This is a genomic window from Schaalia sp. ORNL0103 (assembly GCF_019429565.1).
Classification (GTDB): Bacteria; Actinomycetota; Actinomycetes; order Actinomycetales; family Actinomycetaceae; genus Pauljensenia.
This window is the reverse complement of the sequence record NZ_JAHXSA010000001.1, coordinates 1-56575: the sequence shown is the minus strand read 5'-3', so window position 1 is coordinate 56575 and position 56575 is coordinate 1. Positions and strand designations below refer to the sequence as shown.

The window sequence follows — 56575 nt, the reverse complement described above, 5'->3', positions numbered from 1 at the left end:
CGCATGAAAGGAGGTGACAGGCATGGCGAAAGGCGGAAAGAGCGGAGGCGGCAAGTCCTCCAAGGGCACTTACCGAAGCGCCGTGACCGGACGATACGTCACGGCCACTTACGGCAAGGGCCACCCGAACACGACCATCAAGGAATCCGGCAAGTGATCCGCTAATCGTGTTCTCCCGGTGGGCGGGTGCCCCGGCACACGGGCGCCCGCCCACCAAGCTTTCATTCATCCTCATGAGAGTTCTCCATGTTCTGACGCATCCATGCGTCCAAATCTGCGATCGAGTAACGGACCAACTGCCCGCGCTTCGCGTACCGGGGACCGTCCCCAGCCCGGCGCAGCGCGTACAACGTGGACTCAGACACCTGCAAGTAGTCCGCCGCCCCCTTCGGGGTTACCCACCCCGGGGTCACGAGGACTCACCCCCCAGCTCCGCCGCGACGCTGCGCATCACGCTGCATCGCCACCGTCGATAGAGCCGTGGAAGGCGTGGAGGATGACGGTGCCCGTGCGCTCATCCTGGATCGCGTAATCCTCGGGAGCGGACGGCGCGGCCGCGAGCGCGGAGCGTCGCTGGGTGGCGTCGCGCTCGTCAGCTGCGATCTGCTCGATGTATGCGCGGTCGAACAGGAAGGCTCCTGTGCGGCCGGGCAGCTTGATCGCCGGAGCAATCGCCCCTGCAGCAAGTCGGCTGGCAAGCGTTGTGCGCGGGACACCGAGAATCTCAGCGGCTTCGCGAGTACCTATGAGTGCAGGCTGTGCGCCCGTGTCTGAACTGTGCATATTCACAGTTTGGCTCACATCTCATTATTCGTCAAGTTTTATCATTGACTTGCCGTGCGGTAGATACAGTCGTTAAACTTATCGACATGAGCACTCAAACACTTGCACCCCGGATCCCCAAATTCGACCTGAATGACCGGCTGAGGAAGGCGCGCGAGACCGCAGACCTTGATCAGGCACAGCTAGCTGAGCTAATTGGCGTCTCGCGAAACTCAGTGTCCGCCGCCGAACGCGGGGCATCCAAGCCCCGCAAACCCGTCCTCATCGCCTGGGCTTTCGCCACCCGCGTGCCATTTGAGTGGCTCACGACGGGGCAGATAAACGAAAACCCCGACCCTGATGGGCCGGGGGGAGAGCTCCTGCGGTTGGATTCGAACCAACAACCGTCCGATTAACAGTCGGATGCTCTGCCGTTGAGCTACGCAGGATTGCGACAAGAGAAGATAGTAGCAGAGACCATTCGGAACTGGCAAGCCAGATACGGGCCTCCAGCTATGCTGCGTGTCACTGCCATCCGACTTCCCTGCCTGGGGCGTTCACTCCCACGTGGGATTTTGGATATCCAGCCCCTGCCGCCTCGCGACGCACTCGATCGCGTCGGCGAGCCACTGCGCAAAGCCAACCTGCTGCGAATCGTAGTGCTCGCGGAATCGCTCGTCGTCGATGTAGCCTCGAGACATGATGTAGTGCTTGGCGGGCGTGACCGGAAAGAACTCGCTGAGTACTTCCCTATGCTCCTCGACAAGGCCGACGGCCCTCTCACTGTCAGGGGCGACACCATCGCGAATTGCGTTGATCATCCTGCGTTCGATGTCGTGGAATCGCTCAGAGTTCTGACGCCATTCTGCAGCGCGCCACGCGGCTGTACGCCTGCGCGATTCACGCCAGTCATCGGTATCTCCGTAGCGCTCTTCGGCCTCGTTCTGGTGAGCCGCAAAGTCGGCGTCTCCCAGAATCTTCCCGACCTCTTCAAGGGTGAGTTCGTTGTCATTCATTGCATCCTCCAACAGTGTATCCAGTGCTTCGATCATTGCGTCTGTTTCGCGACGCTGAGCAAGAAGGCTCTCTCTTTGCCTCTTGAGGTGTTCGATCTCAGAGTCTCCACAGTCGAGGAGAGCCTTGATATCCATCAGCTTCATCCCCGTCGCCCGGTAGATGACAATCCTCTGGACACGCACGCAGTCCTCGCGCGAATAGAGCCGGTAGTTCGACCAGCTCCGCACGGCGGGAGCGAGAAGGCCCTGCGCCTCCCAGTGGTGCAAAGTACGCACCGTCAGCGAGAATCGCTCAGCGACCTCTCCGACCGTGTAGAGAGTGGTGTCGTTACTCATGACAATGATTCTGACCCCTGACGCCGCGTCATGGTCAAGCGGAAGAACACGCGCGCGTCATATTCACGCGGAAGGACGTATCTGTGTCGCGGCCGCATGGAAGAAAATGCCAGTGTCACAGTGGGATTGAAACCACCTCAACGGCCCGGTCACGTAGAAGAACACCCCAGCGCCCTGTCGCGACAACATTCGCCCAGCACGAGGCGCATCCGGCCCCTTGCGTGACAAAGTTCGCCCTGCTCCAGAAAAACTGCCCGATTGTGGCCGAAATGCGCACGCAGGGCGACTTTTGTACCGTTCGCGGCACTCACAAGCCAAGCAAGGTAGGCGTTATCCAACCAATTCGCACGTGGACCCTCTAATCCGCACGTTAACCCGCTAATACGAGCCTGGGCAGCCCCGCCCACACTCCAAATAGCGGGTTTACGCGCGAAACAACGGGTTACTACTCGCAATAGCGGGTTTACGTGCGAGCACGAACACCACGTCAGCCACTGTTGCGCCCAAAACGCAGACCACTTCGCCCGTAACAGCCCATTTTCAGCGTTTTTCACCGAGGTGGTCTGCGATCTGGGCGTTACATCAGCGTCAGATGCGGCTTCAGCACCAACATGTGGGGGAGTTACACGACACGTGGCTCCGATACGCTGACAACACGCCACCAGGGGGCTTCATGTCGTGCAAACCCCCACTGCCACACACCAAGCAAGCGACCAGGCCGGTACGCACCACCGAACTGGATAGGAAACAGCAATCTGGATAGGTTATTGCGTTCTGGATAGGTTAATGAGCTATCCAGAAGCGCCGTTCCTATCCAGAACAGAGCTTCCTATCCAGAATACGCACACCACAGGAAGGTCCGGAGGACCCGGCCGCAGGGCCGGTGGGCGAACGACGTTACAAACGTCGTCAAACTGGCGCATTTTGAAACGGCCTTCAACGGGCCCTGTTACAAACGTCGTCAATCTGCGCCCAAAAACCACTATTTTCAACGAAAAAGCCGCCGGATTGACGACGTTTATAACAACGGATCCGAAATCCACTCGAAAAACGCCTTGGATTGACGACGTTTGTAACAACACGCAGAAGATCGGCCAGAAATCGCAGCGCGCGAGACCCCTGCGATACCCACGGGCGGCACCACAGCTGCCAGGCACCACTGGTGTGGAGGGCACCGGAGGGACCGGAGGGTACGGCTGCGGCGTCCGTGGGCGGCGGCGGGTCCTGGCCGGGCTATTCACAGCGACACGGCACCACTGGTGTGGAGGGCGCCGGAGGGACCGGAGGGCCTGGCTGCGGTGCCCGTGGGCGGTGGCGGGGCCTGGCCGGGCATCGAGACGACGCACCGAACCAGAAAACAGCGACCAGGCACCACTGGTGTGGAGGGCGCCGGAGGGATCTGCCGCGGTGCCGGTGGGCGGTGGCGGGGCCTGGCCGGATCGCGAGACAACGCGCCAAGCCAGACCTCAGTACACCAGGCCCCACTGGTGTGGAGGGCGCCGAAGGGTCCGGAGGACCTGGCCGCGGTGCCCGTGGGCGGTGGCGGGGCATGGCCGGGCTTCGAGACGACGCGCCGATCAGCGCCCCAGCCCCACAGGTGTGGAGGGCGCCGGAGGGCCTGGCTGCGGCGCCCGTGGGCGGTGGCGGGGCCTGGCCGGGCTTCGAGATCGACCACTCCGAGCCGCAGGCTCGCGTGTGGCGATCTCGCGGGCGGGCCGCCGCCCACGGCGCAGCACGGCCTAACAAAGCACACGAGGCGCCCGAAACACCCGTGGCGCCCAACAACGACTATGACTCGTCCGACTCGCTGCGCGGCTCACGCAGGGACAGGCCGCGGTAGCGGTTGATGGCGGCACCCACGTCGATGAGGCGCGGACGTGCCAGGAACGCCGGGTAGGAGCGGGCGCCGAACTTGCAGACGGCGTCCAGGCCTTCGGAGGCGAGGCGCCGTCCGAGCTTGGCCATGAGCTCAGGCATGGACTGCTTGCCGGCCATCTCCTCGAGGACGCCGCGCACGCACCAGGCGATGGCCTCGGCCTGCCCGGGGTCGACGACTGCGGCAACATCGGAAATGTCGACGGTCGAACGGTCGATCGTCAGCACGGAAGTGCCCGAGGCCTTGGTGCGCGGGCGGTCCACGCGGGCCTTTGCGGCGGGCACGCGGGGCGCCGCCTCCCAGCTGGTGGGGGCGTCGGTGCGGGGGCGCGGCAGGTCCGCCACGACCTCGCGTGCGCGGGAGGTGACGTCGAGGCAGCGGTAGTTGTCCATCATGAGGACCCGGTCGGCGGCGTCGAGGAACGCGCCGGAGCCGCCGACGACCATGATGAGGGAGACGCCGGCCTCGGTGAGGGAGGTGACGCGGTCGACGAGGGGCGTGATGGGTTCCTTCTCGGCGGCGACGAGGTCGCGCATGCGCGTGTCGCGGATGAGGAGGTTGGTCGCGGAGGTGTCTTCGTCGATGAGGAGGGTGCGCGCGCCCAGCTCGAGGGATTCGATGATGGAGGCGGCCTGCGAGGTGGAGCCGGACGCGTTCTCGGTGGAGAAGGACGTGGTGTCGGCGCCGCCGGGCAGGTGGGTGATGAACGGCGAAATGTCGACGCCGGTGACGGCTCGCCCGTCGGCGGCGCGCACCTTTGTGGCGGTGGGGTCGGTGGCGACGAGCTCGCGGCCGTCGCCGGGGATGTGCGCGTACACGCCCTGGGCGATGGCCTCGAGGAGCGTGGACTTGCCGTGGTAGCCGCCGCCCACGATGAGGGTCAGGCCCTGGGGGATCGCCATGCCGGACACCTCGCCGGTGTGCGGCAGGGTGACGGTGGCGCGCAGGGTTTCGGGGGCGCTGAAAGCGACGACGCCGTCACCGGTCAGGGGCGCCTCGGAGACGCCGGATCGGCGTGCCAACAGGGCCTCGTCGGCGACGAAGGACACCCAGCCGCGTTCCTCGAGGATCCCCTGGAGGGCGCGGTAGTCCTCGTAGGCGGCGACGTGGCCGAGGAGCCGGGAGCGCTTGCGGGTGGTGTCCGGGTCCTCGGAGACGAAGTCGAAGCAGTCCATGACGATGTTGGGCACGTCCACGTCGAAGAGGCGGGCGGCGCTCTTGCCGAGGATCGTGCGTCCGCGCGCGGGGAGCTTGACCTGGAAGCGGACTTCGACGCGGTCGGGTAGGACGGTCGCGTAGGATCGCTGGAGGATGAGGGCGCCGGCGCGGGCAATGGACACGTCGCGGGTGCCGCGGGCGCGGATGGCCTCGTCGAAGGAGCGGGCGATAAAGTCCGCGGCAGCCAGGCGCGCGTCGGACGAGGCCAGGGCGGCCTCGGGCAGTCCCATGGCCTCGGGCGTCGACCAGGCGCGCAGGGACGAGGGCGGGGCGTAGGGATCGGCCTGCACGTGATCGATCGCGAGGGTGAAGTCCCCGTAATCCCAGGCACCGAGGGCGTTCTTGTAGAAGCGGTAGGGGCGTCCGTCCGCGTGTCGCAGCTGGTCGAGGAGGTCTGCGTCGGTTCCGGCGATGGCGCGCGAGGGTGCTTCGTATCGGGGAGTCATACCCTCAAGAATACAGGCGGAGCCTGCGGAAACGGCATCACCGTTCCTACAGGCTCCGGAGTGTGAGGAGTCGGCGCTGTCGCGCGACTCTCACAGTGGCGTCAGTCAAGGATGCTGACAATGATCGCGAGGAGAAGGATGGCGGACTGGATGCCCACAATAATCATCGACACAATCTTCGCGGGCTTCGTCATGCTGAGAACGGTAGCCGGCGCACCCTGATTCCGGGCGCTGGAGTCGGTGACGATAGCCCAGATCATCGCGGGGATCGACATCAGGATCCAGAGGAAGAACCAGCTCACGATGGACAGGACCATCGCGATGATCGCCTGCGTGCGCATGCTGTCGAACTGCGTCGAGACCGGCGGGGTGTACATCGGCTGGCCGTAGACGGGTTGACCATACGCCGGCTGCTGGCCATACGCTGGCTGCTGACCGTAGGCGGGCTGCTGACCGTAGGTCGGCTGCTGGCCGTAGGGGGCCTGCGAGTTCGAAGAATCGGGGGAGTAAGGGTTGACGGGATCGCTCACGGGGAACTCCACTTTCATATGTTGCTGGATACATCGTTTATCGTAGCAGCGGTCGTCAACCACTATGCGTTGGGGCCCGGGGAAACTCGCCATTTCCACGGGCCCCACACGTAACGATGCGTCAGCTGTTGGCGGCCGCAGTCGCGCCGACGATCACCATCAAGATGATGAAGAACAAGAAAACCGCAACGACGAGCGCGATCTGGATGATCGAGCAGATCTTCGCAGCCGAGCGCGCGCTCTCCACATCCGCCATCACGTCCATCGGGGCGCCCAGGATCTTGGCTTCCTCGACCAGCTTGTTGGTCCAGAACCACATGCCACCGGCAAGCAGGAGGTGGCCGACCAGGAGACTCACGAAGGAGAGCATGCGGGCCGTCGACGCGTTCGAACGGATCCTCTCAATCTCGGGGTTGAGGGCGTAAACGGGCTGGCCGTAGGCCGGCTGGGCCTGACCGTAGGCCTGCTGCTGACCGTAAGCCTGCTGGGGCTGTTCCTGGCCGGCGGCGGGGTAGGCGTTCACGGGATCGCTCATGAGTTACTCCGAATGGCTTGTGTCGATCGGATACGGCTGTCATCGTAGCCGACGCGAGAGTAGAAAAATAAACAAAACGGCCTTTAGTTACCGCGAACACAGTGGCTGCCACTGGATCGCTAACGCATGTTCTCCGAGACAATCAGCAAGATGATCAGGCTCACCTGCAGGAGGAGCATGCCGAACGCAATGCCACACGCAATGTTCACCTTCCGCGTCACGTCGGACGGAGCGTCGATCTCCCGGGCGTGTGTACACAGGCACTGCGCCCGAACCGCGTTAGCGAGCAGCAGGATGACCGGCGTCGTGAAGAACCACACGAAGGACATGACGAAGAAGACGGTGGCGCTGGACTTGAGGCGGGAGAAGGCCAGCTGCAGGAGCTGATCCTGGGCCGGTTGCGCGGGCTGGCTCGCGTACGCGGCCTGCTGATTCACGCCGTACTGCGGGGTGGCGGCCTGCTGCGCGGCGGGCGCGACGTTTACGGGCGCACCCACCGGGGGCGCAAACTGGGCAGGGCGGGGGCCTGAGGTGCGGCGGGAGCGTTCGACCACGACGAGGCGGGAGCACCCGCCTGGGGCGCGACGGGGCCGTCGGCTTGCTGCGGCCAGCCCAACCCGGACTGCATGGCCATCGAGGGAATCTGTTCGTTACTCATACACGCAACCAATCACTTCGATGATTCCGAGAGCCAGACAAGGAGGAAGGGCGCGGCGATCAGAAGGCCAAACAGCACGATCCCGACAATTCCGCAGATGAGAGCCGTCGTTCGCGCACCGCGCACGTCCCTCAGCACGTCCTCGGGGGCTCCCAGGCTCTCGGCCTCGCTGAGGAGGCTCATACTCCAGAACCACGCACCGAACGACAGGAGCGGCCCCACCGTCACAAAGCTAACGAAAGACATGATGCGCACCATGGACGCGTTCGAACGCACGCGCTCGACGGCGGGGTTCAGGGCGTACACGACCTGGCCGTACATCGGCTGCCCGTAGGAAGCACCCGCGCCGTACGAGGTCTGGGCGCCGTACGCGGGCTGGGTGCCGTAAGCGGGCTGCTGCACTGGGGGGGCCTGTCCGTAAGCGGGCTGAGTGCCGTACGAGGCCTGGGTGCCGTACGCTGGCTGGCTGCCGTAGGGGGTCGCGCCGCCCGAGCCGTAGGGATTGGAAGGGTCGCTCATCAATAGCTCCGGTCAGAATGTGGGATCTTATCCTCCCACATCATACGAGCAACCTCTGCAACACGGAAGTTCCGCCTCATTGTCCCTTCTCACCACTCACTACAACTCGACGCAGCCCGCCCCAACCTCACGCCGGCGCTCCCGGCCCACCCCGGCCTCGTCCCACATAAAAAGGTGCGGGGGCCGGTTTCCCGACCCCCGCACCACCCGACAAACGGGCGTCACGTCACAGCATGCAGGACACGCAGCCCTCGACCTCCGTGCCCTCCAGGGCCATCTGGCGCAGGCGCATGTAGTACAGGGTCTTAATGCCCTTCTTCCACGCGTAGATGTAGGACTTGTTCAGGTCACGCGTCGTCACCGTGTCCGGGTAGAACAGCGTGAGCGACAGACCCTGATCCACGTGCTGGGTGGCCACCGCGTAGGTGTCGATGATCTTCTCCGGGCCGATCTCGTACGCGTCCTGGTAGTACTCCAGGTTCTCGTTCGACATGTAGGGCGCCGGGTAGTAGACGCGGCCGATCTTGCCTTCCTTGCGGATCTCCACGCGGGACACGATCGGGTGGATCGACGACGTCGAGTTGTTGATGTACGAGATGGAACCCGTCGGAGGCACGGCCTGCAGGTTCTGGTTGTACATGCCGTACTTGGCGACGTCGGCCGCCAGGGCCTCCCAGTCCGCCTGGGTCGGGACCTTGATCGAGGAGGCTGCGAGCAGCTCGCGGCACTTGTCCGTGGTGGGGGCCCACTCCTCGTCAATGTACTTGCGGAAGAACTCGCCCGACGCGTACTTCGACTCCTCGAAGCCCTCGAAGGTCTCGCCGCGCTCGCGCGCGATCTTGCACGAGGCCTTGATGGCCTCGAACAGGACCGTCATGAAGTACATGTTCGTGAAGTCCAGGGCCTCCTCGGAACCGTAGTGCACGTGCTCGCGCGCCAGGTAACCGTGCAGGTTCATCTGGCCCAGGCCGATCGCGTGGCTCATCGCGTTGCCGCGGGCGATCGACGGCACCGAGCCGATGTCCGACAGGTCCGAGACGGCCGTCAAGCCGCGGATCGCCATCTCGATCGTCTTGGAGAAGTCCGGGGAATCCATGGTCTTCGCAATGTTGAGCGAGCCCAGGTTGCAGGAGATGTCCTTGCCGACGTGGTCGTAGGACAGGTCGTCGTTGTAGGTCGAGGCCTCGGACACCTGCAGGATCTCCGAGCACAGGTTCGACATGGTGATGCGGCCCTTGATCGGGTTCGCCTTGTTCACCGTGTCCTCGAAGACGATGTAGGGGTAGCCGGACTCGAACTGGATCTCCGCGATCGTCTGGAAGAAGCGACGCGCGTTGATCTTGCGCTTGTGAATACGGCCGTCGTCCACCATCTCGTGGTACTTCTCCGTCACCGAAATCTCGGAGAAGGGCACGCCGTACACGCGCTCCACGTCGTAGGGGCTGAACAGGTACATGTCCTCGTTCTTGCGGGCCAGCTCGAACGTGATGTCCGGGATGACGACGCCCAGGGACAGCGTCTTGATGCGGATCTTCTCATCCGCGTTCTCACGCTTGGTGTCCAGGAACTGCATGATGTCCGGGTGGTGTGCGTGCAGGTACACAGCGCCCGCGCCCTGACGCGCACCCAGCTGGTTCGCGTAGGAGAAGGAGTCCTCGAGCAGCTTCATGACGGGCACGACGCCGCTGGACTGGTTCTGAATCTTCTTAATCGGAGCGCCCGACTCGCGCAGGTTCGTCAGCTGCAGGGCGACACCGCCGCCGCGCTTGGACAGCTGTAGCGCGGAGTTGATGCCGCGCGCGATCGACTCCATGTTGTCCTCGATGCGCAGCAGGAAGCAGGAGACCAGCTCGCCGCGCGCCGCCTTGCCGGCGTTGAGGAAGGTCGGGGTGGCGGGCTGGAAGCGGCCCGTCATGATCTCATCGACGAAGCTGCGAGCCAGCTCGATATCGCCGCGCGCCAGGTACAGGGACACCATGGCGACACGGTCCTCGAAACGCTCCAGGTAGCGCTTACCGTCGAAGGTCTTGAGCGTGTACGACGTGTAGTACTTGAACGCGCCCAGGAACGTCGGGAAGCGGAACTTGTGGGCGTAGGCCTGCTTGTACAGCTCCTTGATGTCTGCGAACTCGTACTGGTCCAGGACGTGCTTCTCGTAGTAGCCCTCGTCCACCAGATACTTCAGCTTCTCTTCCAGGTCGTGGAAGAACACCGTGTTCTGGTTGACGTGCTGGAGGAAGTACTGGCGAGCCGCCGCACGGTCCGCGTCGAACTGGATGCGTCCGTTCGCGTCGTACAGGTTAAGCTGCGCATTCAGCGCGTGGTAGTCCAGCTCCGGGGAGGGAGCTTCCTCTACGCCTGTGTCGGTGTAGTTTTCTGCCAAAACTGTTCCAGTCCTTCGCGAACTCTGGAGACGTCCTCGGGCGTACCGAGGAGCTCGAACTTATACATGTGGGGGACCCCCAGCTTGGCCGCGATGATGTCGCCCGCGATGCAGTAGGCCTTGCCGAAGTTGGTGTTTCCCGACGAGATGACGCCCCTGCACAGGACTCGATTGTCGGGGTCATTGAGGAACCTGATGACCTGCTTGGGCACCGCTCCCTTGATATTTCCACCGCCGTAGGTGGGCACGATGAGCACGTACTCGTCGGTCACGCGCAGGGGTTCATCCTTGGGAAGCAACGGGATTCGCGCCGCCGGGAGGCCGAGTTTTTCGACAAAACGGCGGGTGTTGCCCGTCGCCGACGAAAAGTAGACGACGCTGCCCATGATGATCCTTCCTGCTTGGCGGGATGCTGAACCTCTAGTGTCTCACCCCCGAGGCCCGGGCGGCGGGTCCTCACGGCCAGTTGGCTGCTCATTTCCCCGCATCGATGATGCGTTTCACTCCTCGCCGATGCGAGCGCGTGCATGCCGTTTCCGCGTGAGTGAGCCCCGGCCTCGTTCCCGCCCAGATACGCGAAAGTCCCAGCCTCGCGACCGGGACTTGTCGGCGCGACTCAGGCCTGCAGCGCCAGGGGGGCAGCTGCGGCGGCGACAGCCTTGATGCGGTCGGGGCGGAAGCCGGACCAGTGATCCTCGCCGGCCACGACGACGGGCGCCTGCTGGTAGCCGAGGCCCTTAATGAAGGCGAGGGATTCCGCGTCCTGGGTGACGTCGATCTTCTCGTAGGAGACGCCCTGCTTGTCGAGGGCGCGGTAGGTCGCGTCGCACTGGGGGCAGCGGGGCTTGGAGTAGACTGTGATCGACATGTTCGTGTCTCCTTGCGGCTCAAGGCCGGACGTTGGCATCCTGCGTTGTCTTTCTGGCGGCTCGTTCGCCGCGAACACCACAACACTACACCTCGTGGCCACCCACGCAAGCGACCCCTAGATGTTGTGTGCGCCGCCCCTACTGTGGACGAGGCGGGAGGGGTCTGTGGATGGAGCGAGCGGTCAGGATCTCGGAGGCACCTTTGCGGTTTGTCGCCCCCTCAACACAGGTGGGCGAAGATGCGCGCAAACATTGGGGTTTGCAACTAACCCACGGGCATATCTAGGGGCTTCCAACACCCTCACACACACCTGTGCACCCTGTGGACAAGCACATCATCACCCTGTGTATAACCACCTGCCAACCACCTGAAAGATGTCGAGCATCACACTCTTTGGTGGATACCTTGGGCGTGTCGTACCCGAACATCTAGGGGTCGTTGGTGACTAAGTGCCCCTAGATATAGGGGTGAGTGGCATTTTCTGCGAAATGGCCGGAATCATGCGGAAAGGCGGTCGAGGGGCGCCTGAACGAGGCACCCACTGGCGATCTATACGGGCGGTGTGCCCTAGATCTAGGGGCCTGTACGAGCCCTACATATAGGGTGCGCATCTGGGCGCGCCGCAGACCGAGGAACATATCGGCAGCAAGAGGCCCTAGATGCAGGATCCGGTACAAAACTCGCCCAGCACAGGCCCTCCATCGGCACATCCGGTACAAAACTCGCCCAGCACACCATAAAACGCCAATTTTGGGCACTTTTTCGCCTGCAGGGCGAATATAGTCACGCTCGCAGCTCAACCAAGCGGAGCAGGGCGAACTTTTTCGCGCGCAGGCAGCTGTGACGTGGCGACGATGCAGGTCAAGTCCTGTGGAGTGGTGTAATCGTTTTGTGTCCTTCGGGTTGGGTTATGCGCTGAGTTGGAGTGGGGTGTCCTCCTGTTGGGTGGGTTGTGGTGTGAGTCGTGATTTGGTGAGGATGTCGAGGCTGAGGTAGCGTCGGCCTTCGGCCCATTCGTCGTTTTGTTCGGCGAGGACGGCTCCGACGAGGCGGATGATTGCGTGGCGGTTGGGGAAGATTCCCACGGTGTCGGTGCGTCGGCGGATTTCGCGGTTGAGGCGTTCATTGGGGTTGTTGGACCAGATCTGGGTCCATACCCCGGTGGGGAAGGAGGCGAACGCGAGGACGTCTGCCCTGGCTTGATCGAGGTGATCACACACGGCGGGGAGCTTGTCGTGGACGTAGTCCAAGAGCCGGTCGTATTGTGCGTTGACCGATGCGGCGTCGGGTTGGTCGTACACCGAGTGCAGCATCGCTTTGACGGCGGGCCATAGTGCTTTGGGGGTGACCGACATGAGATTAGCGGCGTAGTGGGTGCGGCATCGTTGCCAGGTGGCTCCGGGCAGGTTGGCGGCGATGGCTTCAACCAGGCCCAGATGGGCGTCACTGGTCACCAGGCGCACGCCGGTCAGGCCCCGGGCGACCAGGTCAGAGAAGAACTCGTTCCAGGCTGGAGCGGTCTCACTGGTAGATACGCGTACCCCCAGCACTTCTCGGTGTCCGTCATTGTTGACTCCGGTGGCAACCAGGACCGCGCACGAGACGACGCGTCCTCCTTCGCGCACTTTCATGGTGAGCGCGTCAGCGGCGACGAAGGTGAAAGGCCCGGCATCGTGGAGGGGGCGGTTGCGGAACTGATCGACGTGTTCGTCTAGGTCTGTTGCCATGCGTGAGACCTGGGACTTGGACAGTCCTGTGATCCCCAGGGTTTTGACGAGCTTGTCCATACGGCGTGTAGACACTCCTGCTAGGTAGCAGTCAGCGACCACTGTGATCAAGGCGCTTTCGGAGCGTTTGCGCCGTTGCAGCAACCATTCTGGAAAGTAGGTGCCTGAGCGCAGCTTGGGGATCGCCACGTCAATGGTGCCGACCCTGGTGTCCAAGGGCCGGTGGCGATACCCATTGCGCTGGGCCTGGCGCTGCGGATCTTGTTGACCCCACTGGGCCCCGCACACCGCATCAGCGTCCGCTGATAACAACGCGTTGATCACGTGCTGGAGCAAGGAACGCATCAAATCCGGGGATGCCTGGGACAACGCCTCGCCAAGCATGCCAGCAGGGTCGATAATATGAGGAGCGGTCATCGTTGTGCCTCCAAATCGTTTCGAGTCAGAAGTAGAGAGCTTTCTCGAAGGATCACACGGTGACCGCACCCATATCAAACGAGCCGACCACCACACGGTTACACCACTATGCGGGACGCTACTACGATGCAACCAATGACACCTCCGCAACCACTGATGCAGGTCAGCATGAAACCCCCATCACCACTGCACGCCCTTGAATAGCAACTGTTGAAACCACCATCACCACTGCAACCAAAATACGCACCAAAATCGACCGATTCTCACCCGCAAAGGCGACACCGGTTTCAGACGACCACACCGCCTGACCTGCAGGGCATGGCCGCGGTACCCGCGGGTCCTGGCCGCGGTGCCGGTGGGCGGCGGCGGGGCCTGGCCGGGCTACTCCAAGCGACACAGCACCACTGGTGTGGAGGGCGCCGGAGGGACCGGAGGGCGCAAGAGGTCCAGGCTGCGGCGGCGAGGCCTGGCCGGGCTTCGAGCCGACGCACCGAGCAACATCAGCAACCAAGCGCCGCCGGCGTGGAGGGCGCCGGAGGGACCGGAGGGCACGGGCGGGCTTCGAGGCGCGGCGCCGAACGAAGTGAGGCCCTAGCCTCGCGGGCGGCCGGGCCCTCCGGCGCCCGGAACGCCAGCGGCGCTACAAGCAGCACCGCTAGAACACGCGCAGAAGGAAATCCCTACAGCCCCAGGAACGCCTTGATCGCGGGCATTTCGCGCACGGCCTGCACCAGGCCGGCACGGTAGGTCGCTTCCAGGCGTTCGCGCCTCGACTCGGTGTTGTTGATCCACAGGTTGTCGGGGGCGAACACGTAGGCCTGGCCTCGTTCCTCGAGGTCGAAGAGGAGGCGGCGTCCCGCGTTGTAGCGGTCGGGGCGGCGAGCCACGCCCTCAAACACGGACGGGAACTGGCGGTAGGCGGTGCGCAGGAGGGCGCCGACGCTGGCGGGCATGGGGCCCTTGACGTAGTCGCGGGGGCGAGTGAGGACAACGAGGAGCTTGCGGTAGCCCTCGCGCAGGGGCTGGTCGAAGGGCAGGCCGCCGTTGGGGCCGAGCGCACCATCGACATAGGTGTCGCCGTCGATCTCGACGGGAGGCATGAGGATCGGCAGCGTGGAGGAGGCGCGGATGATGGGTCCGAGCGTGTCCAGGGTGCTCATTTCCTCCTTGGAGAACCAGCGGACCTCACCGCGCGACGCGTTGAAGGTCGCGACGCGCGTGGTCGCCGGGTTCGCCAGGAACGCGTCCATGTTGAAGGGCAGGGCGCCGTCGGGGTAGCAGATCTGCTGGTAGATGTACTCGGCGTTGAAGTAGCCGTGGCCCTTGCGGAAGTGCTTGAGTCCGCCGAATTCGGGATCCTCGACGATGTCGACGAAGGTGTCGTGAGAGCGCTGAGCGTCGCGGGAGGTGAAGTTGCACAGGTGGCTGGACCCCGCAGAAACCCCGGAGATATGGGGGAAGTTGATGCCTTCGGCGATGAGTCGGCTCACGAGCGCAGCCGTGTAGGCGTTGCGCATGCCGCCACCTTCGAAGACGAGGGCGGTGTCGTCGATGGTGACCATCGTGGCGATGGATTCTTCGGGGGTCGGGTAGTGCTCTGGCGTTTCCTTCACGTTTCGACCCTACCGCCGTGCCTCGAACCTACGCGCGCGTATGCCCGGTGAAGACCACGTAGTGGTAAAAGAAGAAGCGGAACGCTGTACCCAGGGCGAAGCCGATGACGTAGACGGCGATGTTGTCGGCCAGCGCCGACGTGTACCCCAGGATGTGGTGGGTGAACAGCAGGCAGAACTGGGAGATGCCGATACCGCAGGCGTTGGCAAAGAAGAAGAGGAAGGCCTCGCGCGTGGCGTTGTCCCGCGTGCGGCCGCGGTAGGTCCACAGGCGGTTGGCGATCCACGAGTACAGGGTCGCGGTCGCGGCGGCGATGAATTGCGCGGTGTTGGGGTGTCCGGCGAGGAAGCCGAGCGGCCCGTGCTGGAGCAGGTTGAACAGTCCGGCGTCGACGATGTAGGCGGTGGCTCCGACCATGCCGAATTGGATAAATTCGCGCACCCAGGCGAGGAGTCGCTGCGTCAGGCTCAGGGACGAGGCCGGGGCCGGTCCCCCGTCAACCTGTCCTCGGGTCTGGGGCTGGGTAGGGGGCGCGGACGGGTCCGCGAGCGCCGCGGGTTCGAGCGTGGCAGCGGATCCGCGCGAGGAAGCTTGTTCGTCGTTCACCCCCATAGTCTCGCACGGTTACGCCACTGTTTCGTGGATCCTCATCAGTTCGCCCGCCTCTAAGATGGTCCACATGACTGACACAACCACGCGTGAGGCGGCCAATGCCTCGTCGATGAACACTCCCCCGGTTGCCCCGAAGCGTTACGGGTACCGGGTGCGCGACCAGTTCGGGCAGCATTTTGATGACCCGTGGGATTGGTTGCGTGACGGCGAGGATCCCGAGGTCAGGGCTCATTTGGAGGCGGAGAACGCGTGGGCAGACACGGTGACGGCGCCGACGCGCGAGGCGGCCGCGCGCCTCGTGGAGGAGGTCAAGGCTTCCACGGCGCTCACCGACGTGACAGTTCCGATCCGCGAGGGCGAGTTCTGGTATTTTCGGCGTTTCGCGGAGGGCCAGTCGTACGCGACGCATCACCGCGCGCCGGTGGAGCGCGACGAGGCCGGGGCGCCGATCCCGCTCGTCCCCGAACCGGGCGTGCCAGCGCGCGGTGAGGAGCTCCTCGTCGATGAGAACGAGTGGGCGCGCGGGCAGGAGTTTTTCCGCCTGGCGGACATGTACCCGTCCCCGGATGGGCGCCTGATCGCGTGGGCGCGGGACACGAGCGGGGATGAGCGCTACACGTGGGTCGTGCAGGAGGCGTCGGGCCGCGTCATCGACGAGGCCGTGGTGGACGCCGGGTACGGCTTCGCGTGGGCGGATGATTCCGCTTCCTTTATCTACATGGGTGTGGACGACGCGTGGCGCGCGTGCGACGTGTGGTTGCACCGCGTGGGCACGCCTCGTGAGGCCGACGAGCTGCTGCTGGTCGAGCCGGACGAGGGCTTCGAGATGGGGTTCGCTCCCTCGGGTTTCCCGGGGCACGTCGTCATTCATGCTTCGTCGTCGACGGCGGGCCGCGCGTGGCTGTGGCTGCCCGCCCACCCGTCCGTGCGCCCGCTGCCGCTGATGCCGGTGCGCCCGCGCACGCTGGTGTCGGCGGATTCGGCGGGCGACCGCCTGTTCATCGTGCATACGGGGTTGACGCAGGAGGGCTCGCTCGCTCAGGCGATGCTGCCCGAAGGGGGTTCGCCCGAGGCCTTGGCACAGTTGGGTGTTACTTCTTCCCCCGCGTACAGTCGCCAGGCCCTGGCGGATCGCACGCCGGGCACTCCCCTGCCGGAGGAAGAGCCCGCACCCCTCACGCCGTTTGAGTCCTGGGAGCCGCTGCGCAGCCCCGGCCCGGGCGAGCGCATCACCGACGTCGAGGCCCACGCGGGCTACGTGGCGCTCTCGCTTCGTTCGGGCTCGCTGACGCAGGTCGACGTGTGGGATCGCCGCGAGCCCACACCCACGTGGAGGCGCGTAGAGGTGGACGCCCCAGTGCGCACGATCGCGACCGTGCCGACCCCGTGGCCCGATCCGCTGCGCGTGGAGTTCCAGTCGCAGACCGTGCCCCCGACGGTCGCCGAGGTTTCCCTGCCGAACCCGGCCCCGGCCTCGTCCCCCGAGAACCCCGAAGGCGCGGCCCTGACCGTGCGCACCCTGCGCACCCGCGAGGCGCCCGGCTGGGACCCTGCCGAGTTCGTCGAGGAGCGCGTGTGGGTGCTCGCACGCGACGGCGCCACCCGCATCCCCGTTACCCTCATCCACCATCGCGACGCGCGCCCGGACGGCACGCACGCGGGCTGGCAGATCGGGTACGGCTCGTACGAGGTCAGCTACGACCCCGAGTTCGAGACCCTGCGTCTGCCGATCCTGCGCCGCGTCGTCTACGCGATCGCGCATGTGCGCGGCGGCGGCGAGATGGGCCGCGCCTGGTACGAGGACGGTAAGGAGCTGGTCAAGGAGCACACCTTCACGGACTTCATCGACGTGGCCGACTGGCTGGTCGACTCCGGGTGGGTGGCGCCCGGCCGCCTGGTCGCGGAGGGCCGCAGCGCCGGAGGCCTCCTCATGGGCGCGGTCACCAACGCCGCCCCCGATCGCTTCCGCGCGATCCTGGCGGGCGTGCCCTTCGTGGACGCGCTGTCGACGATCCTGGACCCGTCCCTGCCGCTCACCGTCGGCGAGTGGGAGGAGTGGGGCAATCCGCTGACCTCGCGCGCCGTGTTCGACGCGATGAGCCGCTACACGCCGTACGAGAACGTGCCCGACGGCGCGCTCCTGCCCGCGATCATGGCGACAACGTCGGTCAACGACACGCGCGTCGAGTTCGTGGAGCCCACCAAGTGGGTGCAGCGCCTGCGCGAGGCCACCGGCCAGGTTCCCTCCACGGACGAGGCCGGGGCTGGGCAGCGCTGCAATTGCTGCGATTCGGAGGCCGGCGAGGCGAGCGCGAGCGGGGAGGCCGGCCACGGCCTCGTCGCCTCACGCGACCCGCTCGAGCGTCCGATCATCCTACGCACCGAGATGGTCGCCGGGCACGCCGGCCCCTCCGGGCGCGAGGGCCGGTGGGCGGCGCGCTGCGAGGAGTTCGCCTTCGCGCTGGGCCAGGTGGGCGTCACGGTGTAACAGGTGGGGGCGGTCTTCGTTGGAAGACCGCCCCTCTCGCGTTGCGTCACTGTGCCGCGCGGCTGCACGTGTTACTGCGCGCCGCCGTCCCAGCCGGGGCGCAGAGAGAACGACTGAATCCTTCGCCAGTGGCCCGACGACAGAATATCGCCCTCCAACCAGACGTAGTCTGCCAGCTTGTCCATTGTGATGACGTCCCGGTATGCTCCCCCATCCCACGGCCGGTAAGAGAGGGTGACATTGTGATCCTCCCGGCGGCCCTCGAGCGCGTATACGCCCGTCTCACTCACCTGGTACACCATTCGCTGGTTGATTCGTGTACCGGAATAAGAGAACAGGTAGCGGCCTCGACCGCTCCTCAGGTCCACTGCAAACGCATCCCCGCCTTCGCTGATGAACCGGTACTCATCACCGACCTGAACCCCCTCGTAGTCGAAAATGCTGCGGTCCCTGTTCACTTCGATAGGATTCCCCTGCTCGTCGATCACAGGAATGATCGTGCGCTGCCCCGTCGACAGATCCCAGCGCTCGAGAACCATCGTTCCCGTCTCTCCACCATCTGCCAGCACACGAACGACTCGAGAGTCGCCCGTCTGGACGCTCGGCATCGTGATCACGTCCCCCTCGCAGGCGAACTCTCTCTGTCCCGACACCAAGCCGTCGATCATTGGCGCGACGCCAATGAGCCGAGGAGTGTCACCATCGCGATCATTCAACTGAACGACAACAGACAGCACCTCCGGCTGCGCACCATCATTGCCATCATTGCCCGACTGTGCGGCGTATGCCTCGAAGGCCTCTGACTTCATGCGCGACAGCTGCTCCGTGTCAACGATCGACAGGATCCTATCCCCGCACTGTCCTATGTCCCCGCGCGTTCCGGGAGTTGACACACTCGTCACGCTTCCATCAAGTTCGATCGTATCGACCCGATAACCCAAGTCCATCTCGTACGAAACCACGATGAATCGACCATCCGACAACTCATAACGCTGGACGTTCGAGGACCGCCAGCCCTCAGTTTCTTGACTACTCGTTCCGTTTTCTGTCGTCTGGTACTCCCATTGCTCGGCACCGAAGGAGATACCGCGATCAGACCACAGGATCCTACCTTCCCACTGGTTGCCGATACGCACGATATCCTGCTCCCCGTGCACGTCAACGAGTGCGACCAAGTTGTTCTGAATTGGGGATTCAAGGCCCGACTGCGATTGTGCTTCACCCAGCTGCACAGCAATGACGGCATCCCCGATGGCCAGTTCGCTGGTCGGCGTCACCGGCAGGGAAGCCTTCGGAGCGCAACTCCACGCGAGCAGCGCAATCGGGAGAGCGAGCGTCAGGAACGCCCATCGCCGGGAACGCTTCGGTTTCTTCGAGCTGCCTTGCTCCTGTTCGTCGGCACCCGTCTCGCGCTTCTCACCGTTGTGTGTACTCATGGTCGCCTCCGTCCTCGTCTGTGCGGCAGCGGGCGCTTCCACGCCCACCCCCAGAGTCTAGGGCACGAGGCCGAGGCTGCCCCGGCCTCGTTCACCGACACCCAGAGTCAGCTCGCCAGCCGGCTGCACACGCTACTGCGCGCCGCCATCCCAGCCGGGGCGCAGGGCGAAGTTCTCGATCTCTCGTTCTTGTCCCGACGACAGGATCCCTCCCGCGTTCGTCCTCAGATACTTCTCGAGTTGGCCCGTCGTGATGACCTCGCGCAGGTCTCCTCCATCCCACGGCCGGTACGAGATGGTCACGAGATGCTCGCGGTAGCGGTCCTCGAGCACGTAGACGCCGGTTTCGGTCACCTGAAACAGCGTCCTATGCGACGCGGTCTCTGTGGGGATAGTGAAGAGGTGGCGGGCCTGACCGCTCCTGAGGTTGACCGTGAAAGCATGGCCCCTACGACTGATGAACCTGTACTCGTCACCTACCTGCACCGCCTGGTAGCCAAAAATCGTCAGATCTTTGCTCAGCGTGATCTCATTGCCATTCTCATCAAACGCAGGAATCACCGTGCGCTGCCCTGTCGACAGGTCCCATCGCTGCAAAACCATGGGACCAGTCGTTGCATCCACGCCAAAGTTACGCGCAGCGACCGGATCATCCTGCAGCACGCTCGGCATCGTAATGACATCCCCCTCGCAGGCGAACATGAACTGCCCTGATTTCAATCCTTCAATCATTGGCGCGACCGCAAGGACTCGCGGCTCATCACCGACCGCGTCGTTCAGTTGCACAACAGCCGCTAATTCCTCCGGCATGTCAGTCTGACTGCCGGACTGGGCAGCATAGGCCTCGCGGGCAGATCCCTTAATGCTCTCGGATTCCTGAGTGTCTGTGATCGCCAGGATCCGTGACCCACACTGCCCGACATCACCGGACGTTTCCGCTGTCTTGACGCTCGTCGTGCTTCCATCGAGCTCAATGGTGTCAACCTGATTCCCCGTATACTTTGCACCTCCGAGGACAGCGATTCTTCCATCGGGGAGGGCATACCTCTTATCTTCAGTCGTTCGAAAACCCGGGCGCGGAGTCCGCCGAGTCCCCTTCTCCGTCGTCAGAAAGTTCTCGTTATTGACGCCAAAGGACAGACCGTTTTCAGTCCACAGGAGAGGATCCACCGAAGAGTCATCGAGATAGCTCACCGTCGGCTTCCCCTGCGCATTGAGGAGCGCAATCGCAGTGTCGCCACTCCCCTTCGCCAAGCCCGACACAGATCGCCCATGTTCCATCCACACAACCACCACCGCGTCTCCCGTGCTGAGCATCTCGATTGGTACGCTCGGCGGGGGACTGTAGGGCATACAGCTCGCCGCAAGCGCCGCAGCCGACAAGGCGGTTGCGAGGAATCCGCCCCGACGCGCACCCTGTGACCTGAAGACACGAGCGCGTCGTCGCGCCTGCATACCCTTCGACGTCGAGTCGGTGGCGTTAGCGTTCATCATCGATTCATCCTCGTCTGTGCGGCAGCGGGCGCAACCACGCCCACCTCCAGAGTCTAGGGCACGAGGGGCGCGCGGCCCCGGCCTCGTCCCCCTTCCGATCAGGCAAGCGCGATGCCGATAGGATGAGGGCATGACGATTACGGCGGCGGCGGACGGTTCTTCCCTCGGCAATCCCGGGCCCGCGGGGTGGGCCTGGTACGTGGACGAGGACACGTGGGACGCGGGCGGCTGGCCGCAGGGCACCAACAACCTGGGCGAGCTGACTGCGATTCTGCGCCTGCTCGAGGCCACGGCCGAGACCGGCGAAGAGCTGCACATCCTCGCCGACTCGCAGTACGCGATCAACGTCGTGTCGAAGTGGCGGCTCGGCTGGAAGAAGCGCGGCTGGACGAAGGCCGACAAGAAGCCCATCAAGAACCTGGAGCTTATCCAGGAGATCGACCGTGCCATGGAAGGGCGCCGCGTCACCCTCGAGTGGGTCAAGGGCCACGCGGGTCACCACATGAACGAGCGCGCAGACGACCTCGCGCGCGCATGCGCCGAGGCCTACCAGGCTGGGCGCACGCCCGAGCCGGGCCCCGGGTTCGGGGGCGGTGCGTCGCGCGGCAGCGCGTCGGCGGATCAGGCGTCCTCAGATCAGGCGTCCGAGGGTGCTGCCTCTGTGCCCGCGCCCGTCGAGCCGCACGACGTGCCCGCTGCTACTGATGCACTGGAGAGCGCTCCCGCTTCACGCGACACCTCCACCGACGAGGCCGCCACATCGACATTCCGTTCTCATCCCAGCGTTTTCTCCACGCCCGCCGAGTCGAGCGAACCCGCGGAGGCGGCCCCGGCCTCGTCCGTGAGAGCGGCGACCACCGAGGATGCGGTCGCCCACGAGCGCGAGTTCATCCTGGCGTGGACCGGCGGCGACGAGGAGGCGCTGGCGGCCATGACCGACGAGCGGACGACGCGCATCTGGCCGGGCGGTGGCGCGACCACGACGCTGGCGGGACCCTCGCCCGCTTCCCCGGCGATCGGTCGCATCGACGCGCACGACCTGGGCGGGTCGTTCCTGACGCGCTACCGGGTGCGGTGGGAGGGCGGCGCTTCGCTGGAATCCAGCGTGTGGGCGCCGGCGACTTCTGGCGAGTCGCGCCTGATCATGGTGCACCACCAGTCGACGCTGATCTCCTGAGCCGGGGCGTTCCGTCGCGGGCGCGCTCGGTGGGCGAGCTCCTGGTCCGCCCAGCCCCTTATGCGGATAGGTTGCGCACATGCGGATAGGTTATGCGCATGCGGATAGGTTATTAAGGTATCCGCATCCTCGTAACCTATCCGTATCCTCGTAACCTATCCGCGAGCCCCAACGGCACCTACGCGACACTGCACCCGATCAGTGGCACTACACCCGATCAGTGGCAGTGCACCCGATCAGAAGAGGTGCAATGCCTACGGATCGGGTGCAGCGCCCCGATCAACAAGAACAAACGCGGCATCTACAGGTCAATCGATGCCACCACCACAAGCAAACTGCACGCAGGACGCCGCCGGGTCGAGCTGAATCGGGAAATTTCCAGGCGCGACGCCCAATCATCGGGGAACGTTGGACAACACCAGCTATCAGCAGGGGCGCAAGCTTGCCGGAGCACCCCTCACCGCAACCCGCTACAGCTTGGCGCCCTCGAAGCTGAAGATATCGAGGAACTTGCGCGCACGATCCGATGAGGGATCCGCGAAGAACTTGCGCGGCGGGTCGACCTCGACGATGCGGCCCTCGTCCATGAAGACGATGCGGTCGGCGATCGCGCGGGCAAAGCCCATCTCGTGGGTAACGATGAGCATCGTCATGCCGGTGCGAGCCAGTTCCAGGACGACGTCGAGGACCTCGCGCACCATCTCCGGGTCGAGGGAGGCCGTGACCTCGTCGAGGAGGAGGATCTCGGGGTCCATCATGAGGGCACGCACGATAGCGACGCGCTGACGCTGGCCGCCGGAAAGCTGGCGCGGGTAGTCGTCGGCGCGGTCCGCCAGGCCGACGCGCTCGAGCAGTTTCAGCGCCCGCGCGCTCGCGTCGGCGCGCGATTCTCCCGCGACGAGGCCGGGGGCGAGCGTCAGGTTCCCCATGACGGTCAGGTGGGGGAAGAGCTCGTAGGACTGGAAGACCATGCCGATGCGACGGCGGACCTCGGGCCAGGAGACGCCGGGGACCGCCAGGTCGTTCCCGTCGAAGAGGATCTGCCCGGAGTTGATGGGCTCGAGGCCGTTGATAGTGCGCAGGAGCGTGGACTTGCCGCAGCCGGAGGGTCCGATGATGACGACGACCTCGCCGTCGGCGACGTCGAGGGAGACGCCGCGCAGGGCGTGGTGGCCGCCGGGGTAGGTCTTGTCGAGGTCGACGAGGCGCAGCTGCGGGTCGGAGGTCAGTTCTGCCATGTTTTCTCCATGTGGCGTGAGAGGAGCGAGATCGGCCAGCAGATGAGGAAATACAGCACGAAGATCAGGCCGTAGATCCACAGCGAGGCGGTCGGGTAGTTGAAGCGGTTGGCGTCGATGATCTGCTGTCCGACTTTGAGGACTTCGACGACGCCGATGAGGACGACGAGGGAGGTCGTCTTCACCATGCGGGTGATGAGGTTGACGGCCGGGGGCGCGAGCCTGCGCAGGGTTTGCGGCAGGATGACGCGGCGCATGGTCTGCCTCGGGGTGAGTCCCAGAGCGTATGCGGACTCGTACTGGTGGCGCGGGATCGCGATGAGCGCGCCTCGCACGAGGTCACCCATTTCGGCGCCGCCCCACAGGGTGAAGACGAGGACGGACGCCGTGATGCCGTCCAGGTTGATCCCCGCGACGCGCGTGAGCCCGAAGTAGGCGACGAACAGGAGGACGAGCTGGGGCATGATGCGCACGAACTCGAGGTAGAGCTGCATGAGCCAGCGCAGGGGGCGCCAGCGCGAGCGCATGCCGAGGCCGACGAACACGCCGAGCACCAGCGACAGCACGACGGACAGCGCGGAGATCCCGACGGTGACGCCCAGGCCCTCGAGGATGCGTACGAGGTTGCGGCCCTCGAAGATGACGTTAATTCCCAAATCCGCCACGGCGCACCTTCTTTTCGATGAGTCGGGCCGCGATGGACACGGGCAGGAGGATCACCAGGTAGGCGATGACCAGGAGGATCAGCGCTTCGGAGGTGTTGTAGGACATGCCGATGAGGTCTTTCGCGACGTACACGAGGTCGGGCAGGGCGACGACCGAGACGACGGAGGTTTCCTTAATGAGGAAGATGACGTTGGCGGCAAGCGGCGGCACGGAGGTCGCGATGGCCTGCGGGAGAGCGACGTGGCGCAGCGTCTGGGTGCGCGTGAGGCCGAGCGCCGCAGACGACTCCCACTGGATGGTGGCAATCGAGTCGAGGCCGGAGCGCAGGGCCTCGGCCATGTAGGCGCCACCCAGGAAGATGAGGCCGACGATCGCGCAGGTTTCACCGCTCCACTTGATGCCCACGCGCGGCAGGCCGAAGTAGATGAAGAAGAGCTGCACGAGCAGCGGCGTATTGCGCGACAGTTCAACGTAGGCGGCGGCAATCTGGGTGGCGACGGGGATCCGGTACTGCCGGATCGCGGCCACGAGCAGGCCGACCGCGAGCGAGCCGACGATGCCGATAGCCGCGATCCTCAGGGTGAGGATGGCGGCGTCGACGTACAGGGGCGCGTATCGCGCCAGAATGTCGAGATTCATAGGAAAAATCTGGGACGAGGCCGGGGCCGCCCGGGGCGTTCACCCGCGGTGGGCGCTGTCCCCAGTGGGGGCCACGGCCTCGTACCTGCGTCAGTTGGTGGAGGTGGTGTCCACGCCGCCTTCGACGACGAGGTCGTCGGGGGTCGCGGCGTCACCGTAGACGGGGGCGAGGGTCTGCTCGTAGTCCTTGTGGAAGAAGTTTTCCTTGCCGAGCTCAACGAGCTGGTTGTTCAGCCAGTCGAGGAGGGCGGTGTTGCCCTTCTTGACGGCGGCCGCGATGTAGCTGGTCTCGCCCAGGCTCTTGATGCCGACGCTGAAGCCGGGGTGCTGGATCGCCCAGGCGATGACCTCGGTGTTGTCGGTGGAGAAGGCATCGCCGCGGCCATCCTCGAGGGCCTGGTAGGCATCGGAGTACTGGTCGTACTTCTGGAGCTTGACCTCGGGGTGGTTGGCCTCGAAGTAGGCTTCGGCGGTCGTGCCCTTGGTGACGATGAGGGTCTTGCCGGCCAGCTGGCTCACGTCGGTGATTTCAGCCGAGGTGGGCGAGACGACGCCGAGGGAGACCTTGAAGTAGGGGTTCGCGAAGTCGACCTTTTCGGCGCGCTCGGGCGTGACGGTGAAGTTCGCGAGGGTGATGTCGACCTTGTTGGAGGCGAGGACCTCGGTGCGGGCAGCGGCGTCGACGGGGACGTACTTGGCGGTGACGCCCAGGTCGGCGGCGATGCGGTCACCGTAGACGACGTCGTATCCGGCGGGCTTGCCGTCGGCGTCGATGTAGCCGAAGGGGGCCTTGTCGGAGAAGATGCCGATGACGATTTCGCCGGCTTCCTTGATCTGCTCAGGGCTGCGGTCGCCGACCTGCGCGCTCGACGAGGAGGACGAGGAGGTGGACGCGCCTCCGGAGCATGCGGCCATGCCGAGGGCTGCGACCATGGCGACGGCGGCCGTGGCGAGTCGAAGGAATGGCTTCTTGCGTGCGTGAGTGGCGCTCATGAGGGCTCCTGATCTGCTTTTTTATTGGAAGCGCCGAGGGGATATTCCTCGGCGACAGGAACGATATTTCCACCGGACGGTTTATTGCGCGAGGGCTGTTTCCCGTTTTGAAACTATGTGACAGGTCCGTGACGAGGCTCCTTCCCACTTCGTGGAACGCCCCAGCCACGAGAGCGTGCAAGTCGTCACGCAGGGCCCCGCCAGCGCGCACTCCCACCGCCTCACGCGCCACAATTGCACCCATGCCCAAGCTACCGCGCACTGTGAACCTCCCCGTGCCGGCTAGCCCTACCCGCCGCGAGATCCTCGAAGGCCTGCGCATCACGGCGCCCGTGGCCGCGGGATACATCCCGCTGGGCCTCGCGTACGGCGTTCTCGTCATCCAGCTGGGCCTGCCGTGGTGGTTGGCTCCGTCGCTCTCCCTGGCTGCCTACTCAGGGTCGGCCGAGCTGCTCGTCGTCACTCTGGCCGCGCAGAATACGCCGCTCGCCGTCATCGCGGTGACGATGCTGCTGGTGAACTTCCGTCTCCTGTTTTTCGCTTTCTCGTTCCCGCTGCACGTCATCGAGGGCCGCTTCGCGCGCCTCTTCTCGATGTACGCCCTCGTGGACGAGGCCTACGCGCTGACCGCCGCCCGCCCGAACGGGTGGACGAAGCCTCGGCTGCTGGCGATGCAGGTTCTCTTTCACCTGACGTGGCTGATCTCGAGCCTCGTGGGCGTGTCCGCGGGCTCGTTGATCCCCACGCAGATCGAGGGCCTCGACTTCGCGCTCACGGCTCTGTTCCTCACGCTGACCCTGGACGCGGCGCGCACGAGGCGCGAGCTGCCCTCGGTCCTCCTGGCTGGCGCGTCCTTTGCGGTGGCCATGGTGGTGGCGCCAGGCCAGCGCCTGCTCGTGGCGCTGCTGCTGTTTGTCGCATGCCTGGTGGTGCGCCACGTTCTTCATCGCCGAGGCATCCTGCGCTCCGCGGATGAGGTGGCCGAAGGGGGTGCACAGTGACTCCGACGTTGGGCTACCTGCTGGCGCTCCTGGCGATCACCTTCGTCATCGACTTTACGTTGCGCGCTCTGCCGTTCAAGATCCTGGAGCCGCTGCGCGATTCGCGTTTTGTCTCCGACATGGCGGTGTGGATGCCGCCGGGCATCATGCTGATCCTCGTGCTCTCGACGCTGACGCAGAGCGCGCAGGAGACGGGCCGCTGGTGGGCGGCGCTGGTGGCGACGAGCGTCACGGTCGCGGTGCACTTGCTGAGCGGCCGCAAGCTCCTGTGGAGCGTCGGCATCGGAACGGTCTGCTACGTCGCGTTGCTGAACTGGCTCTGACGAAATAGCGCTGACGAACTGGCTGTCACCCGCTGGCTCTGAGCCGCGGGCGCGCGGGTTACCGCCCCCAAAGTCGCACGTAATTTAACATGGTCATTTTTCGAGATGCTCCACAAACGCTGCAATTCCAACGACATGCTTTCAAAGCCTGAAATACTCGCAGGGGAATTACGTGCGAGATTGTTGGGGAACCGCGTATGGCAGTCCACCCCTTTGATCCGTACGTTAACCCGCTAATACGCGTGTAGGCCCGCTAATACGAACCTGGGCATCCCCTCCCACAACCCACATAGCGGGTTTACGTGCGATATAGCGGGTTAGCACTCGCAATAACGGGTTCACGTGCGGACAACACACCACGCCAGACACCAAATCCGCCACAGTGCAGCCCCGTTCAGTCAAAACAGCCCATTGTCAGCATCTTTCACCGAGGTGGTCTGCACTTTGGGCGCTACACCACCCCCTGCAGTACTCGCACTCCCACCAACGGGGGGAATGGCGTCATTAGGGGTATGACACGCCGGCGACACGCGGGCAGCCAGTTCCTAATGCTGCAAAACCCCCATCGGCAGCCAGCCTGAAGCTCGCGGCGCGGACGTCTCGCGGGCGGGCCGCCGCCCACGGGCACACCAAGCAGCCCGGAACACCCGTGGGGCCACGCAGCGCCCGGAAAACAGACGGGACAGCAAACGGGCACAACGGCACCGCCGCAAAACCGCTACCATTGTGTCCATGCACACAGAGTCGTACCTGCACCACGGTCACACCGTTTACGAACACCGCCTGGACGTTCCGCTTGATCACCTGCGCCCCACCGGCGAGGACAATCCGACGATCCAGGTTTTCGCGCGCGAGGTCGTGCGTAAGGGCCGCGAGGACGCGCCCTACGCGGTGTTCCTGCAGGGCGGCCCCGGCTACCCGAGCCCGCGTTTCGGCACGTTTACCGGCGGGTGGATGAATCGTCTCCTGCAGGATTACCGCGTGGTGCTCCTCGATCAGCGAGGCACGGGCCAGTCGACACGCATGGACGCACAGGCGCTCTCCCACTTGGACACGGACGAGGAGAAGGCCGCGTACCTGCGCCACTTCCGCCAGGACCAGATCGTGTACGACGCGGAGGCGTTGCGACGCGAGCTGTGCGGGGATGACCCGTGGACGACGCTCGGCCAGTCTTTCGGTGGCTTTATCACGACCTCGTACCTGTCGTTGGCGCCCCAGGGCCTGAAGGCCAGCTTGATCACGGGAGGCCTGCCCGGCCTCGTCCATGTGGACGACATCTACCGCCTGACGTATGAGCGCACGGCGGCGCGCAACCGCGCGTACTTCCAGCGCCACCCGGCCGATGAGCGCACGGTGCGCGAGCTGTGCGCGCACCTGGCGGACGCGGAGGAGACGCTGCCGACGGGCGAGCGTCTCTCCCCCGCGCGCCTGCGCATGATCGGCATGATGCTGGGCGGACAGGGCAACACGGATCAGCTGCACTACCTGCTCGAGGGCCCGTGGACGTCGGTTCGAGGCCAGCGCAGGCTCTCGTCGCAGTTCCTGGCGGCGATCGGCTCGCAGGTGGACGTCGCGCCAATCTACGCAGTGTTCCAGGAGTACATCTACGCGTGCGCGACGCCGGACCTGGTGGGCACGGCGACGGGCTGGGCGGCGGATCGCCTGGCCGAGGAGATCCCGGGCTTCGCGAAGGACGCGAACCCGCTGGATGAGAGTGAGCCGTTCTACCTGACGGGCGAGCACTTCATGCGCCGCGTCTACGACGAGGACCCGGGCTTGGCGCCGTTGAAGGGCGTCGCGGAGATCCTCGCGTCGACGACGGAGGCGGCTCCCGTTTACCTGCCGGATGTGCTGGCTGAGAACACGGTGCCGGTGGCTGCGGCCGTGTACTACGACGACATGTTCGTGCCGCGTGAGCTGTCCGTGGAGACGGGCGAGCTGATCGGCGCCCGCCACTACATCACGAACGAGTACCAGCACGACGGATCCGCCTATTCCGGCGGAAAGGTCGTTTCTCACCTGCTTGACCTGCTCGCGGACTGATCCGCGTGCTCCCGATTGAAAGGACTGGCCATGGCCGCCTCATCTAGCTGTTCTTGTCCGTGCGCTGGCTCGGTGGACCCGACTCGGGTCGCGGGGTTCGCGGCGGGCGTGGGTGCGACCGTCGCGTGGTACGCCCTGCCCGATTACGTGCGCTCGCGCCCGTTGCGCGGTCTCGTGAAGGCGGGCCTGCTGGGGGTGCTCGGCTGGTCGATGGTAGCGCAGTTGCCGGAGCCCTCGGAGCTTCCGCCCTACGATGACGAGGACGTGGATTGCTCGAAGTCGTCCCCCATCGCAGGTGAGGATCCGCTCGAGGGTGTCACCGAGGCGGATCCGGCGGAGCTGGCGGTTCTCGCGGGCGCGGCGCTGGGTTCGGCGATGATCACGGTCGGCGTGGAGCGCTGGCTGTTCCGCCGCGGCGAGGGTCGCCGCGCGCAGGGCGTTCGTTTTGCCCACACGAGGCAGGGGCTGGCCCTGGGCGCTCTGGAAGCGGGCCTGACCGCGCTGACGTTCGGCGCGGGGGCTGTGCGCGAGAAGCTTTCGAAGGGCTGACCTTCCGTCCCGCGCCAACGAGGCCGGGGCTCGGTGATCGGGTCCGTGCGCGTGAGCGTGCGGGCCCGACGTGCGTCAGAGGGTGCGGCCGTTGATGCGGCGCAGGGCTTGGCAGGATCGCCAGGAGTTGAGGAGCCCCATGGCGAGGGGCAGGGAGACGAGGGCGGCGAGGAGCGCGGATTCGGTGGCGACGGCGATGCCACCGACGGCGAGGAAGCCGATGAACCAGGCCAGCTGCATGCGCGCGCAGGCGGTCATGACGGCGCCGTCTTGCCGGGCGGCGTGCAGGGCTGCGTGGGACTCGGAGAAGATGACGAGGTCTTCGTTGCCGTCCCATTCGCGGTGCCAGCGACGGGCGGCGATGAGGAGCGCGGCGAGGAGCGCGAGGAGGATGAGCCCTCCTCCGAGGATGAGGGTCAGGGCGAGGCCGGCAAGCTTTTCGAGGATCGTGTCGGGCATGGAAGAGAACTCGACGATGGCGACGATGGCGCTGACGGAGACGATTAGGAGGATGGTGACAACGTCGATGGCGATGTTGACGCGGCCCTGCGTTCGCTGTCCGGCGCGCACGCGGTTGTAGCGGCGCAGCTGGTCATTCCCCAGGCGGTAGGGCCGGGGCGCAGCATCGAATTGTAAGGGCTGATAGGTCACGCCCTCACAATAGCGCTGTCCGTTAATTATTCGCGCCTTACAAAGCAACTGTGCGATGCCCAGTTGGACACTTTTTCACTGGTCAGGATATGAGCATTTTTCGCCGTCATCACTGAAACTGCGCGGCGACAGGGATCAGCGGGTGAGCGCCATCAGCCCGAAGAGGATGAGCCCCGCCAGCACGATCATGCGAATGAAGTCCATGACGGAGCTCCCCAGGTCCGGGAAGCGCTTGCGCAGGATCCTGAAAGTCAGGCGCACGCCTCGCGGGAGGACGCGATTGAAGAGCGCGATCTGCGCGAACGTCATGAGGTAGCCACTCAGCGACATGACGGCGTACAGGAGGAAGAAGAACAGCGCGAGCTCATCCGTCATGACGCGCAGGGTCGCAACGTAGCCAATTCCGCAGCCAAAGCCCGCGAAGATGGCGAAAATCCAGGCTTTGTCAAGGGCGAAGGTCACGCGCTTGAGCATCCGCCCGTAGGCCTCGGCGACGGTCGACTCCATCTCGATGGCGTACGAGGAGCGCCCCGCTCCCTTGAGCGGGTGGGCCAGGGAGTCGTATGCGAACTTCGCTTCGGCCAGGTCCGGGGCGTTCGCGGTAGCGCGCCCGAAGGCCCACTGGGCGCCGTTGGGTTCGACGGGTGCCCACAGGCGCCCGTATGCCATGAGGAGCTCGACGTCGTTGGGAAGGCCGTCGGTGGCGATCTCGGAGACCGGGCGCGCTTCGTCGTAGCGTCCGAGGTCGACGAGGCAGAGGGTCAGCTCGCGGGCGATCTCGGCGGATTGGGGGTGCAGGCGCATGCCGGCCGAGGCCGTGGCCTCCGCGTCCTCGACGAGGCCTTGGTGGCGCCGGGCGCGCGCAATGAGCGCGAAGGGGTCGGCCATGTCGTCGCCGTAGGCGCGTGCGCGCGTCGCGTACTCCTCACACAGGGGGTACAGGCCGAGGCGGTCGGCGCAGGCCGCGGCCTGGACGTCGCGACGGTAACAGGCGTCTTCACCCACGACCTCGAGAGATTCGAGGATGGATAGGGTCGCGCGGTAGTCGTGGCGGGCGAGGGCCTCGTCAACGTCGGCGAAGGTGGGCGTCGTCATGGCGAACACGATACCGCCCCGCACGCGCCAGAGGTGACCTCGTCCACGACATGCAAACTCCCGCCACGTCACGGTATGGGAAAACCGCTCGCGACCTCGGGCGACGTCATTCGTCGGCGCTCTTCGGCCAGGTTTCGCTGCAGATTGTTAAACAACCGGAGTACGCTGACCAATAAGTGATGCGCAACACGCGCGCCGCTCGATTGTTCCAACGGAGTGAAGCAATGCCCCCCCTTCCAGCCACCTCAACGGTTCCCGAATCGGCGGGAACCGTAGAATTCGCCGAGTCCTTTTCGTGGGATTTTCCGGTTAAGGTGGACGCGATTCTGTCGCTGAAGGACCAGTGCGACAAACCGATCGCGGCACTCGACGAGGCCATTGGCGACGCGACAGCCGCCCGAGGGATGGTCGAACATCAGAGAGCCAGGCTGGTGGAGACCGTCGTCGAGCACCTGACGAATGTCATCTCCGCGAGCGAGCATGCGCTGTCATGTTTCCGCTCGCTGCAATCCGCCCTGGAGGACTACGGGGGTGCCATGCAGCCCGTCAGGACGGAGTTTCAGGCCATCATCACCGACGCTACGGCAGCCGGACTAATGGTTTCTCAGGCCGGCACACAGGTCACCATCAGCCACCCGGCAGACGTTCCAGGAGGCATTGGCGTCATCTTTGCGTCGCTGCGCTCGCGCTGCGAGATCAATCAGAGGAAGTTCGCCTACGCGGAAACACTGTTCGGCGATGCCCTCGCGGGCATCGACCCCGCCCTCTGGGAGTCGACGCTCCTCCCCGTCTTCAATAAATTCGTCGACACGTATGGATTCCCCACGGGGTTGAATGTGCCAGCTCGCCTACCCGGCTGGGCGGACACCATGCGCAATACCCTCGCAGACGGGATCGAGTCGGTCTACCTACAGGCGAAGGGCGCCAAGTACCAGGCACCTGCCGGAATCAAAGACGCGTCCCTCTGGAAGCAGATCACCGAGCGAGGAAACCTCAAGAACTGGAAAGTCCCGGGAGTGGACGCCGTCAAGGGCGGCAGCCGAGCGATCAAGACAGCCGACGTTTTGCGGCTCTTCATAATTGAGGGTGTGGGGGTGGTATGCGGGGTTGGGCGTGTCGTGGCCGGGTAGAGGTCGAGGTCTTCCGATGATGGGGGTTGCGACACCGTCCATCTGAAAGACCTCGACATGTCCAATGCTACCTTTGATCGCCCTGATCTGAGCGCCTTCACGGGCCTGGATGACCTAGGACTGGAAGTGATGGGTCAACGTGTAGGAGACGATCGGACCGTCTTGGCCTGCAAGGTAGTGGGTGAGGATCGGTGGTGCCGACAGTGTGGGGGTGAGGGCGTCGTACGTGACACGGTGGTCAGGCGCTTGGCTCACGTACCCTACGGGTGGCACCCCACCATGTTGCACGTGAGCGTGCGCCGCTACCGCTGCCCAGAGTGTGCTCACGTGTGGCGTCAAAACATGAGTGCAGCGGCCGACCCGCGTGCGAAGCTCTCGCGTGCGGCGGTGCGCTGGGCGCTGGTGGGCCTGGTGGTCCATCATCTGACGGTGGCGCGCGTCGCCGACGTATTGGCCGTGTCGTGGAACACTGCCAATACCGCGATCTTAGGTGAAGGCCAGCGCATGCTCATCGATGATCCTGATCGTTTCGAGGGGGTGCGTGTCATTGGCGTGGATGAACACGTGTGGCGACACACCCCATACGGGGACAAATACGTCACCGTCATCTTGGACTTGACTCCTATACGTGACCGTCGTGGTCCCTCCCGGCTCCTGGATATGATTCCGGGCCGATCCAAGCGGGTTTTCAAAACCTGGCTGGCCTCCCAGCCCGACACCTGGCGCGAGCGCATTGAGATCGTCGCGATGGATGGATTCACCGGCTTTAAGAGCGCCGCCGCCGAAGAGCTCCCAGACGCGAGGGCGGTCATGGATCCTTTCCACGTTGTGCGCCTGGCCGGTGATGCTCTCGATGAGTGCCGCAGGCGCATTCAGCAAGAACTTCACCATCGGCGCGGGCGGGCCACGGATCCCCTGTACAAGGCTCGCAGGATGTTACACACCAGATCTTGCCTGCTCACCCCACGCCAGCAACACCAGCTAGCCGATCTGTTCGCCAGCGATTGCCACGTCGCACTCGAAGTCACCTGGAGCGTCTACCAGAACATCATCGACAGCTACCGCGATCCCCACAAAATCCGCGGCAAGGCCCTAATGCAAGCCGAAATCAACACACTGACCTCCACGCGCGTACCCAGGGGCCTGACCGAGCTCATCACGCTGGGCAGAACGCTCAAACGCAGAGCCGGAGACATCTTGGCTTACTTCGATCATCCCCACACCAGCAACGGTCCTACCGAAGCCATCAACGGCCGCCTCGAACACCTACGCGGATCCGCACTCGGATTCCGAAACCTCAACCACTACATCACCCGAGCACTCCTCGAAACCGGAGGATTCAGACCCCAACTACACCCTCAATTATGAAGAGCCCGTTTTGCGAACGGGCGGTAAGCTCGCAGGCCGTGCCTGCGCGGTCCTGGACGGAGTCGTCAGCGCCTACGACAGCTACCAGTCAGACTCCTACCACCACCCGGAGATGGGACAGGGCGAAAAGATCGCAAGAGCCGGCGTGACGGGCGCAGCCAGCGCTACAGGCGCGTACTTCGGAGCAACCTACGGGGCACAACTCGGCGCAGCCATCGGGGCAGTCGGCGGCCCCGTCGGCATTCTCGCCGGAGGCGTGATCGGCGGAGTCATAGGCGGGCTCGCGGGCAGTCAGACCGGCAAGTTGATCGGCAGCTGGATCAACAACGGCATAAGCGCCGCATTACATTCCTAGGTGGGAGAACACAACATGATTGCAATTGCAATAGCAGGACTGATTCTCATCGGCCCTTTTGGCCTGTACTCATGGTACGCACAGACCTACACGGACTCATCAAGCGCCTCGCTATGGAGACGCATGTCCACCTCTCCGCAGGCGTTGGGTAAGAGCAGCACCCTCTTCAGACCACTCATTAGTCTGTTCTTCACCCTCATGGGAGCAGGAATGCTGCTGGACAAGATAGGCTTTCCTCCGCGCATATTCTTAATTCCAGCCGTTCTTGGTTTCCTATGCCTCCCACTCGCACTTATCTGCTTATTCCCATTTCGCGCCCCACGCTTCGTCAATATGGAATACCAGTACATGAAGCGCCACGGCATGCTGGACGAGAACGGTGACCCCCTCCCGCAGTTCGAGCTTTCGGAGGACGGCGAGGAGCCCGCTGACAACGATCAGGGATGGGGGACACCATGAGCCTGTCGACCTATTGGCTGATGCCTCCCCGCTGGTCGTCGTGCCCACAGGAGGAGATCTCCTCGATCCTCAACCAGGCATTCGGGAGCGCCGACGACACACAGGACCGAACGCCAGACAGCGATCAGCATCCGGCCGAAGGGGGCGTCATCGCCCTCGCCGTCGGCCCCATCGATGCCGACTACGATTTCACCCCCACCCTCCTCGTGCTCGCATCCCCCATCCCCGCGAGCACGACGCCCGCGCAGGCGCTCGCCGACTCGGCACGGTCCATGTCCGATCAGGTTCCCGGCTTTCGCATGCTGGAGGATTGCGCGTGGCCGGCGCAACCCGAATCGTCACACCTGCGCACGGGAATCTACATTCAGGGCAAGGTTCCCATCACCGCCTGCCAGTGGGCGTGGATTCATTCCGACGGCGGGAATGACTTCCTCCTCACGGCGACTGCGACGATGACGACCCCGACGTTCGGCGACCTGAACGAAGACGTTCTCGCGATCATCATGAGCCTGGAGGTGCGCAATGCCTGACCGTCCTCACGTCGCCATTCCGGGCGACGTCACCTCAAGCTTCGCCACTTCAGAGGGACTCACCGGCGACGCGGAGCATCTCGCGACGCTCATGCGCGCAGCTCGCTCGCGATTGGTCATCGCCACCACGTCTCCGAATGCTTCCCAGTGCCGCCAGGCTCTCATCTGGATGCAGCCGGGGCCCTGCGTCGTCGCCCGTACCGCTACCACCCCCGACGGCGATACTGAGACTCACATTTATCAGATCGATAACGAGGAAATTCCACACGTCGCGGCGGCGATATCTCCGCTCACGCCTAACCCCGCCGTCTTCGACGGACCTCCCGTGCTACCGACGGCCATCGTGTACGCCGCACAGCAAGGCACGACCGAACAGACGGCCCAGCTCCTCGAGAATTACTCCTCCTACGGCCCCTCAGATTCCTCCTTCGCACAGGCTCTCGTGGCCCAACGCTGGGCATACACCACCTGGATCCGGGAAGAGCGCACGAAGAAGGGCTCCTTTGTTCCGACCTCCACCCTCTCCACCTTCATCACGCCAGCCGCCGCCTACAGGGTCGAGGCTCCGCTTTTCGCGCCCAGCACCGGACCTCACATCCCCATCCACCCCATCTACAACACGCAACTATGGGCGCTCATCACGTATTTCTTCACCCTGTCACCCGAGAGGAGCCTGGCATGACTTACCGCGTTCTCGAATGGAATTACGAGGAAGTTAATTCGATCATTGCAAAGCTCAGCAACGCGTGCGCAGAACTCAGGAAGACGCCAGCCCTCAGCACATCCGACACGGGCAGTGAACACGATGCAACTCTGAGCAAACACGTCACGGCACTGAACTCAACACTCAACCACATGGCGTGGATCCTGAACGGCATCTACTTGGGCCTAGCGGCCGCGACGGAGGACTTCAAGTGCACGGACGACGCGGTGGCGGACGTCATGCGCGAGATCCAACGCTACAACGACGAATACAACCACAAGTACACGCCCCCGATTCCAACGGGGAACACGCAGATCACAGCCGTGACCCCCTCATCAAGCTGATCTCGTCCATGAAACACAGCAAGTCACAGTTCACTTCTGAGCGCACACCATTACGACGACTACTCTTCAACAGCACGATTGGATCAATCGATAGTAAGCAGATTCAACGAGACATTCCTCAACTCAATCGGAAGATAGGAGGAGATGATGAGCTATCTATGGTCCTTTGCAGGCCTAGCCATCGGTCTGTTCGGACTGTATTCATGGTATGTGGAAACTTACACAGACTCGCCTATTGCCGCACTATGGCGAGAGATGGGTGATCGAAACGATAGGACAACAAGCGGAGATTCCCTGTCTCCACTATTTATATCTACGGGAATCTCACTGTCCGCATTAGGGGCAATGCTATCCAACCTCGTTCCCAACATACGCATCATCCTTATTTCTTTCCTCAGTATCGCCTACGTTGGGATAGCACTTATGGTCATAGGTTTCATTTGTTTCTTCCCATTCCCTGTCCCCCGCTGGGCCGACGCTCGGTACCAGTACATGAAGCGCCACGGCATGCTGGACAAGAACGGCGATCCGATCGACGTCGACGAAGAAGCCGACCCACCAAGGTGACCTCGTCCACGAAACACGGGCCACCAGCATCGTCGCGGGCCTCGCACCCACTATCCTGGAGCCTATACGCGAGGCCGCCCCGGCCTCGTCCGTCCGACACCGCACACAGAGGAGCCCCCATGGCGACCGAGCCCGTGTTCGAGGCCATCAACTGGAACAAGATCCAAGACGACAAGGACCTTGAGGTCTGGGATCGCCTGACGGGCAACTTCTGGCTGCCTGAGAAGATTCCGCTCTCCAACGACCTGCCGAGCTGGAAGACCCTCACCAAGGACGAGCAGCTCATGACGAACCGCGTGTTCACGGGCCTGACCCTGCTGGACACGCTGCAGGGCACGGTTGGCGCGGTGTCGCTGATCCCGGACGCGCGCACCCCGCACGAGGAGGCCGTCTACACGAACATTGCGTTCATGGAGTCGGTGCACGCCAAGTCCTACTCGTCGATCTTCTCCACCCTGCTGTCCACGGAGGAAATCAACGAGTCCTTCCGCTGGTCGAACGAGAACGAGGCGCTGCAGAAGAAGGCCGAGATCGTCAAGTCCTACTACGACGGCAACGACCCGGAGAAGCGCAAGGTCGCCTCCACGATGCTCGAGTCCTTCCTCTTCTACTCGGGTTTCTACGCGCCCATGTACTGGAGCTCGCACGCCAAGCTCACGAACACTGCTGACCTGATCCGCCTCATCATCCGCGACGAGGCCGTCCACGGCTACTACATCGGCTACAAGTACCAGCTGGCCGTGAATGAGTCGAGCCAGGAGCGCCAGGATGACCTGCGCGACTACACGTACTCGCTGCTGTACGAGCTCTACGAGAACGAGGAGCAGTACACGGAGGACCTGTACGATCCGCTCGGCCTGACCGAGGACGTCAAGAAGTTCCTGCGTTACAACGCGAACAAGGCGCTCATGAACCTGGGTTACGAGGCCCTGTTCCCGCACGATGCGACCGACGTGAACCCCGCGATCCTGGCAGCCCTGAGCCCCAACGCGGACGAGAACCACGACTTCTTCTCGGGTTCCGGCTCGTCCTACGTGATGGGCGAGGTCGTGGACACCGAGGACGAGGACTGGGACTTCTGAGTTTCACGAGGCCGGGGACGGGCTGCGCGAACAACGCGGCCTGACCGCCTCCCTCAACTCAAGACGCACGTGGGTGCGCCCGCCATCAGGCAGGCGCACCCACGTCATTTTCGATGGCTCCAACAACAGTCGCCAGCGACAGAAATGCGACACGACATGTCCACACTCTGTTTGCTCCGACACACTTATCGTCACACGTGTAACATGTGCACCAAATGTCACAGGCGCATCATGGCAAGGTATTCCCTGCCATGACGGGCCTTCGATGCGAGCGCGCAGGCCTTTGCTCATCGGGAACATCCCGACAGATGGGGCCACACCGCTTCGCGCGGCGGCTAAACTGTGACTGGGAGCGGCCTCGCTTCCACCCACACCGTACGTCGCGCGCACAGCGCGGGGGAATGAGGAGAGCACGACTATGAGTATCTTCGACCGCTTCGAGAGCGCCGTCGAGAGAGGCGTCAACGGCGCCTTCTCGCGCGTGTTCCGGTCGGGGATCAAGCCCGTGGACATCACCACGGCGATCCGCCGCGCCATGGACGAATCCGTCCAGGAAGTCTCCGCCTCGCGCATCATTGCCGCGAACCACTTCTCGGTCTACGCCTCGCGCACCGACCTTACCTCCCTCGAGGCGTCCCTTGACGTCCTCGCCGACGAGTTCGCCCAGCAGGCCACCGAACACGCCACGGCGAACAGCTACTCCCTCCTCGGCCCCGTCACGATCGAATTCATCGCCGACGCCTCCGAGCCCAGCGGCACCCTGAAGGTCGACGCCGAAAACCGCCGGGGACCCGCGGCCCCCGCCACGGCCTCGTCCGCGTCCCCCGAGCACCCGATCATCGACGTCGACGGCGAAAAGTGGCTCCTCACCGAGCCCGTCACCGTCATCGGACGCGGCTCCGAAGCCGACATTGTCGTCAACGACTCGGGCGTCTCGCGCCGCCACCTCGAACTGCGCATCACTCCCACCGGCGTGATCGCGACCGATCTGGGCTCCACCAACGGCTCCTTCGTTGAGGGCCACCGCATCGACGCAGCGACCCTGCTCGACGGCAACCAGATCGTCATCGGACGCACCAAGATCCTCTTCTGGACGCACCCAGACCAGAGCGGAGTTTAATGAAGTGACCACTGACCTCGCATTTACCGTTTTCCGCATCGGGTTCCTGGTGCTGCTGTGGCTCCTCGTGCTCGCGGCCGTCAACACGCTGCGACGCGACATCTTCGGCACCGTCGTGACCCCGCGCGGCAAGGGACGCGACAAGGCCACCTCACGCCGCAAAGCCTCCCGTGAGAAGCGCAAGGACAACAAGAAGCGCACCTCCACGAACCCCCTGGCTCCCAAGGATCTCCTGGTGACCGGCGGCCCCCTCGTCGGCACCATGCTGCCCCTCGGCGAGGCCCCCATCGTCATCGGCCGCTCCCCCGCGTGCACCCTCGTGCTCGAAGACGAGTACGCGTCCAGCCGCCACGCGGCACTCACCCCCCAGTCCGACGGCTGGTGGATCGAAGACCTCTCCAGCCGTAACGGCACCTTCATCGACGACGAGCGCCTGAACGCCCCGCGCCAGCTCAAGATCGGTGACGTCATCCGCATCGGCCAGACGACTCTCGAATTGGTGGGTTGATATGTCAGGAAACGCGGTTCAATTCCACTACGCTGCCCGCTCCGACGTGGGCCTCGTACGTTCCAACAACCAGGACTCCGGCTACGCCGGCGCGAACCTGCTGGTCCTCGCCGACGGCATGGGCGGTCCCGCGGGCGGCGACATCGCCTCCTCAGTGGCCCTCGCGCACCTCGTGCCCCTCGACACGGACTCGCACCCGGCAGACTCGATGCTCCCCCTCCTGCGCGAGGCCCTCCTCGACGCGCACGAGGAGCTCACCGACCGCTCGAGCCGCGACCGCGACCTCGAGGGCCTGGGCACCACCTGCATCGCGCTCATGCGCAGCGGCAACCGCCTCGCAATGGTCCACATCGGCGACTCGCGCGCCTACGTGCTGCGCGGCGACACGCTGACCCAGGTCACGACCGACCACTCCTTCGTGCAGTACCTGGTCGACACCGGCCAGATCACGCCCGAGGAAGCCGAGCACCACCCCAACCGCAACGTCGTCCTGAAGATCCTCGGCGACGCGCAGGCCGACGTGGCCCCCGACGAGACGATCCGCGAGGCCGTCGTCGGCGACCGCTGGATGCTGTGCTCCGACGGCCTGTCCGGCCTCGTTTCCCCTGAGACGATCGGCCAGGTCATGGCCGATTTCAAGGATCCGGGCGAGTGCGCCGAAGAGCTCATCCGCCTGGCCCTCCTGGGCGGCGGCCCCGACAACATCACGTGCGTGATCGCGGACATCGTCCCCGCCGGCACGTTCCCGCCCGCTCCTCCGCAGATCGTGGGCGCCGCGGCCATCGACCGCAACGCCAAGTCGCGCGGCGGAGACGGAGCGGCCGCGCGCGCCGCTGCCCTGGGCTCGTCGGCCTCGGGCACCCCCAGCGACGAGGACGAGGCCCCCATCGAGCTCAAGCCCCGCTCCTCGTGGTGGACCCCCGTGTTCATCTCACTCGTGACGGTCCTCGTGGTCGCCGCGTCGTGGATGTCGTGGAAGTGGACGCAGACCCAGTACTACGCGATCGGCCAGGACGGCTACGTCGTCATCTACCAGGGCATTCCGCAGTCGATCGGTCCGTGGCAGCTCTCCCACGCGGTGGAGGTCTCCAACGTCGCACTGTCCGACCTCGCGCCCGTGGACCGCCAGCGCCTCGACACCCCGGTGCTGCGCTCCTCGCGCGCCGACATCGACTCCTACATCGAGGGTCTGCGCCGCTCGGTCGTCCAGCCCGCCACCCCCTCGTCGCCGACGCCCCAGTCGGGGACGCCGCAGTCCGGTGAGGCCCAGTCCGGGGCACAGAGCGGGGGCGCCTCCTAATGGCTACCGTATCGATCGCGCCCGCCCGGCCTCGCCGATTCCTGGAGCTGACCCTCATGGGCCTGGCTCTGGCCGTCGGCATCGCCGGCTACGTGCTGACCTCGCTGAACTACACGGGGGAGATCCCCGCGAACCTTCTCACGCAGGTCGGCGTGCTCGTCGCGATCGCCATCATTGCCGAGGTCGGCGTGCACTTCCTAGCCCCCTACGCGGACCCGGTGATCCTGCCGGTCGCCGTCGCGCTGACGGGCCTGGGGCTGGCGATGATCTACCGCCTCGACCTGTCGTACGCACGCAGGGACGAGGCCACAGTGGGCTTCCGCCAGGCGCTCTTCGTGGGCATCGCGATCGTTATCGCGGCCATCATCTTGATCATGCTGCGCGACCACCGCATGCTGCGCCGCTACACCTACACCTTCGGCGCGCTGTCGCTGTTCCTCCTGCTCCTGCCGATGATTCCCGGCCTGGGCCAGGAGACCTTCGGTGCGCGCGTCTGGATCCACCTGGGTCCCATCTCCGTCCAGCCCGGTGAGCTCGTGAAGATCACGCTGGCGATCTTCTTCGCCGGATACCTCGTGACGAACCGCGACAACCTGGCGATCGGCGGCCGCAAGTTCCTGGGCATGCGCCTGCCGCGCGCCCGCGACCTCGGCCCGATCATGGTCGTGTGGCTGATCGGCATCGCGATCCTCGTCCTGCAGCGCGACCTGGGTACCTCGCTGCTCTTCTTCGGCCTGTTCGTCGCGATGCTGTACGTGGCGACGAACCGCGTGTCGTGGCTGGTCATCGGTTTCACGCTCTTCGTGCCCGCCGTCGCGATCGCGGTGAAGTCTTTCAGCCACGTGCAGACGCGCTTCAACATCTGGCTCAACGCCCTGGATCCCGAGGTGTACGACCGAGGTTCGTACCAGCTCGTTCAGGGTCTGTTCGGCCAGGCCTCGGGCGGTCTCATGGGCACCGGTTGGGGTCGCGGCTACCCGCAGCTGGTACCGCTGGCGAACTCCGACTTCATCCTGTCCTCCTTCGCGGAGGAACTGGGGCTGACCGGCATGGCCGCCATCCTGGTCCTGTACCTGATCCTCATCCAGCGAGGCCTGCGCGCGGCGCTGACGGTGCGCGACGGCTTCGGCAAGCTCCTGGCGACCGGCCTGAGCTTCTCGCTGGCCATTCAGCTGTTCGTGGTGCTCGGCGGCATCACGCGCATCATTCCGTTGACCGGCCTGACGGCCCCGTTCCTGGCCGCGGGCGGCTCGTCGATGGTGTCCTCCTGGATCACCGTCGCGCTGCTGATCCGCGTGTCGGACGCTGCTCGCCGCCCGGCCTCGGCCCCCGCGCCGTGGAACTCCGGTATTCAGCCTGCCGTGGGAGTGGGTGAGTGAGCCGTGAATAACCAGATCCGCAAGATCTTCATCATCGTTCTCCTGATGTTCGCCCTGCTGGGCGTGGGCGTCACGAACACGCAGTTCATTTCCGCGTCCTCGCTCAATGCCGACGCTCGCAACCAGCGCACGATCCTGCACGCGGCCGAAACCGACCGCGGACCGATCATCGTCGACAAGACGGCGATCGCCTCCTCGGAGCGCGAGGCCGACTCAAAGCGCTACGTGCGCACCTACGCCGAGGGGCCGCTGTACGCGCCGGTCACAGGCTACTTCTCGTCGGTGGGCAACGCGTCGACGGGCATCGAGGCCGCCGAGGAGGACGTCCTGGACGGCCAGTCCCAGACCCTCCTCGGACAGCGCCTGCGCAACCTCCTGACGGGCCAGAACCGTCAGGGCGGCGGCGTCTCCCTCACCCTGAACTCTCAGATGCAGAAGGCCGCAGCCGAGGCCCTCGGCAACCGCAAGGGTGCCGTCGTGGCCCTGGATGCGCAGACCGGCGCGGTCCTGGCGATGTACTCGTCACCGACCTTCGACCCGAACCAGCTGGCCTCCTCCGACGCCGGCGCGGTGTCCAACGCATTCTCCGCGCTCTCCTCGGACCCGAACAACCCCCTGCTCAACCGCGCGATCTCCGAGCGCTACGCCCCCGGCTCGACGTTCAAGATCCTGACGACGATCGCCCTCATCGAAAACGACCTCGCCGACCCGGATATGCACATGCCCTCCCCCGTGTCGACGACCCTGCCGGGCACGGCGACCGAGGTCTCCAACATCGAGTCCTCCACCTGCGGTGACGGCAACCCGACGCTCACCGAGGCCTTCGCGCGCTCGTGCAACACGACCTTCGTGCTGGCTTCCGAGCAGCTGACGAACCAGCAGCTCCTCGACGTAACGAACCGCTTCGGCTTTGGCCGCGAGTCGCAGATCCCGCTGACGGTGACGCCCTCCGTGTTCCCCGCCGACGCGGACGCCGCGCAGCTCGCGATGAGCTCGATCGGCCAGTACACGGTTCAGACGACGCCTCTGCAGATGGCGCAGGTCGCCCAGGCCATCGCGAACGACGGCCAGATGATGACCCCCTACCTCATCGACTCGATCGTGGACGCCGACAATCAGGTCGTGCGCACGAATAGCCCGACCGACGCCGGCAAACCGATCTCGTCGGAGACGGCCTCGAAGCTGCGTGCCATGATGGAATCCGTGGTCTCCCAGCCCTACGGCACCGGCACGACGATGGCCCTGCCGAACATTGCGGTGGCCGCAAAGACCGGCACCGCCGAGACCGGTAACGGCGACCGCGCAAACGCCTGGGCCGTCGGTTTTGCCCCGGCGGACAGCCCGCGCATCGCTTTCGCCGTCCTCGTCGAGGGCGACGACAACGATCCCACGCCGCACGGTGGGGACGTGGCCGGCCCGATCGCCCGCGCCCTCCTGGAAGCGGGGCTCCAGTGAGCACGCCACGCATGACTTCCGGTGCCGGGCGAGTGCTCGGGGGGCGCTACACGCTGCTCACCCCGATCGCCCAGGGCGGCATGGGCGAGGTGTGGAAGGCCCGCGACCGCGTCAGCGGCCACATCGTCGCCGCGAAGGTCCTGCGCCCCGAGCTGACGGGCGAGGAGCTCTCGCTCTCGCGCCTGCGCCTCGAGGCCCGTAACTCGATGTCGATCTCGCACCCGAATATCGCCAACACACAGGATTCGGGCGAGGAAGACGGCATCGGCTGGATCATCATGGAGCTCGTCGACGGCCATCCGCTGACGGATTACCTGCGCGGCGGCTCCCGCATTGAGCCCGAGTACCTCATGCCGATCCTCGTGCAGGTCGCGATGGCGCTGGGCGCTGCCGCGCGCGCGGGCGTCGTGCACCGCGACATCAAGCCCGCGAACATTATTGTTCGCCCTGATGGCATGGTGAAGCTAACGGACTTCGGCATTTCTCGCGCGAAGGGCCAGGTCAACCTGACCGCCGCGGGCATGGTCATGGGCACCGCCCAGTACCTGCCGCCCGAGCAGGCCATGGGAGAGGTCGCCACCCCCATCGGTGACCTCTACGCCCTCGGCGTCATCGCCTACGAGGCCGCAGCCGGTCGACGCCCGTTCACCGGCGAAACCCAGGTGGACATCGCCTTCGCACACGTCAACGATCCCGTTCCACCGCTGCCGGACTTCGTGCCCGAGCCCCTGGCCGACGTCATCTTGCACCTGCTGGAGAAGGACCCCGCGAAGCGCCCCGAGTCCGGGTCCGCAGCCGTGCGCGAAATCGCGAGCGCAGCCAAGGCGATGGGCGTCTCCGTAACCCCTCGCCCGCTGCCCCTGCCGAAGGCCGCGCAGCGCCCCGAAGAGGTGCGCACACCCGTCCAGCCGTCGGTGCCGATCGTCGCACCGGTGCGGCACCTAACGCGCCGCACGCTGCCCGACGAGATGCTGCAGCCCCCCTCGGGACTCACTCCGAAGGTGCGTGCGACGACGGGCCGCCACGCCAAGCTGCCCGTCCTCGAAGAAGCGACGACGATCGCCCCCTCCTCGGCCCCGATCCCAATCACGGGTCGCCACGCCGCCGTCCCGCGCATCCTCGACGAGGCCGAGGTTCCCCCGATCTCTCGCCCCGTGTCCACTCCCACCCGGGTTCGTCGCCTGCACCCCGAGACGACCGGCGAGCAGGAGCCCGCAGTTTCGGGTGCCGTCCGATCGCTGACCTCGACCGGTCGCCACGCAGCCGTCCCGGCCCCCGCGGCGAACCCACCGACACCGGTCTCGGCCCCGATCCCGACGCGGTCCACGGCCAAGACGGCTCCCGCGCAGAAGGCTCCTGCGCCCGCCGCTCCTATGCCCGCGCAGGCCGCCACCGCCCGCACGACCACAGGTTCCATCCCGAGGCACGCGGCTCCCGCTCACTCCGAGCAGGTCCCCCAGCCCAACAGCGAGACCGCCCAGCGCCCCCAGGCCTCGGCGCCCGCGCAGCGTTCCGCGCCTATCCCGGCCCCTCCGGCCGATGCAGCGCCCGCGCACACCGCCGCACCGAAGACCCCGCTGCCGTCCGAGCCGCAGGATCGACGCGCCGCCCTCGCCGAGCGATTGCGCCAACGCGAGGCAGCCCGACAGGCCGAAGACGCCGCCGAGGAGCAGCGCCGCGCAGCCGTCGCCCGCGAGGAAGAACAGCGCCAGCGCGAGCTTCAAGAAGCCCGCGCACGTCGTGAAGCTCGCGAACGCCGCGAGGCCGAAGAAGCCAAGCGTCAGGCAGCCCGGCAGGCGACCCCGCGCATTCCCCAGCCCACCCGCTCCGAGTCGCCTCGCCACGACAAGGCGGCCACGGCCTCGTCGCCGCGCGTGTACGGGACCGTTCCCCAGCCTCGCGCAGCCACGCCCTCGAAGCGCCAGCGACGCTCGGTCTATGAGCCGCGGCCCGAGAAGGCGAAGCGCGGGCCGCGCTGGCACGAGCTCGACGCTCGCAGCGCGCAACGTACCCGTCCGGCGGCCAAGACCGCGTACTCGCGCAGCGTCGTCGCACCACCCGTCCCAGCATCCAGGCAGATTATTCGCGCGGTCATCGTCGCAATCATCGTGATTGCGCTCATCGCGCTTGCAGCTATTACGATCAAACACATGCTTGGCTCCCTGATACAACCAAGTGCGGGAGCACACATTATCGAGGAGGTTAGGACATGGCAGAGCCCATGGCCCACCGTCTAGCTGGCCGATACGAGGTCCGCTCGCTCATCGGGCGAGGCGGAATGGCCGAAGTCCACCTGGGCTTCGACACTCGCCTGTCGCGCGTCGTAGCAATCAAGATGCTGCGCCGCGATCTGGCGCAGGACTCGATCTTCCAGGCGCGCTTCCGTCGCGAAGCGCAGTCGGCAGCGTCGCTGAATCACCCGAACATCGTCGCCGTGTACGACACGGGCGAGGAGATCATCGAGGATGCGACCGGCCGTTCGATCGCGGTGCCCTACATCGTCATGGAGTACGTCGAGGGGCACACGGTCAAGGACCTGATCTCCGACGGCACGGCCGTTCCGATCAACGAGGCCATCGAGATCGTGTCGGGTGTCCTGTCCGCCCTCCAGTACTCGCACGCAAACCACCTGGTGCACCGCGACATCAAGCCCGGCAACATCATGCTGACGTCGGACGGCAAGGTCAAGGTCATGGACTTTGGCATCGCGCGCGCCCTGACGGACTCGCAGGCCACGATGACGCAGACGAACGCCGTCGTGGGCACCGCCCAGTACCTCTCCCCCGAGCAGGCTCGCGGCGAGACCGTTGATGCTCGCTCCGACCTGTACTCGACCGGTGTCGTGCTCTTCGAGCTGCTGACGGGCCGCCCGCCCTTCAAGGGTGACTCGGCCGTCGCCGTCGCCTACCAGCACGTCGAGCAGATCCCGCCCACGCCCTCGTCGATCCTGTCCGACATCCCGGACTCGCTCGACCGCGTGGTGCTGAAGTCCCTGGCGAAGAACCGCGAGGACCGCTACCCGAGCGCCGCAGCAATGCTCGCGGACCTGCAGCGCGTGGCCCGAGGCCTCGACGTGGGCGCGCCGCCCGCCGACTCGTGGGCGACCGAGGTTCTGCCCGCCGCCGGCATGGCGTCCGCACGGACCGCCGCGACCACGCCGATGGCGGCGGTCCCCAGCCACGCGCCCGCCGCGGCGGTGGCTGCGACCTCCACGTCGCTGCCCGCGGTTGCCACCGATGACACCGCGAACGAGGCCGCCAAGGCCCGCAAGCGTCGCACAGCGATCATCGCGACCGTGTTGCTCATCGCCCTGCTGCTGATCGGCGGCTCGGTGTGGGCCCTGACGCGCGGCGCCGCCGAGCCCGAGTCGATCGCGGTTCCCAACGTCGTCGGCCTGACCCAGGCCGAGGCGAAGACCCAAATCGAGCAGGCGGGCTTCACCTGGGAGCTCAACCCCGACAAGGTCGCCTCCGACACCGTCGCTGAGGGCTCCGTGGCCTCCACCGACCCCGCCGCGGGCACGCAGGCCGAGAAGGGCGCGACCGTCCGCGTCACCATCTCCTCCGGCCCCGATTCGGTGACCCTGCCGGACAACCTCGTCGGCATGAGCCCCGATGACGCCCGCAAGGCGATCGAGGCCCTTGGCCTGAAGTGGGAGCTCGACTCCAGCAAGGTCGCCTCCGACACCGTTCCCGAGGGCAAGGTCGCGCAGACCAACCCCTCCCCCGGTTCCAAGGTGAAGGCCGGCCAGACGATCCGCGCCTACCTGTCCTCCGGTTCGGATCAGGTGGACGTGCCCGACCTGTCGGGCATGACCCAGGATCAGGCGCGCAGCACCCTCAAGGGCGTCGGCCTGGAGCTGGGCAACGTGACGAGCGTTGACTCCGAGAAGGAGAAGGACCGCATCGTCGAGCAGGATCCCGCGACCGGCACGAAGGTCAAGAAGGGCACCGCCATTGGCGTGTCCATCTCGAGCGGCAAGGCCGCGCAGGTGGAGATTCCCACCGTCGTCGGCATGGGCCGTGAAGACGCCGAGGCGCAGCTCAAGGCCCTGGGCCTGACCGTCACCGTCGAAGAGGTCGCAGGCAACCAGCCCGCAGGCCAGGTCCTCTCCGTCGAGCCCGGCGAGGGTTCGAAGGTGGACAAGAATTCGACCGTGAAGCTGAAGGTGTCGAAGGGCGGCCAGAACGGAAACAACGGCGGCAATAACAACGGCAACAACAACGGAAATGCACACCACTGAGTGAGCCCCGGGCCGCGTCGCGGTAGTACCGCTTCGTAGTCGCCCCCGTGATCAGTGAGGCCCGCGCCTGCGAGGAAAAGTCCTCCGGCGCGGGCCTCACTGTATGCGCGGGGGCGGCCAACACGAGCGCCAGAAAGCCGGTCCTCTACGCGGATAGGTTATGACGATGTGGATAGGTTATCGGCATCCGGATAGGTTAATAAGCTATCCGGATGCTCATAACCTATCCGGATGCTCGCAACCTATCCGCATGCATGCACCCACAAGCACATCTGCGGCACCGTAGCTAACACGCCCATCTGCATTCACAACGTGCTGCACCTATTGGGGAGCATTGCACCATTTTGGGAGCATTGCACCAGCTCGGAAGGGGTGTAATGCTCCCGAAATGGTGTAACACCACAAAGGAACAAGAACTTTCGCGGCAACAGCATCGTTCAGTGGGGGGTTTTGCACTACACGAGCCTCCGACACGCCGATGACGCGCGCTCCCAAGGCCCCAAGTAGTGCAAAACCCCCACTGCTCCCCAGTTGACGAGCACGAATGTGAAGAGAACGGGCTTCGTCGCCCAACGATCTGGATAGGAAACGACGATCTGGATAGGTTATGGCGTTCTGGATAGGAAAATAACCTATCCAGAAGAGCAGTTCCTATCCAGAACACAACTTCCTATCCAGAACACGCATCCGTACTCGATGGGGCCACGAAACCTACAGCTTGAAACGCTCCGCGACGACGGGCTTCAGGGACACGGCCCGTTCGCGCGCGTCGGCGTCGCCGCAGGCGGCCAGCCAGTTGGCGAACATGAGGTGCCCGGACTGGGTCATGACGGACTCGGGGTGGAACTGGACGCCTTCGAGGGGCAGGGAGCGGTGGCGCACGCCCATGATGATGCCGGACTCGGTGGTCGCGGAGACCTCGAGCTCGTCGGGCATGGTTGCGGGGTCGATCGTCAGCGAGTGGTAGCGGGTGACGGTCAGCGGCGAAGGCACGCCCTCGAAGACGCCGCGCCCGTCGTGCGTGATGACGGAGGTCTTGCCGTGCATGAGTTCGGGCGCATGCCCGACGGTCGCGCCGAAAAGCTCACCGAGGGACTGGTGCCCCAGGCACACGCCCAGCATCGGGATGCCATGCTCGGCGCAGTCGGCGATGGTCTGCAGGGATGCGCCGGCGCTCTTGGGGTCGCCGGGTCCGGGGGAGATGAGGACGCCGTCGTAGCCGGCCTCGAACCACGCGGGATCCACGACGTCGTTACGCACGACGTCCACGGTCGCACCCAGGTGGCGCAGGTAGCCCACGATCGTGAAGACGAACGAGTCGTAGTTATCGACGCAGAGGATTCGTGCCATCGCGGGTCCTTTCATGTACGAGGCCGTGGCCTCTTCTCCGGCATCCATCGTAGGGCGCTCCCCTAGTGGGCGCGCGGGCGCTGTCCGCTCTCCGGGCGCACGGTCGCGTACGGCGACACCCAGCCAACGTCCGTGGATACGACACGAGGCCGGGTCTCCCCGGCCTCGTCCCATCCTCAAGCGAGCGGCTCAGGCTCAGCCGACGGAGGACTGTCCGAGCTCCAGGTAGGACTGGACCCAGGGGTAGACCCAGGTGAACAGGGCGGCGACGGCCGCGGCGATGAGGGCCAGGGATTCAATGACTTTGAACCAGGTGGGGCCGGGCAGGTGGCGGAAGATCCATGCGTACATGTGGGGTCCTTCAGTTCGTGGGTTCGTCGACGAGTTCGGCGGGGACGCCCGTGTCCTTGGGGGTCCAGGATTCGAACTTGAGATGGACGATGTAGCGCTGCCAGTTGCCGTATTCGGGGTGGCAGGTGGTCATGGTCATCCAACGCTCGGTGGGGGTTTCGGACCAGGAGACGTCGTCGATGACGGGGGCGACGACGCGCATCTGCGTGGGGTCGGTTGCGTCGATGATCTCGGAGGAGACCATGGAGTAGACGAGGTAGTGGTCGTCGACTTCCACGACGACCTTGTCGCCCTGGGTGAGGCGGTCGATCCAGCGGAAGTTGTTGCCGTAGGTGCGGCGGTGGCCAGCGATGGAGAAGTTGCCGACGCCGCCGGGCTGGGTGGTCATGTCGTAGTGGCCGGCCCATCCCTGGTCGAGAACGTAGGAGGTGGTGCCTTCCGCGAGGGGGATCTTCATCCAGTCCCAGGTGGGCACGTGCACGAGGCCGTAGACCTCGCCGTCGCCGACTTCGCGCGTGAACTCGGGCGGATCATCGGTGCGGACTTCGCCGAGAGTGCGCTTGGAGGGCTGGTGCTCTTCTTCGTACGAGGCGATGGTCTGGGAGACCTGTCCGGCGACCTCGTAGGTCGTCCAGTAGAGCTGCCAAACGGAGAAGAGGCCGACGATGATGGCGAAGGTGATGAGCAGTTCGCCGACGACACCGACGATGTTCCAGAAGATGTTGGAGCGCTTCTTCTTAGCCGGCGTGGTCGGGGCGACGTGTTCACCCATTCGTTTCCTCCACAGTTGCGTAGTTGACGGTCAGCGGGGTGGTGGCGGGCGCGAAGCTCAGGGAGTCTTTGGTCTGCATGTCCCACCCGAGGCCGTACTTTGTCACGTAGGCCTGGTAATTCACCATACGTGGGTTTGCGGTAACCGTCGCGCGCAGGGTGGCAGGATCACCGATTGCTTGGATCACATAGGGCGGGGAGAAGCTGGTTCCGTCCACGAGGATGACGTTGCCGATGCAGCGGATGACGGTGCGCGAGGTGATGCGTACGCCCTGGACGGTCATGGCTTCGGCGCCTCCGCTCCACAGCGCGTTCATCGTATCTTCGATGTCTTGCTGGTGGATGACGAGGTCGTTGGGGGTTGCGCCTTCGGGAATTTCTCCGGGGGGCGCGTCGCTGAGGGTGATTTGGACGCCGGGGCCGGTGACGGTTTGGGTGGAGCGAGCGGTGAAGACGTCCTCGTCGCCGGATTGGGGGGCGACGGAGGTGTAGCTCTGGATCTGCGTATCGAGCGAGGAGACCTCATTTTCGAGGGCTTTGACCTGTTCCTGGCGGTTGCGCACGAGGGTGGACAGGTCCGAGGTTGCCGCGGGATTTTTGCGTTCGTTGAGCGCAGAGACGGAGAAGAGGAGGCCGGAGGCGACGGTCACGGCGAGCACGCCGGCGACGTGGCGAACGCTGCGTGCGTGCATCTTTCCCCCTTATGTGGCGCTGCGCTTTGGCACTTTCCACGTCCGAGACTACGCTAGTGTTGCGACTAATTCATCACCGCCGGGCGGTTTTCTTCCCGCGCGGGCCAGCAGAGAGGACCCGACGTGGCCGAATCCAAGAAGCGTAAGAAGAATGGGCACGAGGTTGAGGACGATACCGACATCCAGAACTGGACTGACGGTATTCCGCTTAGCCCCGCCTGGTGGGCGCCCACGTTTGTGGCCCTGATGATTCTGGGCCTGCTGTGGGTTGTTGTCTACTACATTTCGTCGGGCACCTACCCGGTTCCGAAGCTGGGCGCATGGAACATCGCGGTGGGCCTGGGCACGATGATGGTCGGCTTCCTGATGACGCTGCGTTGGCGTTGACGGTGGCACGGCGGGCGTGAACCTGCTGTCTCCAGTGAGTGTGAGTGTGGGGCGTTCCGGCTGCGGCCGGGACGCCCCACTATTTCTATCGACGAGGCCATGGCTGACTACCGGGTCACGGCCTCGTCCTCGGGTCAGGGCCTGCTGAGCTCAACCCTCATGCCGGCGTCGTACATGCCAAGGAGGGAGCGTCCGGCGAGGCCATCTTCGAGGCGCGCGGGGTGCGCGCTGGCGAAGGACATGACGGTCGTGGCGCCGGCATGCAGGATCGCGGGGGACGCGGGGGCGGAGGGGCCGAGGACGACGGTGTGGGCGCCGGAGGCGAGCGCGAGGAGGCGCGGCATGGTCTTGTTGACGAATGCGGATCCGGAGATGAAGACGTAGTCCATCTCGGGGAGCAGGTATTCGCAGGCGGAGTCGGGGTAGTCGCCTTCGAGGACGTTGCGTTCGAGGATGTTGAGCTCGGCGACGTCGGGCATGGCGGCGGCCGCGAAGGGGAAGTGGCCGATGACGGCGACGCGTTTGCCGGCGACGAGGGGGGCGTAGGGATGGAAGGTGCGCGCCCAGTTGTTTTCCTTGCAGGGGCGGAAGCCGTGGGCGAGGGCGCGTACGGGGTGGGAGTGGTAGGCGTTGACGGCCGCCATGCCGATGCCGGCGTCCTCGAAGTTCCAGGACTTGGCGAGGGCCGCGACGTCGCGCAGGGGGCGGCCGACGAGGTCGGCGGGGTCCTCGGTGGCGCGCGGGCGCGACTGGACGTTCATGCCGAAGGCCATGCCGACGCCATCTTCGCTGGAGGCGACGCGGCGCCATTTGCCGTCGGTGAAGATCTGGGTAACGGTGATGTCGGCGGGGATCTCGTCGATGAGCTGGTCGTACAGGTCCCAGGGGCTGGTCATGGTCTCTCCTGTGGGCGCATGAGGAAGGGTCCGGCACTATTTGCCGGACCCTTCCTATATTAGGTCATCCTTAGATGCCATGCGCCTGTCGACCGTTGACCGCTCACGCGCCATAGACCTCGTACAGGACGCGGAACACGAGGGCATTGAGCACGAGCATGCCGGCGATCATGCCGAGCGCGACGACTGCTTCGCGCCGGTTCTGATGCACCTGCGTGACGCCCGGACGCGGGCGGGCCATGCGCACCAGGACCCACGTGGCACCCACGCCGGCGATCGCCCCGCCGATGTGGCCCTGCCAGGAGATGCCGCTGACCATGAAGCCGTAGACGAGGTTGATGCCGAGCAGCGTCAGGATCGCGGTCGTGTCTGAGCCGCCCAGGCGCTGGAGGACGAACACGGCGCCGAACAGGCCGAAGACTGCGCCCGACGCACCCACGGTGCTCACGAAGATCTCAGAGGGCTGGATGAGGCACCAGGCAAGAATGAAGGCCGAGCCGCCCAGCGCACTCACCAGGTAGAGCGTGAGGAAACGCCACCGGCCCAGGACCGGTTCGATCGCGCGCCCCACCCAGTACAGGGAGAGCATGTTGAACAGGATGTGCATGATGCCGCCGTGCAGGAACGCGCCGGTGATGACCGTCCACGGGTGCGACATCAGCCACGCGGGCACGAGCGCCAGGCTGAGCTTCGTCGACGGCACGAGGAAGGTCACCGCGTACATGAGGACGCAGATCGCCATCATCGCGTAGGTGACGACCGGCGTGCCGGCCGCGGCCGCGCGCGAGGCGGAGCCCATCCACCGCTTCTTGGAGGACGTGCAGTCCACGCAGATCGAGCGGACCTCGGTGGGGATCGCGCAGTCCACGCACATGGGCCGGTTGCAGCGCTTGCAGTAGTCGACGCTGCGCACACCCGGGTGTCGCGGACAGTCGGGGGCGGCGCGCGGGTCAGAGCGCTGGCCGTAGCTCGGCATACTCATAGCTTCCCTTTCAGCAGGCGGGTAAGGGACGAGGCCGGGGCGTACCATCCCGGTCACTGCACGCAGCAGCGGGGGGCGGCCCCGGCCTCGTCGATGATGAGGGGAGAGGATCAGTCGACGATCTCGATGGAGTTGATGACCTGCTCCGTCACGGGGCGGTCCTGGGCGCCCGTGGGGGTGGTGGCGATGGCGTCGACGACGCGCTTGGACTCCTCGTCGGTGACCTTACCGAAGATGGTGTGGTTGCCGAGCAGCCACGGGGTGGGGGCCACGGTGATGAAGAACTGGGAGCCGTTGGTGCCCTTGCCCATGCGCTTGCCGGCGTTGGCCATGGCGAGCAGGTAGGGGTCGTTGAAGTTGAGCTCGGGGTGGATCTCGTCGTTGAACTGGTAGCCGGGGCCGCCGGTGCCGGTGCCGAGGGGGTCGCCGCCCTGGATCATGAAGCCGGGGATGACACGGTGGAAGATGGTGCCGTCGTAGAGGGGACGGGAGGTCTTCTGGCCGGTCGTGGGATCGACCCATTCGCGCTCGCCCTTGGCCAGGGTCACGAAGTTGTTGACCGTGTTGGGGGCGTGGTTGGGGAACAGTTCGACGGTGATGTCGCCGGCGGAGGTGTGAAGAATAGCTTTCATGACTGTAATGGTCGCATCTTTTCCTGGGTGTTTCCTGTCCGTCACGCACCTCACGCGAGCCGGTGGGCTGCAGATCACAGCTCGTTGTTGCACAATAGGAGTGAGTGGCGCGTCCGCGCCCCCATTTATTGTGGACAGAATCGGAGACATCATGGTTACTTCGCCGACTTTCGATGCAGAGAAGCTGCGTGCATCGTCTCAGCAGCTTCGCGACGCCGCTGCCATTTACGCCGGCAAGGTTGCCGTGCGGGCTGCCGATCTGGCTGGCCAGGGCGTCGACTGGGCCGCGCCTCGCGCTCAGGCCGCGCTGAATTCCGCGATCGAGCACGCGACCCCCGCGATCGAGACCGCCGCCGCTCGTGCGCAGGCTGCCGCCGCGCAGGCCGGCCCGGCGATCGAGAACGCTCGTGAGCACCTCGTGGACGACTACCTGCCGCGCGCTTCCCTCGCCGTCAACCAGGCGGGTGCGGCGCTGTCGGCTCGCGGTTCGCTGTCGGAGCGCGCTCGTCGCGCTTCCGAGGCTTCGGCTGTCGCCCTCACCACCCCCACGCGTAAGCGCCGCAAGTGCCGCGCGCTGCGCGCCTTCGGCCTGACGGCCCTGGTGGGTGCCGTCGCCGGCGCGGGCTACATCCTGTGGAAGCGTTCGCAGCCGATCGAGGATCCGTGGGCCGAGGAGTACTGGGCGGATCTGGACACGGATTCTTTCGTGCCGGACACCGAGGCTGAGAAGGCCACCTTCGAGGCGGGCGAGTGAATTTAACCTCTTGAGAGGTTTTTGCTTCGGGGGGCCGCGGCGCGCTGCGCTGCGGCCCCCCACTCATCGCCACCGAGCATCGATTGTGTGAGCCGCTACGTCGGAGTACTTTCTCCTCGTCATGGTCGACACTTACTCCGCATTTTTGCGCGCTTTGCCGGATGGTCATATGATGAACATCATCTCATTGACGTCTGCAGGCCACGCCTGCGCTTGTTACGCCCGGAGGTTGTCGTGAGCGACGTGAGCTTCAGCTCCCAGAATCATGATCAGACGCGCCAGGATGGAGCCCTTGGAGCGGAGTCTTTCGACACGGCTGCTCAGGCCGCTCGGGAGTTTGCGGACGCTCAGGTCGCCGACGTATGGGGCACTGAGTCTGGCGTTGAGGCCGCTCGGCAGGCACTGCAGGACGCCTACAACACCGCTCGGGAGGGTTTCGCATCCGAGGGCGATAAGCTCCGTGATTTCGACAGGAAGGTTGTCGAAAGCGAGGACGACTTCAAGAAGACAGAAGACGAGGTCATGCGCAAATTTAAGGGCGAAGAAGCCAACATGGCTTCCATTCCTTTCCTCGCTTCTCTCGTCTCCTCGCTCGGTGTTCCGGTCCATCAGGCTGCGGGAACGCTCAATACCGCTTCCACGACGCCTTCGTCATCAACGTACTCGGCAGGCTCACAGGATAGTAACAATCCTGTTGTCAGCGGCAGTTCCGACTTCTGAGGATAGGGAAGGATACTGCAGTGGTTAAGAGTCCGATGTACAAGCGCCTCATGCAATTCGTGGAGGACGCAAAGGCAAACGAGTCTCTCGCGAGCCTCGATCTCAAACACCGCACCACGATGGATGCCATTAACGAGGCCGAGCGACGCTTGCGGCACTACCGCACATACCAGGGTTTCCAAGGCCAGACGGGCACCGCCATCGACAAGTGGCTCGCGGACGCTGAGCAACGCTTGCAGGACTGGCGTGAATCCTACCTCGCGACCGCTCAGGTCGAGGTGGAGATGCGCCGGGTCATGCAGCACGCCCGCGAAGAGGCAGAGATGCTCTCCCCCGTGCTGGTCGACTCCAGGCTGGACGCCTTGCGTGACATGGCCGAGGTGACGATCCCCGTCATGCAGAACTTGGGCATTTTCGGGGCCGGCGTCAACGCCGTCGCCTCGACCGGCGCAGCCGTCTACGACGCCGTTGCCGCTCAGGCCAACGCGCAGCGCGAGGCCAACTCGGCGGACATCCTGCGACGCCTGAACGACTCCATGCACGAGTTGGCAAACCACGCCCGAGATGTAAAACAAACCTCGAGGGCAAGGAAAGTGGGTACGAAAAAAACCGGGCACGTATCGGATTACCCCTCAGTTTCCGCTCCCTGGGTTGCCAAGGAACTCGAGAACGGAAACAAGTCAGCATCCCCCGATCAGCCCGGCGTGTACCCGGGCGACCGCGAGAGCGACTACGGACGCGCATTCCAGCGCGGCGCCAATTCCAGCGCCTACCCGAGCGGTTACGACGACCCAACCGCGCAGGACGCTGATGCCGAGAAGCTGCGCAAGCTCCAGTCCCAACGTATCCCCGATCGCTATACCAGCGAGGGCCAGCTGGGTAGCCGCAGCAAGCCCATCACCGACCCCGAGGATCTGAAGGGGATCGACCTGATGCACACCCGCATCGGTGGCGAGCGCTACGCTAACGGCCTCACTCGCGGCGGTTACACCCCCGCGCCTCCAAGCGATCGCCATCATCCTCTGTGGAACATTAACGGGGGGCCCTCCACCCGCTTCGACGCCTCCGGGCGCACGAGCCTCGCGGGCGCAGGAGCCCTCGGCGCCGGCGTCCTCGGCGCGGGTGCCCTCCGGAGCAGCACGGCATGGAAGTCAGTGCGGTCGAGCGTTTTGAGGCTCCCGTTCA

At 65.0% G+C, this 56575-nt stretch carries 57 protein-coding genes and 1 tRNA gene; 27 read left to right on the top strand and 31 right to left on the bottom strand.

Translation table 11 applies throughout. From position 1 onward, the window contains the following. Positions 1-22 precede the first annotated feature (22 nt). Positions 23-157 carry a hypothetical protein gene (locus tag JJJ16_RS10225; RefSeq protein ID WP_264081507.1) on the top strand — a complete coding sequence of 45 codons (135 nt, stop codon included), beginning with the start codon at positions 23-25 and terminating at the stop codon, positions 155-157. A 64-nt stretch (positions 158-221) separates the two neighbouring features. Here JJJ16_RS10225 and JJJ16_RS10270 read toward each other — a convergent pair whose 3' ends face one another. Together JJJ16_RS10270 and JJJ16_RS00280 are read right to left on the bottom strand one after the other, a co-directional pair. After that, complete coding sequence (locus JJJ16_RS10270) at positions 222-413, bottom strand: helix-turn-helix domain-containing protein (RefSeq protein WP_413243676.1); 192 nt, start codon at positions 411-413, stop codon at positions 222-224. Positions 414-450: 37 nt separating this feature from the next. Beyond that, complete coding sequence (locus JJJ16_RS00280) at positions 451-783, bottom strand: helix-turn-helix transcriptional regulator (protein ID WP_219750913.1); 333 nt, start codon at positions 781-783, stop codon at positions 451-453. 86 nt (positions 784-869) lie between these two features. On the opposite strand from JJJ16_RS00280, the gene JJJ16_RS10265 reads away from it, so the two are divergent. Further along, on the top strand, positions 870-1178 hold the full coding sequence (locus JJJ16_RS10265; RefSeq protein ID WP_219751925.1) for a helix-turn-helix domain-containing protein: 309 nt from the start codon (positions 870-872) through the stop codon (positions 1176-1178). Here JJJ16_RS10265 and JJJ16_RS00270 read toward each other — a convergent pair. The 14 genes from JJJ16_RS00270 to JJJ16_RS00205 form a co-directional block, all read right to left on the bottom strand. After that, positions 1140-1211: transfer RNA gene (locus JJJ16_RS00270), tRNA-Asn, on the bottom strand. The genes JJJ16_RS10265 and JJJ16_RS00270 overlap by 39 nt on opposite strands. A 108-nt stretch (positions 1212-1319) precedes the next feature. After that, positions 1320-2114: a MerR family transcriptional regulator gene (locus JJJ16_RS00265; protein ID WP_219750912.1), complete on the bottom strand. Its 795-nt coding sequence runs from the start codon at positions 2112-2114 to the stop codon at positions 1320-1322. A gap of 1788 nt (positions 2115-3902) precedes the next feature. Next, positions 3903-5654, bottom strand: coding sequence for an ABC-ATPase domain-containing protein (locus JJJ16_RS00260; protein ID WP_219750911.1), 1752 nt, complete (start codon positions 5652-5654; stop codon positions 3903-3905). A gap of 101 nt (positions 5655-5755) precedes the next feature. Next, positions 5756-6184, bottom strand: a complete 429-nt coding sequence (locus JJJ16_RS00255) for a hypothetical protein (protein ID WP_219750910.1) — start codon at positions 6182-6184, stop codon at positions 5756-5758. Positions 6185-6305: 121 nt separating this feature from the next. Further along, a complete protein-coding gene (locus tag JJJ16_RS00250; RefSeq protein ID WP_219750909.1) occupies positions 6306-6719 on the bottom strand; it encodes a hypothetical protein in 414 nt (137 codons plus the stop codon). 119 nt (positions 6720-6838) lie between these two features. Then, the gene (locus tag JJJ16_RS00245; protein ID WP_219750908.1) at positions 6839-7216 is read right to left on the bottom strand and encodes a hypothetical protein; all 378 of its coding nucleotides are present in this window, start codon (positions 7214-7216) and stop codon (positions 6839-6841) included. Continuing rightward, the gene (locus JJJ16_RS00240; RefSeq protein WP_219750907.1) at positions 7201-7377 is read right to left on the bottom strand and encodes a hypothetical protein; all 177 of its coding nucleotides are present in this window, start codon (positions 7375-7377) and stop codon (positions 7201-7203) included. The genes JJJ16_RS00245 and JJJ16_RS00240 overlap by 16 nt, the downstream gene beginning before the upstream one ends. 12 nt (positions 7378-7389) lie before the next feature. After that, a complete protein-coding gene (locus tag JJJ16_RS00235; RefSeq protein ID WP_219750906.1) occupies positions 7390-7896 on the bottom strand; it encodes a hypothetical protein in 507 nt (168 codons plus the stop codon). A gap of 226 nt (positions 7897-8122) precedes the next feature. Continuing rightward, positions 8123-10279 carry a class 1b ribonucleoside-diphosphate reductase subunit alpha gene (gene nrdE / locus JJJ16_RS00230; RefSeq protein ID WP_219750905.1) on the bottom strand — a complete coding sequence of 719 codons (2157 nt, stop codon included), beginning with the start codon at positions 10277-10279 and terminating at the stop codon, positions 8123-8125. Continuing rightward, a complete protein-coding gene (nrdI, locus tag JJJ16_RS00225; RefSeq protein ID WP_003796905.1) occupies positions 10249-10665 on the bottom strand; it encodes a class Ib ribonucleoside-diphosphate reductase assembly flavoprotein NrdI in 417 nt (138 codons plus the stop codon). The genes nrdE and nrdI overlap by 31 nt, the downstream gene beginning before the upstream one ends. A gap of 230 nt (positions 10666-10895) precedes the next feature. After that, entirely contained in the window at positions 10896-11147 is a 252-nt protein-coding gene (gene nrdH, locus JJJ16_RS00220; protein ID WP_016460788.1) for a glutaredoxin-like protein NrdH, read from the bottom strand. Positions 11148-12057: 910 nt separating this feature from the next. After that, positions 12058-13293 (bottom strand): IS256 family transposase, encoded by a 1236-nt coding sequence (locus JJJ16_RS00215; RefSeq protein ID WP_219750904.1) that lies wholly within the window; start codon positions 13291-13293, stop codon positions 12058-12060. A gap of 680 nt (positions 13294-13973) precedes the next feature. Further along, positions 13974-14906, bottom strand: a complete 933-nt coding sequence (locus JJJ16_RS00210) for a patatin family protein (RefSeq protein WP_219750903.1) — start codon at positions 14904-14906, stop codon at positions 13974-13976. 28 nt (positions 14907-14934) lie between these two features. After that, positions 14935-15513 carry a GtrA family protein gene (locus tag JJJ16_RS00205; protein ID WP_219750902.1) on the bottom strand — a complete coding sequence of 193 codons (579 nt, stop codon included), beginning with the start codon at positions 15511-15513 and terminating at the stop codon, positions 14935-14937. 64 nt (positions 15514-15577) lie between these two features. Between JJJ16_RS00205 and JJJ16_RS00200 the strand changes: the two genes are divergently transcribed. After that, entirely contained in the window at positions 15578-18007 is a 2430-nt protein-coding gene (locus tag JJJ16_RS00200; protein ID WP_219750901.1) for a S9 family peptidase, read from the top strand. A 71-nt stretch (positions 18008-18078) separates the two neighbouring features. On the opposite strand, the gene JJJ16_RS00195 is transcribed toward JJJ16_RS00200, so the two are convergent. Further along, complete coding sequence (locus JJJ16_RS00195) at positions 18079-19443, bottom strand: hypothetical protein (RefSeq protein WP_219750900.1); 1365 nt, start codon at positions 19441-19443, stop codon at positions 18079-18081. Positions 19444-19575: 132 nt separating this feature from the next. Further along, positions 19576-20937, bottom strand: a complete 1362-nt coding sequence (locus JJJ16_RS00190) for a hypothetical protein (protein WP_225904949.1) — start codon at positions 20935-20937, stop codon at positions 19576-19578. A 130-nt stretch (positions 20938-21067) separates the two neighbouring features. Between JJJ16_RS00190 and JJJ16_RS00185 the strand changes: the two genes are divergently transcribed. Beyond that, positions 21068-22114: a ribonuclease H family protein gene (locus tag JJJ16_RS00185; protein WP_219750899.1), complete on the top strand. Its 1047-nt coding sequence runs from the start codon at positions 21068-21070 to the stop codon at positions 22112-22114. Between the two features lie 470 nt (positions 22115-22584). Here JJJ16_RS00185 and JJJ16_RS00180 read toward each other — a convergent pair whose 3' ends face one another. From JJJ16_RS00180 to JJJ16_RS00165, 4 genes are all read right to left on the bottom strand, one after another. Continuing rightward, positions 22585-23352 carry an amino acid ABC transporter ATP-binding protein gene (locus JJJ16_RS00180; protein WP_219750898.1) on the bottom strand — a complete coding sequence of 256 codons (768 nt, stop codon included), beginning with the start codon at positions 23350-23352 and terminating at the stop codon, positions 22585-22587. Continuing rightward, positions 23340-24017, bottom strand: a complete 678-nt coding sequence (locus JJJ16_RS00175; protein ID WP_219750897.1) for an amino acid ABC transporter permease — start codon at positions 24015-24017, stop codon at positions 23340-23342. Before JJJ16_RS00175 ends, JJJ16_RS00180 begins: the two co-directional genes overlap by 13 nt. Next, positions 23998-24657, bottom strand: coding sequence for an amino acid ABC transporter permease (locus JJJ16_RS00170; protein WP_219750896.1), 660 nt, complete (start codon positions 24655-24657; stop codon positions 23998-24000). The genes JJJ16_RS00175 and JJJ16_RS00170 overlap by 20 nt, the downstream gene beginning before the upstream one ends. Positions 24658-24747: 90 nt before the next feature. Next, positions 24748-25650: a cysteine ABC transporter substrate-binding protein gene (locus JJJ16_RS00165; protein ID WP_060566143.1), complete on the bottom strand. Its 903-nt coding sequence runs from the start codon at positions 25648-25650 to the stop codon at positions 24748-24750. 242 nt (positions 25651-25892) lie between these two features. Between JJJ16_RS00165 and JJJ16_RS00160 the strand changes: the two genes are divergently transcribed. From JJJ16_RS00160 to JJJ16_RS00145, 4 genes are all read left to right on the top strand, one after another. Continuing rightward, positions 25893-26651, top strand: coding sequence for an AzlC family ABC transporter permease (locus JJJ16_RS00160; RefSeq protein ID WP_225904948.1), 759 nt, complete (start codon positions 25893-25895; stop codon positions 26649-26651). After that, entirely contained in the window at positions 26648-26974 is a 327-nt protein-coding gene (locus tag JJJ16_RS00155) for a branched-chain amino acid transporter permease (protein ID WP_219750895.1), read from the top strand. Before JJJ16_RS00160 ends, JJJ16_RS00155 begins: the two co-directional genes overlap by 4 nt. A gap of 732 nt (positions 26975-27706) precedes the next feature. Further along, complete coding sequence (locus JJJ16_RS00150) at positions 27707-29017, top strand: alpha/beta fold hydrolase (RefSeq protein ID WP_219750894.1); 1311 nt, start codon at positions 27707-27709, stop codon at positions 29015-29017. 30 nt (positions 29018-29047) lie between these two features. After that, positions 29048-29566 (top strand): peptidase S9, encoded by a 519-nt coding sequence (locus tag JJJ16_RS00145; protein ID WP_219750893.1) that lies wholly within the window; start codon positions 29048-29050, stop codon positions 29564-29566. A 75-nt stretch (positions 29567-29641) separates the two neighbouring features. Here JJJ16_RS00145 and JJJ16_RS00140 read toward each other — a convergent pair whose 3' ends face one another. Further along, positions 29642-30217 carry a hypothetical protein gene (locus JJJ16_RS00140; RefSeq protein WP_219750892.1) on the bottom strand — a complete coding sequence of 192 codons (576 nt, stop codon included), beginning with the start codon at positions 30215-30217 and terminating at the stop codon, positions 29642-29644. Between the two features lie 135 nt (positions 30218-30352). Next, positions 30353-31312, bottom strand: coding sequence for a hypothetical protein (locus JJJ16_RS00135; RefSeq protein ID WP_219750891.1), 960 nt, complete (start codon positions 31310-31312; stop codon positions 30353-30355). Between the two features lie 224 nt (positions 31313-31536). On the opposite strand from JJJ16_RS00135, the gene JJJ16_RS00130 reads away from it, so the two are divergent. The 15 genes from JJJ16_RS00130 to pknB all read left to right on the top strand — a co-directional run bounded on the left by JJJ16_RS00130 (position 31537) and on the right by pknB (position 47855). Further along, positions 31537-32442 (top strand): hypothetical protein, encoded by a 906-nt coding sequence (locus JJJ16_RS00130; protein WP_225904946.1) that lies wholly within the window; start codon positions 31537-31539, stop codon positions 32440-32442. Between the two features lie 57 nt (positions 32443-32499). Beyond that, on the top strand, positions 32500-33810 hold the full coding sequence (locus JJJ16_RS00125) for an ISL3 family transposase (RefSeq protein WP_101602518.1): 1311 nt from the start codon (positions 32500-32502) through the stop codon (positions 33808-33810). Between the two features lie 370 nt (positions 33811-34180). After that, on the top strand, positions 34181-34624 hold the full coding sequence (locus JJJ16_RS00120; protein ID WP_219750890.1) for a hypothetical protein: 444 nt from the start codon (positions 34181-34183) through the stop codon (positions 34622-34624). Beyond that, positions 34621-35154, top strand: a complete 534-nt coding sequence (locus JJJ16_RS00115) for a hypothetical protein (protein WP_219750889.1) — start codon at positions 34621-34623, stop codon at positions 35152-35154. Before JJJ16_RS00120 ends, JJJ16_RS00115 begins: the two co-directional genes overlap by 4 nt. Continuing rightward, a complete protein-coding gene (locus JJJ16_RS00110; RefSeq protein ID WP_219750888.1) occupies positions 35147-35836 on the top strand; it encodes a hypothetical protein in 690 nt (229 codons plus the stop codon). Before JJJ16_RS00115 ends, JJJ16_RS00110 begins: the two co-directional genes overlap by 8 nt. Continuing rightward, the gene (locus JJJ16_RS00105; RefSeq protein WP_219750887.1) at positions 35833-36201 is read left to right on the top strand and encodes a hypothetical protein; all 369 of its coding nucleotides are present in this window, start codon (positions 35833-35835) and stop codon (positions 36199-36201) included. Before JJJ16_RS00110 ends, JJJ16_RS00105 begins: the two co-directional genes overlap by 4 nt. A 147-nt stretch (positions 36202-36348) precedes the next feature. Further along, positions 36349-36768 carry a hypothetical protein gene (locus JJJ16_RS00100; RefSeq protein ID WP_219750886.1) on the top strand — a complete coding sequence of 140 codons (420 nt, stop codon included), beginning with the start codon at positions 36349-36351 and terminating at the stop codon, positions 36766-36768. A 119-nt stretch (positions 36769-36887) separates the two neighbouring features. Next, positions 36888-37850 carry a class 1b ribonucleoside-diphosphate reductase subunit beta gene (gene nrdF / locus JJJ16_RS00095; protein WP_034464994.1) on the top strand — a complete coding sequence of 321 codons (963 nt, stop codon included), beginning with the start codon at positions 36888-36890 and terminating at the stop codon, positions 37848-37850. 418 nt (positions 37851-38268) lie between these two features. Further along, complete coding sequence (locus JJJ16_RS00090; protein ID WP_219750885.1) at positions 38269-38970, top strand: FhaA domain-containing protein; 702 nt, start codon at positions 38269-38271, stop codon at positions 38968-38970. A gap of 4 nt (positions 38971-38974) precedes the next feature. Continuing rightward, positions 38975-39478 carry an FHA domain-containing protein gene (locus tag JJJ16_RS00085; RefSeq protein ID WP_070836052.1) on the top strand — a complete coding sequence of 168 codons (504 nt, stop codon included), beginning with the start codon at positions 38975-38977 and terminating at the stop codon, positions 39476-39478. A gap of 1 nt (position 39479) precedes the next feature. Beyond that, entirely contained in the window at positions 39480-40778 is a 1299-nt protein-coding gene (locus JJJ16_RS00080) for a PP2C family protein-serine/threonine phosphatase (protein ID WP_219750884.1), read from the top strand. Continuing rightward, a complete protein-coding gene (locus JJJ16_RS00075) occupies positions 40778-42157 on the top strand; it encodes an FtsW/RodA/SpoVE family cell cycle protein (protein ID WP_219750883.1) in 1380 nt (459 codons plus the stop codon). The genes JJJ16_RS00080 and JJJ16_RS00075 overlap by 1 nt, the downstream gene beginning before the upstream one ends. A 3-nt stretch (positions 42158-42160) precedes the next feature. Beyond that, entirely contained in the window at positions 42161-43612 is a 1452-nt protein-coding gene (locus tag JJJ16_RS00070) for a peptidoglycan D,D-transpeptidase FtsI family protein (RefSeq protein ID WP_219750882.1), read from the top strand. An 11-nt stretch (positions 43613-43623) separates the two neighbouring features. Then, a complete protein-coding gene (locus tag JJJ16_RS00065) occupies positions 43624-45849 on the top strand; it encodes a serine/threonine-protein kinase (RefSeq protein WP_219751922.1) in 2226 nt (741 codons plus the stop codon). Beyond that, positions 45822-47855, top strand: a complete 2034-nt coding sequence (pknB, locus tag JJJ16_RS00060) for a Stk1 family PASTA domain-containing Ser/Thr kinase (RefSeq protein ID WP_219750881.1) — start codon at positions 45822-45824, stop codon at positions 47853-47855. Before JJJ16_RS00065 ends, pknB begins: the two co-directional genes overlap by 28 nt. Before the next feature lie 711 nt (positions 47856-48566). Here pknB and JJJ16_RS00055 read toward each other — a convergent pair. From JJJ16_RS00055 to JJJ16_RS00040, 4 genes are all read right to left on the bottom strand, one after another. Next, positions 48567-49253, bottom strand: a complete 687-nt coding sequence (locus JJJ16_RS00055) for a glutamine amidotransferase-related protein (protein WP_003791611.1) — start codon at positions 49251-49253, stop codon at positions 48567-48569. 147 nt (positions 49254-49400) lie between these two features. After that, a complete protein-coding gene (locus JJJ16_RS00050; protein WP_219750880.1) occupies positions 49401-49556 on the bottom strand; it encodes a hypothetical protein in 156 nt (51 codons plus the stop codon). Between the two features lie 10 nt (positions 49557-49566). Continuing rightward, complete coding sequence (locus JJJ16_RS00045; RefSeq protein WP_219750879.1) at positions 49567-50328, bottom strand: class E sortase; 762 nt, start codon at positions 50326-50328, stop codon at positions 49567-49569. Beyond that, positions 50321-51019, bottom strand: coding sequence for a DUF881 domain-containing protein (locus JJJ16_RS00040; protein ID WP_219750878.1), 699 nt, complete (start codon positions 51017-51019; stop codon positions 50321-50323). Before JJJ16_RS00040 ends, JJJ16_RS00045 begins: the two co-directional genes overlap by 8 nt. 123 nt (positions 51020-51142) lie before the next feature. On the opposite strand from JJJ16_RS00040, the gene JJJ16_RS00035 reads away from it, so the two are divergent. After that, positions 51143-51406 carry a cell division protein CrgA gene (locus JJJ16_RS00035; protein WP_003791600.1) on the top strand — a complete coding sequence of 88 codons (264 nt, stop codon included), beginning with the start codon at positions 51143-51145 and terminating at the stop codon, positions 51404-51406. A 134-nt stretch (positions 51407-51540) separates the two neighbouring features. Here JJJ16_RS00035 and JJJ16_RS00030 read toward each other — a convergent pair whose 3' ends face one another. The 3 genes from JJJ16_RS00030 to JJJ16_RS00020 all read right to left on the bottom strand — a co-directional run bounded on the left by JJJ16_RS00030 (position 51541) and on the right by JJJ16_RS00020 (position 53916). Continuing rightward, the gene (locus tag JJJ16_RS00030) at positions 51541-52302 is read right to left on the bottom strand and encodes a Rossmann-like domain-containing protein (protein WP_219750877.1); all 762 of its coding nucleotides are present in this window, start codon (positions 52300-52302) and stop codon (positions 51541-51543) included. A 103-nt stretch (positions 52303-52405) separates the two neighbouring features. Further along, positions 52406-53284: a rhomboid family intramembrane serine protease gene (locus tag JJJ16_RS00025; RefSeq protein ID WP_219750876.1), complete on the bottom strand. Its 879-nt coding sequence runs from the start codon at positions 53282-53284 to the stop codon at positions 52406-52408. Positions 53285-53394: 110 nt separating this feature from the next. Further along, complete coding sequence (locus tag JJJ16_RS00020; RefSeq protein ID WP_219750875.1) at positions 53395-53916, bottom strand: peptidylprolyl isomerase; 522 nt, start codon at positions 53914-53916, stop codon at positions 53395-53397. Positions 53917-54067: 151 nt separating this feature from the next. Here JJJ16_RS00020 and JJJ16_RS00015 point away from each other — a divergent pair, with 151 nt between their 5' ends. The 3 genes from JJJ16_RS00015 to JJJ16_RS00005 form a co-directional block, all read left to right on the top strand. Continuing rightward, positions 54068-54670 carry a hypothetical protein gene (locus JJJ16_RS00015; protein ID WP_219750874.1) on the top strand — a complete coding sequence of 201 codons (603 nt, stop codon included), beginning with the start codon at positions 54068-54070 and terminating at the stop codon, positions 54668-54670. A 234-nt stretch (positions 54671-54904) separates the two neighbouring features. After that, the gene (locus tag JJJ16_RS00010; protein ID WP_219750873.1) at positions 54905-55390 is read left to right on the top strand and encodes a hypothetical protein; all 486 of its coding nucleotides are present in this window, start codon (positions 54905-54907) and stop codon (positions 55388-55390) included. 20 nt (positions 55391-55410) lie between these two features. Continuing rightward, positions 55411-56575 (top strand): hypothetical protein (locus JJJ16_RS00005; RefSeq protein ID WP_219750872.1); only part of this gene is annotated, 1165 nt, incomplete at its 3' end.

Excerpts from the sequence above, each read along its gene's own strand:
- JJJ16_RS00195 (WP_219750900.1), bottom strand. The coding sequence starts at position 19,443 with ATGAGTACACACAACGGTGAGAAGCGCGAGACGGGTGCCGACGAACAG.
- JJJ16_RS00170 (WP_219750896.1), bottom strand. The coding sequence starts at position 24,657 with ATGAATCTCGACATTCTGGCGCGATACGCGCCCCTGTACGTCGACGCC.
- JJJ16_RS00150 (WP_219750894.1), top strand. The coding sequence starts at position 27,707 with ATGCACACAGAGTCGTACCTGCACCACGGTCACACCGTTTACGAACAC.
- nrdF (WP_034464994.1), top strand. The coding sequence starts at position 36,888 with ATGGCGACCGAGCCCGTGTTCGAGGCCATCAACTGGAACAAGATCCAA.
- JJJ16_RS00185 (WP_219750899.1), top strand. The coding sequence starts at position 21,068 with ATGACGATTACGGCGGCGGCGGACGGTTCTTCCCTCGGCAATCCCGGG.
- JJJ16_RS00040 (WP_219750878.1), bottom strand. The coding sequence starts at position 51,019 with ATGCACGCACGCAGCGTTCGCCACGTCGCCGGCGTGCTCGCCGTGACC.
- JJJ16_RS00080 (WP_219750884.1), top strand. The coding sequence starts at position 39,480 with ATGTCAGGAAACGCGGTTCAATTCCACTACGCTGCCCGCTCCGACGTG.
- JJJ16_RS00075 (WP_219750883.1), top strand. The coding sequence starts at position 40,778 with ATGGCTACCGTATCGATCGCGCCCGCCCGGCCTCGCCGATTCCTGGAG.
- JJJ16_RS00165 (WP_060566143.1), bottom strand. The coding sequence starts at position 25,650 with ATGAGCGCCACTCACGCACGCAAGAAGCCATTCCTTCGACTCGCCACG.
- JJJ16_RS00135 (WP_219750891.1), bottom strand. The coding sequence starts at position 31,312 with ATGACGACGCCCACCTTCGCCGACGTTGACGAGGCCCTCGCCCGCCAC.
- JJJ16_RS00115 (WP_219750889.1), top strand. The coding sequence starts at position 34,621 with ATGAGCCTGTCGACCTATTGGCTGATGCCTCCCCGCTGGTCGTCGTGC.
- JJJ16_RS00015 (WP_219750874.1), top strand. The coding sequence starts at position 54,068 with ATGGTTACTTCGCCGACTTTCGATGCAGAGAAGCTGCGTGCATCGTCT.
- JJJ16_RS00065 (WP_219751922.1), top strand. The coding sequence starts at position 43,624 with ATGACTTCCGGTGCCGGGCGAGTGCTCGGGGGGCGCTACACGCTGCTC.
- JJJ16_RS00280 (WP_219750913.1), bottom strand. The coding sequence starts at position 783 with ATGCACAGTTCAGACACGGGCGCACAGCCTGCACTCATAGGTACTCGC.
- JJJ16_RS00020 (WP_219750875.1), bottom strand. The coding sequence starts at position 53,916 with ATGAAAGCTATTCTTCACACCTCCGCCGGCGACATCACCGTCGAACTG.
- JJJ16_RS00200 (WP_219750901.1), top strand. The coding sequence starts at position 15,578 with ATGGTCCACATGACTGACACAACCACGCGTGAGGCGGCCAATGCCTCG.
- JJJ16_RS00055 (WP_003791611.1), bottom strand. The coding sequence starts at position 49,253 with ATGGATGCCGGAGAAGAGGCCACGGCCTCGTACATGAAAGGACCCGCG.
- JJJ16_RS00100 (WP_219750886.1), top strand. The coding sequence starts at position 36,349 with ATGAGCTATCTATGGTCCTTTGCAGGCCTAGCCATCGGTCTGTTCGGA.
- nrdH (WP_016460788.1), bottom strand. The coding sequence starts at position 11,147 with ATGTCGATCACAGTCTACTCCAAGCCCCGCTGCCCCCAGTGCGACGCG.
- JJJ16_RS00240 (WP_219750907.1), bottom strand. The coding sequence starts at position 7,377 with ATGAGTAACGAACAGATTCCCTCGATGGCCATGCAGTCCGGGTTGGGC.
- nrdI (WP_003796905.1), bottom strand. The coding sequence starts at position 10,665 with ATGGGCAGCGTCGTCTACTTTTCGTCGGCGACGGGCAACACCCGCCGT.
- JJJ16_RS00180 (WP_219750898.1), bottom strand. The coding sequence starts at position 23,352 with ATGGCAGAACTGACCTCCGACCCGCAGCTGCGCCTCGTCGACCTCGAC.
- JJJ16_RS00145 (WP_219750893.1), top strand. The coding sequence starts at position 29,048 with ATGGCCGCCTCATCTAGCTGTTCTTGTCCGTGCGCTGGCTCGGTGGAC.
- JJJ16_RS00265 (WP_219750912.1), bottom strand. The coding sequence starts at position 2,114 with ATGAGTAACGACACCACTCTCTACACGGTCGGAGAGGTCGCTGAGCGA.
- JJJ16_RS00030 (WP_219750877.1), bottom strand. The coding sequence starts at position 52,302 with ATGACCAGCCCCTGGGACCTGTACGACCAGCTCATCGACGAGATCCCC.
- JJJ16_RS00130 (WP_225904946.1), top strand. The coding sequence starts at position 31,537 with ATGCCCCCCCTTCCAGCCACCTCAACGGTTCCCGAATCGGCGGGAACC.
- JJJ16_RS00050 (WP_219750880.1), bottom strand. The coding sequence starts at position 49,556 with ATGTACGCATGGATCTTCCGCCACCTGCCCGGCCCCACCTGGTTCAAA.
- JJJ16_RS00160 (WP_225904948.1), top strand. The coding sequence starts at position 25,893 with ATGCCCAAGCTACCGCGCACTGTGAACCTCCCCGTGCCGGCTAGCCCT.
- JJJ16_RS10225 (WP_264081507.1), top strand. The coding sequence starts at position 23 with ATGGCGAAAGGCGGAAAGAGCGGAGGCGGCAAGTCCTCCAAGGGCACT.
- JJJ16_RS00250 (WP_219750909.1), bottom strand. The coding sequence starts at position 6,719 with ATGAGCGATCCCGTGAACGCCTACCCCGCCGCCGGCCAGGAACAGCCC.
- JJJ16_RS00120 (WP_219750890.1), top strand. The coding sequence starts at position 34,181 with ATGATTGCAATTGCAATAGCAGGACTGATTCTCATCGGCCCTTTTGGC.
- JJJ16_RS00105 (WP_219750887.1), top strand. The coding sequence starts at position 35,833 with ATGACTTACCGCGTTCTCGAATGGAATTACGAGGAAGTTAATTCGATC.
- JJJ16_RS00025 (WP_219750876.1), bottom strand. The coding sequence starts at position 53,284 with ATGAGTATGCCGAGCTACGGCCAGCGCTCTGACCCGCGCGCCGCCCCC.
- pknB (WP_219750881.1), top strand. The coding sequence starts at position 45,822 with ATGGCAGAGCCCATGGCCCACCGTCTAGCTGGCCGATACGAGGTCCGC.
- JJJ16_RS00190 (WP_225904949.1), bottom strand. The coding sequence starts at position 20,937 with ATGATGAACGCTAACGCCACCGACTCGACGTCGAAGGGTATGCAGGCG.
- JJJ16_RS00110 (WP_219750888.1), top strand. The coding sequence starts at position 35,147 with ATGCCTGACCGTCCTCACGTCGCCATTCCGGGCGACGTCACCTCAAGC.
- JJJ16_RS10265 (WP_219751925.1), top strand. The coding sequence starts at position 870 with ATGAGCACTCAAACACTTGCACCCCGGATCCCCAAATTCGACCTGAAT.
- JJJ16_RS00045 (WP_219750879.1), bottom strand. The coding sequence starts at position 50,328 with ATGGGTGAACACGTCGCCCCGACCACGCCGGCTAAGAAGAAGCGCTCC.
- JJJ16_RS00090 (WP_219750885.1), top strand. The coding sequence starts at position 38,269 with ATGAGTATCTTCGACCGCTTCGAGAGCGCCGTCGAGAGAGGCGTCAAC.
- JJJ16_RS00235 (WP_219750906.1), bottom strand. The coding sequence starts at position 7,896 with ATGAGCGACCCTTCCAATCCCTACGGCTCGGGCGGCGCGACCCCCTAC.
- JJJ16_RS00215 (WP_219750904.1), bottom strand. The coding sequence starts at position 13,293 with ATGACCGCTCCTCATATTATCGACCCTGCTGGCATGCTTGGCGAGGCG.
- JJJ16_RS00125 (WP_101602518.1), top strand. The coding sequence starts at position 32,500 with ATGTCCAATGCTACCTTTGATCGCCCTGATCTGAGCGCCTTCACGGGC.
- JJJ16_RS00260 (WP_219750911.1), bottom strand. The coding sequence starts at position 5,654 with ATGACTCCCCGATACGAAGCACCCTCGCGCGCCATCGCCGGAACCGAC.